This is a genomic window from Paenarthrobacter aromaticivorans, assembly GCF_019038615.1.
In the GTDB taxonomy this organism is placed as follows: domain Bacteria; phylum Actinomycetota; class Actinomycetes; order Actinomycetales; family Micrococcaceae; genus Arthrobacter; species Arthrobacter aromaticivorans.
The window spans coordinates 1-57308 of sequence record NZ_JAHOPC010000019.1 but is presented as its reverse complement, the minus strand read 5'-3'; the positions used below and the strand labels follow the sequence as shown (position 1 = coordinate 57308).

The window sequence follows — 57308 nt, the reverse complement described above, 5'->3', positions numbered from 1 at the left end:
CCAGCCCGGCCGGCAGGTCGCACGACATCAGCGGCAAGGGACTGAAGACGGGGCAGTTGGGGCTCCTCGCCGTCGTCGTTCTTGGCATTTCAACCATCGCCCCGGCGTATACGCTTACCAGCGCGCTCGGTCCAACCGTCAACGAAGCCGGGCTGCAACTGCCCGTGATCTTCCTTATCGGGTTCATTCCAATGATCCTGGTGTCACTGGCATACCGGGAACTCAACGCCGATTCCCCGGACAGCGGCACAACCTTCACGTGGGTCACCAAAGCTTTCGGTCCCTGGGTGGGCTGGATGGGTGGCTGGGGCCTGCTCGCGGCCAACATCATCGTCCTGTCCAACCTGGCAGGCGTCGCAGTGGACTTCTTCTACCTCTTCCTGGCACAGGTTACTGGCTCCCCCGAGCTCGCGGACCTCGCCTCAGACAAGGTACTGAACGTTGCCACCTGCTTCGTCTTCGTTGCCTTGGCCGTGTGGGTGAGCTACCGCGGCCTGCACACCACAAAGATCGTCCAGTACGGGCTGGTGGGCTTCCAACTGCTGGTCCTGGGCCTCTTCGTGGCCATGGCGTTCGCCAACTGGTCCACCTCCGAGACCGCCATTCCGTTCAGCTGGGACTGGTTCGATGTCACCAAGATCGAGACGTTCGGCCAGATCGCGGCCGGCATCTCCCTGTCGATCTTCGTTTACTGGGGCTGGGATGTTTGCCTCACAGTGAACGAGGAAACCGCCAACGGAAAGAAGACCGCCGGCCTCGCAGGCACCCTGACCGCCGTCATCGTGCTGGGCATTTACCTCCTGGTCACCATCGCCACCATGATGTTCGCAGGCGTCGGAGACACGGGAATCGGCCTGAACAACGAGGAAAACCACGCCAACGTCTTCACGGCCCTCGCGTCACCGGTCATGGGTCCATTCGCAATCCTGATGTCCCTCGCCGTCCTCTCCAGCTCGGCGGCTTCCCTGCAGTCGACGTTCACCTCGCCATCGCGCAGCCTGCTGGCCATGGCGCACTACGGCGCCCTGCCTGAGCGCTTCAGCCACATGAGCAAGAAGTTCTCGACGCCGGGCTTCGCCACAGTCGCGGCCGGCGTCCTGTCCGCGGGCTTCTACGCCGTGATGCACGTGATCAGTGAGAACGTGCTCAACGACACCATCCTGGCCCTTGGCTTGATGATCTGCTTCTACTACGGACTCACTGCTATCGCCTGTGTCTGGTACTTCCGGAACAGTGTGTTCTCCAGTGCCCGGAACTTCTTCCTGCGTCTCTTCTGCCCGCTGCTGGGTGGAGTCGGCCTGTTCGTTGTCTTCCTGCAGACCGCGGTGGACAGCTGGGCCCCGGAGTTTGGAAGTGGCTCGGAAATCTTCGGAGTGGGGCTCGTGTTCGTGCTCGGCATCGGCATCCTTGCCCTGGGTGCGGTGTTCATGCTGATCATGTCCCGCGTCCGTCCCGGCTTCTTCCGCGGAGAGACCATCCGCAAGGACACCCCTGCTCTGGTGGTCCCTGAGTAGCTCCTCAACGCGACGACGCGGGAAAGCGGTCAGTTCGCCGGAAATCTCCGGACGAGCTGGCCGCTTTCCCACGTTCTCGCGGCTAGCCGGCTAACCAATCACCAATGGTGGGCGACGTCCACCACAAGGCGCGAGCCGCCGTCGGGCCCGTCCAAAGTGAAGACACGGAACGGAAGCCGGGCACGGACACCCAAACCGATGCTCGTGGTGCCTTCGAAGCTGCCCGCGTAAACCACCTGCCGGAACGTTTCATACCCGGAAACGTTGGACAACTCCGCCTTGGCTGCGGGTGCGTACGTGAGTTGGCCGTTCTGGTCGTAGGACGGAGCCGTCACCACAACCTGCAGGTCAGCATCACCGAGCACGGGGATTGGATAGCCCGTGGCATCCTGAATCACTACCGGGACGTACTGCACTGAATAGCCGGCCACCTTGCCGGTCATGTCGATCACCAAACGGTCGTAACAGGACTGCTGGCCCGTACGGACGTTGGTGACGTTGGCGGAGCTCATGTCGGGGTCGGCCTTGGCCAGCGAGCCCCACATGATCCCGCAATATGGCGATGCCGAGGCTGGTCCCGGTGCCACCAGACCGAGTCCGGCAGCTGCAAGGACTGCTGCCAAACCCGCTCCAAATTTCCTCATTTTTTGTGCCCCCTTCAGGCGAAGTTGATACTTCAACAGTAGGAGCGACTTGAGTGGTTTGGAGGGGTTGTGGCCGCTTCGGCGCACAACCGTTAAAACGACTCCGGAGTGGTCACAGGAGAGTCATCGAAGTGGACATTTACGCCTGTTCAAGGACCAGATTGTGGGTGACCATGCACGGGTTTGTAATCGAAGATAACGACACCTGCGCGTTACAAAGAGTTGCGGACACGCAAAAGCCCCATCCGACCATTCATTGGCCTGACGGGGCTCGAACGTTTTGCAGTACCTGGGATTAACCCTCGCAGTCCTTGCAGTACTTAAGGCCGTTCTTTTCCAGGGCAACCTGGGACCTGTGGCGGACCAGGAAGCAGGAAGAACACGTGAATTCGTCAGACTGTTCAGGTACCACCACAACGGTCAGTTCTTCACCGGAAAGATCGGCGCCCGGGAGGTCGATGCCTTCCGCGGTGTCGTTTTCGTCGATGTCGATGACTGCAGTCTGGGCACCGGTGCCGCGGGACGCCTGAAGAGCCTCAAGCGAGTCCGCGGGAGTCTCTTCTTCTGTCTTGCGGGGCGCGTCGTAATCAGTAGCCATTGGGTTCGCTTTCGTTGCTGCATAGTGCCATTTCAGGCACCTCAGTGAAGCAGTTTAGGGCATAGCATCCGCATTGGACGAAAAGTGTGCCCAAAACAACATTCAGCAGCTTTCAAGCCAACCTTTAGGGGTTACGGCGGGCCACCGGTTCCACACAATCCAGGACGTATGCGGCCTCAATCCATTGGCTGTGCTTAGTCCTGAAGTGCCTGCTGCACGACGTACTCCGCAATCGCCATCGACGACGTAGCCCCCGGCGACGGTGCATTCCGCACCAAAACCGTGTTCCGGCGTCGTGAAATCACAAAATCATCCACCAAGGAACCGTCAGCGTTCATGGCCTGTGCGCGGACGCCTCGCGTGCCGGGAAGAATAGTTGCACCCTCCAACGACGGGACAAAGCGTACGGCCTCCTGAATGAACTTCTTCCTACTGACCACGGTCTGGAATTCGCGGACAGCCGAGGGCACATTCTGACGGGCAAAATTCCAGAAGCCAGGAAACAATGTGTAATTCAGGACGTCGCGCACATCGATGTCCTTCCAGGAATAGGCCTCGCGTCCGAACGAGATGAATGCGTTGGGGCCCAGCATCATTTCGCCGTCGATCCTTTTGGTCAGGTGCACTCCAAGGAACGGATGCTTGGGGTCGGGCACCGGATAAATCAAGCCCCTGACTTTTGTGCGGGTTTCCTTGCCGAGGAGGAAGTACTGCCCAAAGAACGGGACGATGCGCGGCGTTGCAGGTTCTCCAGTGGCTTTCGCCAACCGGTCCGATTGAAGGCCGGCGCAGGCCACCACAAGATCGTAGTGTTCGCCCCCGGCCTTCGTGTGGACCACGACGCCGCTCCCCTGCGGTTGCAGTGAGGTGACTTCCTGCCCAAGCCGGATCTGCCCGCCCGCTTGACGGACGTCGTCGGCGAGCGCATTGGTGACAGCCGTGTAGTCCACGATCGCCGTTTCCGGCGAGTGCAAGGCAGAAAGCCCGACGGCGTTCGGCTCCACCTCGCGTATTTGGTCACCGCGCAGCATGCGTGCGCCCGGCACCCCATTGGCCGTTGCCCGCGCGAAGATGTTCTCCAGTCGCTTCGATTCTTCGGGGGTCTGGGCGATCACCAACTTGCCACAGGCCTCGTACGGCAGATCTTTGGCGGCGCAGAATTCCTGAAGCAGGGCAACTCCCCGGCGGCAGAGCGTTGCCTTCAACCCGCCGGGCTCGTAGTACAGGCCAGCGTGGACTACGCCGGAGTTGTGGCCGGTCTGGTGCTTGGCGAGCTGGTCTTCCTTCTCGTAGACGGTGACCTGGACGCCGTCGAGTTTGTTGGCCAATTCCCGGGCCACAGCCACGCCGATGATTCCGCCGCCAATGACGGCGCAGCGCTTGATGCTTTTCGGTTTGGTATCACCGGTCACGGGAACTCCTCGTCGTTGGGGATTGGTCCGCATCACTCCACAGCATTCCATGGAGTGGTTCGCCGGGCACGTAAAAAGGGGCGGCACTTGGCGTGCCGCCCCTTTTACGTGGTGCGTGGATTGCTAGACAGCGCTGGGCTGGTCGAAGCGCTGGCCGGCCGGGTTGGACGGCAGGAGAGCGAGAACCAGAATTGCAAGTCCGCCAACGAACGGAATGAGGCCGAGCAAGGCGAGCCAGCCGCTGAAGTTGCCATCGTGCAGACGACGGACCAGCAACGAAATGGACGGAATGAGTACGGCCAGGTAGAACGCAAAGATCAAAATAAGCCCGACAACTGCGCCCGGGCCGGGAACTGCCGTTCCGTTTGCCGAGACCGTAGAACCTGCAGCACCGAGGATGCCAGTAAGGAGCTGCAGTACAAAGCCGATGACACCCAACGCGAGGGCCACCCACCAGTACTCGCTGCGGCTCGCACGGCCGGTGAAGGCGGTGTACTTCTTGAAGAAACGCTTTACGGCGGCGCCGATTGGTGCGCCATAGTAAGGGGCCCACAGCGGCGGTTCGCCGGTCTGTGCGCCATACGGCTGGGTGTGCTGTGGCTGTTGCTGGTAACTCAAGGTGTTCCCCCGGGGTTAGGTGTGAATAATGCAATGAGACCTAAACTCTGTGAAGAGTCGTTGCTCATCGTAGTGGTCTCCGCGGTATTTATGCAGGTCGATGGACAAAATTAACCGGGATTTAGCCCGTTGACGGATTATTTCGGCCCAATCCCTCTCTCACATACCAACCCTTTTGCGGCGACGTTCTCTCACATACGCCCCCGATTTTGAGGCATGCTCTCTCACATAAAACCCCTCGAGGTTCGACGGCGGCACTATCCAACCGTCGCCGTCGAACCTTATGTAGTAGAACGCCCCGAACGGGTCAGGACGCGAACTGTTTCCTCAGTTCGGCCTTGCGGATCTTCCCGCTGGCAGTCCTTGGCATTTCCTCAACGAAAACCACGGACTTGGGGATCTTGTAGCGGGCAAGCCGGCCTTCCAAATACGAGCGCAGCTGTTCCTCTGTCAGGGAAGCACCTTCGAGCAGTGTCACGATGGCCCGCGGAACCTCCCCCCACTTGTCATCGGCCACGCCAATGACGGCAACACTCCGCACCTCCGGAAGTTCAGCGATCAGAGCTTCCACTTCGGCTGGATAGATGTTCTCTCCACCGGAAATGATCATGTCCTTGATGCGGTCCGAGACGAACAAGAAACCTTCGTCGTCCTGGAAACCCATATCGCCGGACCGGAACCAGGACGAACCCGCATAGCTGTCAGCCGTAGCCTCAGGCCTGTTCCAGTACTCCTTGATGACGTTGGGCCCCGAAATCTGGATCTCTCCCACGGCCCCAGCCGGAGCGAGCCCACCGATCGGATCCGCAATCCGCACATCCGTGAAGAAGTGCGGCAGGCCTGCGGAGCCGGCCTTCTCCTGCGATCTGGAGACTGGCAGCATCGTGGCGCCAGGAGCCGTCTCGGTCATGCCGTAGCAACTCGTGAAGCCAATGCCCCGCTCTTCATAGGCGTCCAGTACCCTCTGCGGAACCGCGGAACCACCACAGGTGAGCTTGTCCAGGGAGCTGAGATCCGCCGTCGACCATTCCGGATGATCGCAGAGCATCTGGAAGGTGGTGGGGACCCCATTGAGGGTAGTGACTTTGTGCTGCCCGATCAGCTTGAGGACGCGACCGGCGTCGAACTTGGTTTCGAGTAGCACCGTGGCGCCCTTGAGGAGCATGGGCAGCAGGCCCATGTCCAGGGAGGCTACGTGGAAGAGAGGGGAAATCATGAGCGCGACGTCGTCCCGGTTGAGGTCCATGTCCACCACGGTGTTGATGCAGTTCCACGTGATATTGCCGTGCGTCAGCAGTGCACCTTTCGGCTTGCCCGTGGTGCCCGAGGTGTAGAGAATCATGGCGCCGTCGTCCAAAGTCACGGCCACATCCAGCGGCGTCGCAGCTGCCGCGTCAATCACCTCGCCATAGTGCTCGACGCCGGATGGCAGCTTAACGGCGGAACCTTCCGAACCGCCGTCGGGCGCCACCACAAAGCGGTGTGTGACGGCAGTGTCCACCACGGACGCCGCGGCTACGGCTTCCAGCGACGCTGCGCTGATCAAAAGACGCGACCCCGAATCCTGCAGTTGGAACTGCAACTCAGGGGCGGTGAGGCGTGTGTTCAAGGGAACGAAGATCGCACCGACCAGTCCGCAGGCAAAGAAGGTCTCCACAAAGGAGGGGTGGTTCTCGCCGAGGTAGGCCACGCGGTCCCCCTTGGCCACGCCCCTGGCAACAAGAGCGTTGGCCAAGCGGTCCGTACGGTTGGCGAGGTCGGCATAGCTCAGTGCCTGGCTGCCTGAGACCAGAGCCGCTTTGGGGCCCGACTTGGCACGGCGCCGGTGCAGCCAGGATCCAACTCCGTTGTTGTCCATGGTGCAGTACTCCTAACTGACCGAAGAAAGGTCGTTGTTCTTAGACTCTCGCGTGAGCAGGATGAAGACAATCGACACCACTGACATGGCAGACAGAAATACCACCACAGGGATAATGCTCTGGCCGGAATCCTTGTAGAGGCCCGCAACGATGCCGGGCGTGAAGCCAGCGCCGATCAGGGTGGCGAGCTGGTAACCGACGGCTGCACCGGTGTAGCGGTTGGTGGTACCGAACTGCTCGGACACAAACGCGGCAAGGGGTCCATAGAGGGATGAGTGCAGGATGAGTGCCACGGTGAATGCAAGGAAGATCAATGCAATGTTGCCGGAGCTGAGCATTCCGAACATCGGGAGCAGGTACAGGATGAACAGGGCCAGTCCGGTGACCATGATCGGGCGGCGTCCGAAGCGATCGGACAATTTTCCGCCCAGTAGGACGAAAAGGATGGAGATGGCCGAGGCTCCCGCGAAGGCATAGAGCACGCCCTGCTGCGGTGCGCCCTTGGAGACCGCGTAGGTCACGGAGAATGTGGGCAGTACTACTTGCAAGCCGAATCCTGCGGCGCCGGCAAACATGATCATGATCAGCGCCTTGGGACGCCGCAGCACTTCCAGCAGAGGGATTTTACGCTTGGTGCCCTGGGCGCTTTCCTTAGCGACGGCTTCGGCGAAGATCGGGCTTTCGGAAACACGCAGCCTGACAAACATGCCAACGATCAGGAGCACGAAGGACAGGAGGAACGGCACACGCCAGCCCCACGCGAGGAACGCGTCCTGAGGAAGGGCGGAAAAGATGCCCATGACGACGGTGCCGAGGACGGCCCCTGTTGGCGCTCCTGCGTTCACGAACGATGCCGCGAAGCCGCGCCGCTTGGGGTCGGAATGTTCCAGCGCCATCAACGCGGCGCCACCCCATTCGCCTCCGACCGCAATGCCCTGGCAGACGCGCAGGACCACGAGGAGCACGGCGCCCCAGGGACCGATGACGTTGGCCCCGGGAATCAAACCGATCAAGGTGGACGCAATGCCCATCATCGCCATGGAAACGATCAGCATTCCCTTGCGGCCGATGCGGTCACCGAAATGGCCGAAGATGATGCCGCCCAGGGGCCGTGCAACGTATCCTGCGGCGAAAGTGGCGTAGGCCGCTACGACGCCCACCCATTCGTCTGTACCTGCAAAGAACACTTTCGGGAAGGCGACCGCCGCGGCGGTGGCGTACAGCAGGAAGTCGTAGAACTCGATGGTGCTGCCCAGATAGCTGGACAAGATGACCGTACGCGCTTCCTTGCGCTTGGCGGCCGTGCTCGCAGTTGCGAGTGCAGTGTGTCCTGACATGGCTGTTCCTTGGGAGAGGAGGGATTTGGTGTTGTGCGTTTACTTATTTGTAGAAGCGTGCGAGGAATTCGGCCACGACGGCGGGTCGCTCCTGGCCTTCGATTTCGATGGTGGCGCTGACCTTGATCTGGGCGCCGCCTTTGACTTCGGTGACGTCGGCGATGGTGCCGTTCATACGGACCTTGGAACCGACCTTGACCGGCGAAGTGAAGCGGACTTTGTCCAGACCGTAGTTGACCTTGGTGGTGACACCGTCGACGTCGAACAGCTCACCCCAGAATGGGATGATGAGGGACAGGGTGAGGAAGCCGTGCGCGATGGGGGCACCGAAGGGGCCGTCCTTGGCGCGTTCGGGATCGGTGTGGATCCACTGCTGGTCGTCAGTGGCGTCAGCGAACAGATTGATCTGTTGCTGGGTGATTTCGCGGTAGTCGGTGGTGCCGAGGTCCTTGCCGGACATGGTGAGCAGGGTGTCGAAATCGACGACGAGATTGGGCATCGGTTGCCTCCTGATAGTTGTGTTTTGGTTTAGCGGGTGAAGGCACTGTCGCCGGTGAGGGCGCGGCCGATGATGAGGGCGTTGATTTCGTGGGTGCCCTCGTACGAGTAGACGGCTTCGGCGTCTGCGTGGAAACGCGCGACGTCGGCGGCGAGCGTGATGCCGTTGCCGCCCACCACTTCGCGTGCCAGGGCGACGGTTTCGCGCATCATCAGGCTGGTCTGCATCTTTGCCAACGCGGAGTCCTGGTCCCGGTAGATGCCCCAGCCCTGCTGTTCGGTCAGCCTCACCACCAGCGAGAGAGACGCGGTGATGTTGCCGAGCATCCGGGCAAGTTTCTCCTGGATTAACTGGAATGAGCCCAGCGAACGGCCGAATTGTTGGCGTTCCTTGACGTAGGCAAGCGCGGCTTCGAAAGCACCGGCTTGGATGCCCGTGGCGATCCACGCAACGTCCGAGCGCATGGCCCGGAGCATCGCTGCAACGTCTTTGAACGAGTTCACGTTATGCAGGCGCATGGCCTCCGGGACGCGGACCCCTTCCATGGTGATGTGTGCGTTCTGCATCATCCGCAAAGAAGTCTTGCCGTGAATCTTCTCAAGCCTCACGCCAGCAGCCTGCCGGTCCACGAGAAACGCTTTGACCTGCCCGTCGGCGACGTCCCGGGCGAACACGCACAGCACATCGGCCGTTGAGGCGCCCCCGATCCACCGCTTGGCGCCGTCGAGGACCCAGGTTCCGCCGTCGGCCCCTGTACCGCCGGCCTCTCCTGCAACGCCTGCTTCATAGCGTGCGGTGGTGGAGAGCCCGCCGGCGATGTCCGAGCCGTGTTCCGGTTCGGTCAACGAGAACACACCCTTGAGCGAGAAATCCACAACCCGGGGCATCCACTCGCGCTGCTGTTCCTCCGAGGCGCCCACCCGGATCGCGGTCCGGAACAGCCCGGCTTGGGCGGTGTACCAGGTAGCCAGCGAAGCGTCGGTGCGGGCGAGTTCGAAGATCCGGAACCCCTGGTAGAGCCCCCGTGCGGCCTCATCGAAAGGCTCCATCAGGTCAAGATCGATCAGCGGCTTCGCCAGTTGCTCGGGGAACTCGCCCCGTTCCCAGTACTCGGCCAGCAACGGCTTCGCTTCGGCGTCCAGGAAGTTCCGGATCTGGGCCAAGACGGCGCGCTCCTCGGCGGTGAGGAGGGCTTCGGCGTCATACCAATCCGCCGCAGAATACAGCCGTTGGTCCAAGACGGTCGTGCTCATGTCAACCACCCAATCCGAGCAGCCGAACCGCATTTCCCTTGAGGACCTTCGGGCGGACCTCGTCCTTCAAAGGCAGGTCAGCAAACGCGCCCAACCATTTCTGCGGGGTGATCAGCGGGAAGTCAGTGCCGAATAAAACCTTGTCCTGCAACACGGAATTCGACGCTTTCACGAGGGACTCCGGGAAGTACTTGGGCGACCAGCCGGAGAGGTCGATGAACACGTTCGCCTTGTGGGTGGCGATTGAGTTCGCTTCATCCTGCCAGGGCACCGAGGGGTGGGCCATGATGATCTGCAGGCCCGGGAAGTCCGCGGCAACAGCGTCCAGCAGCAACGGGTTGGAGTAGGCCAGCTTGATTCCGTACCCGCCGGGAAGTCCCGCGCCCATACCGTTCTGGCCGGTGTGGAAAATGGCCGGCAGCCCCAGCTCCTGCAGCGTCTCCCACAACGGGTAGAACTGCTCGTTGGACGGATCGAAACCCTGCAACGACGGATGGAACTTGAACCCGCGGGCACCGAGCTCCACGGCTTGATGCTTCGCCCCCGCGATAGCGTCTTCCCCCGTTCGCGGATCCACGGACCCGAAGGGAATCAACACATCATTGTTCCGCGCCGCCCCGTCAATCAGTTCCGGGATGCTGTTCGGCTCGTGCTTGAGCTGGGTCCGCGCGTCAACCGTGAAAACGACGGCGGCCATGTTCAGCTCGCGGTACACCTCCGCGATCCTGTCCAGTGACGGCGTCCTGTCCTCGGACTTGAAATACTTCGCCGAGGCCTCCGTCAGTGCTGCCGGGAGTGAGCCGTGACCGCAACTGTCCACTTCCAGATGGACGTGCATGTCGATCGCGTCCAGCGCCGAAGCATCGACGCCCAGTTCGTAACGGGCCATGATCAGCGCGCCTGTGCAGGTTCTGGCTGCAGCTCCGCCGGCAGTGGCAGGAATTCCTCACCGTAGCCCTGAAGGTTTTCGTTGCTGAAAAGTTCCTCAGCGTTCGCGCGCAGTGCGTCATAGCTCCAGCCGCCGTCGCGGTATTCGGTGGTCGCCGCCGTCGGATGCGTCCACACCTGCAGCCGGTCACCGCCAGCTCCAATGGCCTGGCCGGAAATCCCCGAGGCCGCATCAGAGGCGAGGAAGGCAATAAGCCCTGCGACGTCGTCGGCCGTTCCGAAACCAAGATCATGGCGGAAGAAGGACGGCATGGCCTCACCACGCTCGTCGGCTTCAACGGCCTTCTGGAAGTACGGGACGGTCTTGGTCATCGCAGTAGCGGCCACCGGGATCACCGAGTTGACCGTCACGCCGGCCTTCTTCATTTCCAGCGCCCAGGTGCGGACCATGCCTACGATCCCGGCCTTCGCAGCCGCGTAATTGGTCTGCCCGAAGTTGCCGCGCTGGCCCGTCGGCGAACCAATCGTGATGATCCGGCCCGGAACGTTGTTCTCCTTGAAGTACGCAAAGGCCTCACGGACACAGGTGAACGTTCCGCGGAGGTGGACGTTGATCACCAGGTCGAAGTCCTCATCGGTCATCTTCAACAGGCTCTTGTCCCGCAGGATTCCGGCGTTGGTCACCAGAATATCCAGCCGCCCGAATGCATCAACGGCACCGGCCACCAACGCTTTCGCAGCCTCCGTGCTGCCCACCGGAACCACCACCGCGGTGGCCCGGCCGCCGTCGGCCTCAATCTGCGCGACAGCCTGCGCCGCGGTCTCCGCGTTCACATCGTTTATAACGACGGCGGCACCCTGACGGGCCAGCTCCCTCGCGTAAGCGAGTCCAAGACCCTGTCCACTCCCGGTGACGATTGCAACCTTGCCGTTCAAACTCATGGCGTGCTCCTTCGCATGCAGTAACCGGCGGGAGCCGGTGGGGCCGATCCCACTGCCACGTGAGATCCTTGTCATGATCAATGAGATTACGGATCATTGAAAAAGTCAACGATTGTTTTTATTTACTATTGGAGTTGCCATGGGCACGCAGAGCACCAAAGCCGAAACCCCCCGCCTCGCGGCAGCGAAGATTGGCAATGACGTGGGGCTTCTTCTGGCAAAGCTGCATGCCACAGGATCACTGCTGAACAACAAAGCCCTGGCGGATTACGGTCTTCGCGAACGCTCCTTCTCCGTGCTGACCCTCTCCTGCAGTGGCCTGGAACCCACACAGCGTGAGCTGGCGGATTTCCTGAGCCTGGATCCGAGCCAGGTAGTCAGCCTGGTGGACGACCTCGAACACCGCGGCCTGGTCAAACGAGCTCAAGGCAAGCAGGACCGCCGCGCCAAGATCATCGTCTCCACAGCTGAGGGCCGCCGGATCCACAACAAGGCGCGGGCTGCCCTCGAGGTGTGCGAACGGAGCCAGCTCGAAGCTTTGAGTGAAGAGGAGAATGCCCAACTCAGGGAACTGTTGAAGAAGGCGCTGTGGGGATAGTTACGGCCCCGGTCCGAATGCGGTCCAAGCGATAATCGGGCCCGACGCTACGTCGCCAAGGCGCCCGGTGTTGGTGAAGAGCCCGGCTGCCAGAGCCGAACGGGCTTTCGCCAGAGAACTGGACGTTTGCACCGCTTCCTGGCGAGGTGATATGCAACCGTCCATATCGCGGATGTGGGACATATGTCAGGATCAGAGTTCGCACTCGGCCACATCGCTTTGAATCCCTTTCAAGCGGCTTGTTACCCCGGAATGGACCATGAATCTGCCACTCTTTCACGACCCCCTCAAGGGCCGCGTCACCGTCGACGCGCCCGTGCGTGATCCCAGGATTGGACGCGATGGCGCGTTCCGTCGCGACGCCCGGACACGGATTTCTCCCAGAGCCGCCCGACCCTCCACACACGCAGCGAAGTCGACACGGCAGCGCGAGGTGGCCAAGGTTGCCGAAGATCTCCAGGCGTTGATCGCCAGGACCACGCCTCGGCCATAAGCACGTTCTCGCGGACTACCATCCACAGCATGAGTATCCGCATAGGTACATCTGGCTGGAGCTACGACCACTGGGAAAATGTGCTCTATCCACCGGGCCTGCCCACGGCCAAGCGCCTGGCCCACTACGTGGCCCGGTTCGACACGGTTGAGCTCAACGCGAGTTTTTACCGTTGGCCGCGGGACACCGCATTCAAGAGCTGGCATGATCGCCTGCCTGCAGGATTTGCGATGTCGGTCAAGGCGCCCCGTGGTCTCACGCATGGGAAAAAGCTGTACAGCCCTGAAGTGTGGGTGGAACGCATTACCCGCTGCTGGCACGAACTGGGTGACAAAAGAGCTGTGCTGCTTGTCCAGCTTCCTCCTGATTTTGCCCGCGATGATGCCCGCCTCGATTACTTCCTTGCAGCCTTACCCCATTGGATTCGCGTGGCGGTGGAATTCCGGCACGATAGCTGGGACCACCCTGACGTCTACGCGTTGCTTGAACGCCACGAGGCAGCTTACTGCGTCATGAGCGGCGCCAACTTGCCGTGCATCCTTCGGGCCACGGCACCGTTCGTTTACATCCGGCTTCACGGACCGGATACTGAGCACCTCTACGGCGGCTCATATTCGGACGCGGATCTTCGCTGGTGGGCGGATCGGATTCGTGAGTGGAACAGCACGGGCAAGGACGTGTACGCCTATTTCAACAACGACGGCGGTGGCAACGCCGTGCGCAACGCCGATACTTTGCGATGGCTGCTTGGGAATGGCTGACCCGCTAACGGCGAGCCATCCGGCGGGTCTTAGCTCAGGCGACCCCGCACGATTTCGCTGACGGTCTTGCCATCGAACCGTCCTGCAACCTTGGCAGTTACCGGCTTCATCACGGCGCCGATTGAACGCATTGAGAGTTCCTGCCCGTCGGCTTTAAGAGCGGCGATGGCTTCGTCGACGATGGCTTCCACTTCTTCGCGGCTTAGCGGCTTGGGGAGGTATTCCTCGATGATCTCAGCCTCCGCAACTTCGGCGGCTGCCCTGTCTGCTTCCCCGGCTTCGGTGTAGATGCGTGCGGTATCCCGGCGCTTGGCAGCTTCCTTTTGAAGCAGTGACGTAACCTGCGCATCGTCCAACTCGATGGGCGTTTTGCCCGACTTCTCGCGTGTGGTGATCTCACCCAGGACGTTCCGCACGGTGGTGAGCGCTGTTTTGTTGCCCGCCTTCATGTGGCCTACGACGTCTGCCTTGAGACGATCTTTCAGTGACATTGCGCTCCTTGATTGGGGTTCCTACTTGCCATGGTAGTCAGTTGCCAAGCTCGACGAGGGCCGGAAAATTTTCCTTGCGGAGCATTTAGTAAGCATGCTTAGCTTATTGTGCCGCTGGAATTCCTTGAAGGAACCGGTTGGCTCACCGATCGCACCGAGGAGCCTTAGCGCTACATGGGAGGGACAACCATGCATCTGAACGAACGGGAGCGCAGGGTGCTGCAGCAACTCGAACGGGAACTTTTCATCCAGGATCCGGACTTGGCCCGTCAACTGGAAACAGGGATCCCCGCGCGTCGCACCTATGAACCGCAGGCCCGCCACGTTCTTGCTGTAGCAGTTGGAGTGCTGATGATGCTGTTGGCCATACCAATCAATCCGTCCCCCTTGGGATATTGTGGCTTCCTTCTGATGGCGTGGGGATTAGTGGCACATCGCGTACAGAAGGCCCGTTCCGCTTCCGACTGAGCCTATTCCTTTTCCAGGCCCGCTTCGGTTGGTGGCGCCGGACGTACTTCGGGAAGAGTCAGCCCGGAGAGCTCCTTCTCGGTTGGGCCACTGACCACCACCTGCGCGGGACTGTGCAGGAGATATCCGTTGAGCCAGGAAAATAGTGCGCGGACTTTCTGCTGGACCCCGGACAATAGGGCCAAATGGACCAAGAGCCAGGACAAGAAGGCGAAAAGGCCCTGCAACTGGATTCGTTTGCGGCCCAGTTCTGCCACGGCAGCACCCCGGCCCACCATGGCCATATAGCCCTTGTCCACGTACCGGAAGGGAGTACGGCTCCCACCAGCGAGGTCTGCAAGGATATTGGCCGCCGCCCACTTTCCGGCTTGTTGGGCTACGGAGCCAAGCTGGGGCAACTTCGCGCCAGTGGAATCGGTGATGTTCGCTGCATCGCCGATGACGTACACACCATCCACATCCGGGGCGGTCAAGTCTGGACGGACATCGACACGCCCACCTTTGCCCTGTGTCAGCCCCGAAGTGCTGATGAGGTCTCCCGCTTTCAAGCCGCCGGCCCAAACAACGATCTGCGCGGGGACAAAGCTCCCGTCAGCCAGCGCCACACCATCGGTTCGCACCTCGGTAACGCCCACTCCCATATGCAGCTGGACGCCCACCTTCTGAAGACGTTCGGTGGCGTACCGCTGGGACTTCGTGGAGAACATGTTCAACACACTCGGGACCATGTCCACCAGGTGAACGCGGCAGCGGGCAGCGAGTTCAGGAGAGAAGTACTTGCGGACCATGTATTTCACGTTTTCTGCCATGGCCCCGGCAGTCTCCACGCCGGTGGGTCCTCCTCCCACCACCACCACGTCTACCAGCCCCTCGGAGTTCCTATCGGCCTGGTCCAGCAGCCGGGTAATGGCGGTGCCCAGCCTGGTGGCGTCCGTGACGGAGTACAGCGGAAAAGCATGTTGCCCGGCGCCTGGGGTGTTGAAGAAGTTGGGAACTGCACCTACCGCAATGACCAGGATTTCCGCCCGCAAAGTCACGCCATCGGCGGTAGTGACTGACCGTTGCGCAGCATCAATAGTGGCAACACTCGCCGTCAGGACCCTGACAGTTTCATAGCGGCGGAAGACGGAGCGCAGCGGGCGCGTAATGGCGGAAACCCCGATCTGGGAAGTAGCCAGTTGATAAAGGAGCGGTTGGAACTGGTGGTAGTTGTTCGAGTCAATCAACAGGACGCGTACGCCCTTCCGGCCGAGTTTTTTGGCTGCCGCAACGCCTGCGAATCCGGCACCCACCACGATGACTTGGTATGTGTCCTCCATGCGAGCAACTTACTTCACCCTGGGTTCCGGCAACAGTACCGGCGGGTCCCCTCATGTCTTACATGCTCGACGGCGGGTGGACGGCCAGCGCTGGGACGGCAGCTCGCCGTCGTGCGTTTATTCTCTGGTCCCGTGGGTACGCAGTGGGTAATGTTCTGCATTCGGCGAAGCGCGCGAAGGAGTTGGTTTTCTTGAACGACGACGGCCTGACAGAGGCGGTACAGGAGGCCGGGGCTGTTGAGCTGCTGCTGGTCCGGCATGGAGAAAGCGAAGGCAACGTGGCCGCAACGGAAGCCCGGCTGGCGCGGGCTGAGGTCATTGACGTCCCCGCCAGGGACCCGGACGTCAACCTCTCGGATACCGGCCAGGATCAGGCCAGGGCACTGGGAACTGCGTTGTCCCGGATTGCGGAGGAGTTCTGTCCGGACACGGTGGTCTCCTCCCCCTATGCACGCGCCCTTCAGACAGCGGAAATTGCCGTTCAAACAGCTGGGTGGTCCCTGAAAGTCCACACGGATGAGCGCCTCCGCGACCGGGAATTGGGCATTTTGGACAGACTCACCCGCTTAGGCGTGGAAACGCGTTACCCCGATGAAGCCGAACGGCGCCTCTGGCTGGGCAAGCTGTACTACCGGCCACCGGGCGGTGAATCCTGGGCTGATGTGGCGCTTCGCCTGCGATCCGTCCTGGACGAGCTCAACAATCTGGGAAGAGGACACCGCGTAATGCTCGTTTGCCATGATGCAGTGATCCTGCTGGTCCGATACGTCCTGGAGGGGATGTCCGAGCGGGAGATCCTGGACCTCGCCGCCGGAACGACAGTCCTGAACGCATCGATAACCCGGTATGTGCGCCCCTCTGGTGCTGGACCGTGGACGCTCGAGAGCTTCAATGTGGCCGACCATCTCACCGAACAGGGAGTTACGGTCACCGAGCATGCCGGGGATGCCAGTGTCCACCCACAGTGATTTCAACGGCGCCACGGGCCCCACGCAAGTAACGCCATCCCTTCTGCGCGATTGGCCGCTGCCGGCTCCTGGCGAAGACAAATACTCACGCGGCGCTGTGTTGATCATCGGCGGTGCGCGGACTACTCCGGGCGCCACCGTCCTGGCTGGCATCGCCGCCCTCCGCGCGGGGGCCGGAAAGATTACGTTGGCAGTCGCCGAGTCCGTGGCGGTGCAGGTGGGAGTAGCACTCCCGGAGTGCGGGGCGGTGGGCTTGCCGGAGACTGCCGATGGGTCCGTTACCGGTGAGGGGCTGGACCTCATCTCAAGGTATTTGGAACGGGCAGACGCCGTGTTGGTCGGGCCCGGCTTGGATGATCCGGACCTGGCAGGGGAATTGCTCACCAGGTTGTTGGAGCGGGAGGAGCTCAGAGGCGAAGATCCTGCCATTGTCCTCGATGCCTTCGCCCTCGGCGGGCTGGTGAAGCTAAAGGGGATGCTGGAACCTTGGCGGGGCCGGTTGATCCTCACTCCCAACCCGACTGAGGCGGGAGTCCTGCTGGGACGGGACGTAAACCACCTCGAAACTGACGTTGCCGCCGTCGCCGAACAGTACGGCGCAGTGGTTAGCTGCCAGGGCGTGATCGCACGTCCACCTGGAGACGGCCCTGGGGACCCTGAACTGTGGAAGATCACCACCGGATACGGAGGCTTGGGTACCTCAGGCAGTGGAGACGTACTGGCCGGTGCCATCACCGGCCTCCGGGCGCGTGGAACCAGCGGCGCACAGGCCGCCTGCTGGGGAACCCACCTCCACGCCGCCGCGGCCGACCGCTTGGCTAGCAAGCTGGGCCCGCTCGGGTTCCTTGCGCGCGAACTCGCCGACGAACTGCCCGCCCTGATGCTGGAGCTGAACACCTGAAAGTTATGCAGGTTTCAGGAGTTCATGCTCCACAACTGCCCTGCGGGAGAGCGTCTTGTACCCTTCCTGCTCGAACAAGACGGTGATGACGTCGTCCTCATGCCTCATCACCAAACCCGGGCCCCATTCCTTGTGAATCACAGCGGACTGCAGCGGGAATGGATCGCTTTCGCCAGCCCGCTGTTCATCTGAGCCGCGCTCTTCCTTTGTGCTGTGAACACCATTGCTGGTTTTGGAAGCAGCGGCGCACACATCACAATTGCCGCACGGCTCCGAAAGTTCCTCACCGAAATAGCCCAGCAGGAACTGCCGGCGGCAGCTGTCCGTCTCCGCATATGCGCGCATCATCGTCAGCCTGGACTGGTCAACGCGCTGCCGGGCCCCGGCCAGTTCGACGGCGCGGGCCACCAGGGCGGATAGTTTGGCTTTGGATGCCAGGCGGATGCCGCGCTTGCCTGTGGTGACAGCGCCGGCTTCCTCCAGCTGGTTGACGAGCCCGGTGAGGCGACGGACGGGGAAGCCGGTCAGCTCCGCGAGCGCGCTCTTCGGGGCAGGAGCGCCTGCGGCTTTCACGATCTTCAAAACTGCCAGGAGCGAATCCGGGTCCGGTGAATGCGTGCCGAAGAACTTCCGCAGGCCGAGATCCTCTTCGCGGTAATACAGTGTGGCAGCAGACGGTTTACCGTCGCGTCCGGAACGGCCGATTTCCTGGTAGTAGGCATCCAGTGATTCCGGAATGTCGGCATGGACGACGAATCGCACATTGGGTTTGTTGATACCCATGCCGAAAGCTGTTGTGGCAACCACGACGTCCAGCTGATCGTCCAGGAACTCCTCATGGATACGCTCCCGGTCAGAATCAGATCGACCGGCGTGATACGCCTCCGCGCGGAGTCCTTCCTTTGCCAGTTTGGCGGCGTACTTTTCCGTGTCCTTGCGGGTGGCGGCGTACAGCAGCCCCCGCTCTCCCCCCTTGGCCAGGGAGGCAACCTGCTCCAGGACTGCTTTTCGCTTGCCTTTGTCTTCTTGATGGCGGACCACGTCAAGGCTGATGTTGGGCCGGTCAAAGCCCCGGACGAGGATCAGCGGGTCCTTCATGCCGAGTCGTTCCAGAATTTCATCGCGCACCGGAGGGGAGGCTGTGGCCGTAAGGGCCGCCACTGGAGGGTTTCCCAATCGTTCGCGGACATTTCCAAGATCGAGGTAGTCGGGGCGGAAATCATGGCCCCAGGAGGAGACGCAGTGGGCCTCGTCCACAACGAACATAGTGATGTCCAGTTTGGCGATCCGGTCCACCGTCTCCTGTTTTGCCAACTGCTCCGGGGCAAGAAACAGGAAAGTGGCTTTGCCGGACTCCGCTGCCTCCCAGGCGTCCTCCACTTCCGCGTCGCTACGGGAGGAGTTAATGGCGACAGCAACGCCGTCACCCAACTGCCCGTTCAGCCCATCCAACTGGTCCTCCTGCAAAGCAATCAAGGGAGAAACCACGACGGCGGGGCGCCCGGTTTGGTTGTAGAGGTACCTGGCTGCCACTTGGTAGGTGGCTGATTTGCCGTAACCAGTGGGCATGACCGCCAGGACGTCGCGGCCGCCTGCGAGCGCGTTCATGGCTGCGAGTTGGCCGGGGCGGAGCTTGGGAAGGGAGAAGGAAGACGCCGCAAGGGCGCCCAGGTCTGGATCATCGGACATTGGAAAACGGCTCCGCACAGTGGGTGTTGCGGCCGCTTGCTTCAGCCGAGGTAACCAGACTAACGCGGGCCGGGACCCGGCGTCGTGCGCTTCTTCCTGCTTGTGGATAACTCTGGCCCCTACCGGGAGTCCGGCGTCATGGCGTCATCGCAGGTGTGGCGGTAGCTTTGGAATACTTTTCCTTCGAAGCGGGCGAGGTACCGGAGGTACCGCTGATGCAGGGCTTGTCTACAACCTTGGTTCTGATCGCTCTACTGGCTGTGGCGGCGCCCTTGGCGGTCCGCTTCCTTGACCGGGTGGTCAAAGTGCCCCTTGTGGTGTTCGAGATCGTCCTCGGAATCCTGTTGGGTCCCAGCCTGTTGGGATGGATCGAATCTACGCAGTTCACGGATACACTGGCCGATTTCGGGCTGGCGATGCTCTTCTTCGTGGCCGGCAATGAGATTGATTTCGCCGATATCCGTGGCCGTCCCGCTATCCGTGCCACAGCAGGTTGGGTGATCTCGTTGGCCGCAGGCGTTGGCGCAGGCTTTCTGCTGGCCCCTACGCCGGAGGCCGCGGTCATCATCGGCGTGGCGCTGTGCTCCACGGCGTTGGGGGCACTGCTGCCCATCCTTCGCGATTCCGGTGAATCAAGATCACCGATGGGGATCGCCGTCACGGCATTGGGAGCAGCTGGCGAGTTTGGTCCCCTGATTGCAATCTCGCTGTTCTTCAGTGGCAGGCAGCTGGGACCGGCCACGGCGGTGCTTCTCGGATTTGTCTTCCTGGCTGGCATTGCGATTTTCCTGGCCTCCAAGGCGAGGCACACGCTCTTCCACTCGCAGGTCACCCGGACCCTCCACACCAGCGGCCAGTTCGCTGTCCGCTCCATCATGTTTATCCTTACCGTGCTCGTGGTGCTGAGCATGGTCCTGGGACTGGACATGTTGCTGGGGGCATTCGCCGCAGGCGTCCTTTGGAAAGTGGCCATTGCCCGTGCACCCGAACGGGACCGGAAGGTGATCGAAACCAAACTCGACGCCGTCGCGTTCGGGTTCCTTGTGCCCATCTTCTTCATCGATACCGGCATAGATTTCGATCTGGGCGCACTCACGTCCAGCCCCTCAGCCCTGGCAATGCTCCCGCTGTTCGTGATCCTCCTGCTGATCATCCGGGGCCTGCCATCGATGCTTGCTGCCCCGCCGAGGTCCACCTTCGCCGAGAAACGGGCAATCATGCTGTTCGGGGCAACAGGCCTGCCGATCATCGTTGCCGTCACAGCCATTGGCAGGGATCAGGGGTTCATTTCAAGCGGAATCTCATCGGCACTCGTCGGAGCGGGCATGCTCTCTGTGCTCCTGTTTCCGCTGCTGGCGCTTCGACAGGGTCAGCGTGGTGGCCGGAGGGCAGCGGAGGCCCGGGTCGCGCAAGAGGAAGTCCCTTAGGACAGCTCTCACCCGTCAACTCCAACCAGGTTTCATCGTCCGGGGCCTTTCGCCCCTACGGCACGGATGGGTCACGGCTGATACTGGGCATAGGCCTCTTTTCGGACCTAATGACGGAGCCGGTTCCACCGGTCACCATGAAAGGACACAACGATGGCACGATGCGACGTTTGCGGAAACGACGCTCCGAGGACTTTCACGGTCACGAGGGGTGACCAAAAGGGCACTTTCGACAGCTTCGAATGTGCCATCCACATGATGGCGCCGGCGTGCGAACATTGTGGCTGCCGGGTGTTGGGACACGGCGTCGAGACCGACGAAGGAATCTATTGCTGCGAGCATTGCGCGCGCGAAGCGGGAGCACAGCATCGGGAAAGACCCCATGCCAATACTGACCTCGTTGCCCCGGCCAGCCCACCGTCTGAAAGCCGGGAGGAATGACAGAAAACATCACCGTATGCCCGCACTGCGCTAAGCCAAACAGGGTTCCATCCAGCGCCAGCGGCCTACCGCGATGCGGGCACTGCCATCAGCTGTTGCCTTGGATCGTTGCCGCCAGCGACGGAGACTTCGCCGAAGTCGCCGAAGGGGCAACTCTTCCGGTAATTGTCGACTTCTGGGCGGTCTGGTGCGGCCCGTGCCGGACAGTCAGCCCGGTGCTCGATCAATTGGCGCACGAACGGGCCGGAACGGTGAAGCTCGTCAAAGTCGACGTGGACAGCTCGCCCCATCTTGCCAGGCGTTTCGGCATTCAAGCGGTGCCCACGCTCATGATCCTGATAGGCGGAAAGGTCCTCGCCCGCCGCGCCGGGGCCGCACCGGCAGCAGCCCTGCGCTCATGGGTTGATGGCGTCGTTTCCCAAAATCCCATGGTCGGCAAGAATAGCTGAGTCTGCAGGATCGGCTCCGCGATGGACTGGGAAAGATGCGAATCCATCCGGGACTTTGTGCCCTGTTGAGTGACCCTGGCCGCAACGTTCCGCACGGTTGGGCTGTCCCTTCCGGCCACGCCAATCGAGCGCTGCCGCAACGGGCGACCCCGGCGGCCGGGGGCCTCGGTCATCGACGAGGACATGCTGGTCTTCCGGACAGGCAGACATTCGCCCCCTAAGCGCTTTGTCCTTCACTCCCAGTCAACGCTTACAAAGGTACGCACGAGCCGCCAGGTTCGAGCGCCGGTCGGTGCGGGGCTGCTTCAAGCATTAGTTTGTGGAGATAATGCCGTCAGGCGGCCGGCACGGGTTTCCGGAGGAAAAGACCTACGACCAACGCGGTCAGGAGGCACAGACCAGCGTTCACCCATATCGCCGTCGTTATGCCGCTCAGGACGGCCGGGGCCTCGTTGTTGCCGATGGAGAGAATCTGGGCAGTGAAGATGGCACTCATGATCGGGATACCCATGGTGATGCCGATCTGCTGGCTCATGGTTGCCAGTCCGGTGGCCAAGCCTTGTTCTTCATTGGACAGGCCGGAGGTTGCGGTGACCATGAATCCGACGATGACGACAAGGTTGGCGACACCACCGATGAAGGTGGCCACTAGCAGCGGACCGATGGAGGCGGGATCGGCCCTGAGCAAGACGAGGGCACCGGTAGCGATCGCCTGGACGATGAATCCGTAGACGATGGCCTTCTTGTTGCCGATCCTGCCTATGACCTTTGGCCCGAGGATGCCACCAATCACGGTGCCGAGGCCAAGGACTGCGAAGGCCAAGCCGGCCCCGAGTGGGGTGTAGCCAAGCACCTGCTGCAGGTACAGGGTCAACAGGAATACCAGGGACGTTTCGGTGGCAAAGGCTAGGATGCCGGCAATGTTTCCCCATGCAACGGTAGAGCGCTTCAGAATCTCCAGCGGTACCAGCGGCGAGGTTGCCCTGCGTTCGACGGCCATGAACGCAACGACGAGCACGACTGCTACGGCGAGCGAGCCCAACGTCAGGGGATCAGTCCAGGAGTGTTCGGCAGCATGGGTAAGACCGAAGACCAAGGCCAGTAGACCCAGGGTCACCGTGCTGGCGCCCGGAACGTCCAGTTTCAACCTGGTGGTGGGCTTGCTCTCGGCGAGAACGATGGGGGCGATAACCAGTACTGCGATAGACACCGGCACGTTGACGAAAAACGCCCACCGCCAGCTGAGCAGGTCGGTCAAAAGCCCGCCGAGGATGGCGCCAGTCGTGAAGCCCGCAGCCATCAGCGAGCCATTCAGGCCCAGCGCTTTATCCCGCAGAGGGCCCTCAGGGAAGGATGCCAGCAGCAACGACAGGGCGGCGGGAACAACGATGGCCGTCGCGGTGCCTTGGCCTGCGCGAGCAATGAGCAGCAAGGCCGGGTCAGTAGTCAAGCCACCAGCGAGCGATGCTGCGCCCAGCAGGGCCATGCCGAAGATGAACATTTTGCGGCGGCCGACGACGTCCGCGACACGTCCGAACAACAGTGTCAGCCCGGCGGCGCAGAGGGCAAACGCCGTCGCGATCCACTGGAGGTTTTCCAAGCTGAATCCGACGTCGGCGCCGATGGCCGGGAGTGCGACACCGAGGATTGAGAAGTCAACGGCCAGGGTAAAGCTCGCCGCGAGCAGGACAATGAGTGCCAGCCGCTGTCGGCCTGTCATCCGTCCCGCCTGTGCAGTTGTCGGTTTCGCTTCGGTTGAAAGTGGGACACCTTGGCCCGTGGTGACATCCGGTTGAGTGGTCATGACGGCGATCCTTCTCTGGAGGGGGTAGCCGCCCGTTGGCGGCATCTTCACAACTCCACCGTCACGGAATGTCCCGGGAACAACCACACCCCCTCGTGCCTACCCCTGGCAGTGACAGGACAGGACCGGTGAACACCGGCAGAATGAGGCTCATGAGTAGTCACAGTGAACTTGGGGAGTTCCTTCGCGTTCGAAGAGCTGCCTTACAGCCTGAGGACGTTGGCCTTCTGAATTACGGTATCCGCCGCGTACCTGGCCTCCGCCGGGAGGAACTCGCCATGCTCGCCGGCGTTAGCAACACGTACTACACCCGACTGGAGCAGGGCCTGAGCAACAACGCCTCCGAGGCCGTCATCGAGTCCATCGCGCGCGCCCTCGACCTCAGCGCAGACGAGCGTGCGCACCTGTTCAATCTTGCCCGGTCCGGGACCACCAAGCGGCGCACCGTGACCAAGCCGGACAAGGTAAGACCTGGCATTCTGAGACTCATCCAGTCAATGTCCGACATACCCGCGGTCGTCCTTGGACGCCGGAGTGAAGTGCTGGCATGGAATGGGATGGGTCATCGGCTTGTGGCTGGTCATTTGGACTTCGCAGCGCCCAGGACGCCTTCAACGAGGCCCAACATGACGCGAATGTTGTTCCTCGACCGTCACACCCGTGAGCTTTACACACGCTGGCAAGAAGAAGCCACCCGCGCTGTAGCATCGCTGCGGCTGGTTGCCGGCCGCTCAGCTGATGATCAGGAACTGGCTTCGCTGGTAGGCGAGTTGACCGTGAACAGCGATGAGTTCGCCAATTTGTGGTCACGGCATCCTGTTGAGAACTGCATGTCCGGCCTCAAGCACATGCACCACCCCGAAGTAGGCCACCTGGAACTCAATTTCGAGGTCCTCACCCCGCCTGATGAATCCGGCCACCGCATCCTGATGTACACCGCCGATCCCGGGACCCCGCGGCCGAAGCACTGCAACTGTTGACTTCCAGCGACACTGGTTTGGGCGGGGAAGCAAGGTACGCAAGGGCCACGCAGACGTTCCAAGCAACGCTATGACTTCCCGGAAACAAAAGCCCCTCCAATCCGGGCAAAATCGCCGGAATGGAGGGGTTGGTGGAGCCCCCTGTCGGATTCGAACCGACGACCCCCGCTTTACAAGAGCGGTGCTCTGGCCAACTGAGCTAAGGAGGCATGCGCCGAAAACGACGCTAGATAAGGTTAGCCCAGACCCTCCCCCGCACGGAAATCACGAAGCCGGCCAGCCACCCCAGGTTGAACGCAAGGCCCAAACCCAGGGTGACCAGCCGCCGTCGAAAGTTCCTAAAACCTAGCCCTTGGCGTCAACTGCGGTCTGGATCTCAGCGTTCAGGTCCGTGGATCCGTCCCACTGCTTGCCGTCGATAAACACGGTGGGGGTTCCTGTGATGCCGATGGCTGCCGCCTCTTGCGTGGCAACCTTCACATACGGCCGGTACTGCTTGCTATCCACACAGGAGTCGATGTTCGCTGCGCCTACCTCCTTGGCCATGGACTTGAGGTCGTTGTCCGAGATGCCGGCGCTGCCTTCGGCAGGCTGGCGTTCGAAGAGGAGGTTGAAGAAGTCGGCGTACTTCTCAGGGGAAGAGTTCACCACGCACGCTGCAGCATTTGCTGCGCGTGAGGAGTAGTTGGTGGTGGACTGCTGGTCCAGGAAGCCAAGGGGGCGGTACTCGAGGGAAATCTTGCCTTCGTTGCGGAGTTTGGTGAGCGAATCACCGTAGGTTGTCTCAAACCGCTTGCAGACCGGGCAGATGAAGTCGATGTACGCGATCACCTTGACGGGCTTGCCGGCCTCGGGCTCACCACCGGGAACAGAGACAGTTGCAGGCTTGGTTGCCGGGGCCGAAGGGACATCTGCCACGTTCACGGACGAGGCATCGGACTTTACGACGTCGGAGTTGGCCAGCAATGTTACGCCACCGTGCACGTTGCCATTCGCGGGAGTAGGACCCTGGTCGGCGATCGGTGCGCTTTGCTGAATGCTGGTGGTCACTACCAGTGCGATAACGGCAAGGATCGCCACCACCGCCACCACGATGCCCCACCCGATCAGGAGCTTGTTGCGCTTTTCCTTTTTCAGCTGTGCTTCGCGGATTTCTCGCGCTTTCTCCCGTGCCTGGGCGGTGCGTTCAGCCTTGGAGAGGCGGGGTTCGTTTGCGGGGCTCATCAGTTCCTCGGATTACTCGACGTCGTAGTGCATAGCTAGGGCAACGGGGCCAGTTTACGGGAGCAAACTTGAAGATTCGGCGCACGCGCAAAGACCCGGTTGTTGAACGATCAACTGCCGCACATGATTCCGCCGGTAGGCTGGGAGGTGAGTCACAGCAACCCCAGGGAGCAGTAATGCAGGATTTGGCAAGCGAAAAACTCAAGACGGAAGACGGCGTTAGGGCCTCTCCCACCAGGAAGCCAACGGCGAGCAAGTTCGACTTCATGGTGGTGTCCAACCGCCTGCCCGTTGACCGCTGCAGCACGGATGGCAACGGCGATGGTGGCGGAGGCTGGCGGCGCTCCCCGGGCGGCCTGGTTACTGCGCTTGCACCGATGATGACAAAGTCCGACGGCGCGTGGGTGGGCTGGCACGGAGCCCCGGATGAAACCGTGCGTCCTTTCAGCCACGAAGCGATGGATCTTGTCCCGGTCCAGTTGAGCAGCCACGACGTCGAGCTGTATTACGAGGGCTTCTCCAATGCGACCATCTGGCCGCTGTATCACGATGTCATCGCCCCACCGGAGTTCCACCGCACCTGGTGGGATTCGTACCGCCAGGTCAACAAGAAGTTCGCAGACGCCGTCATCCGCCATGCCGCGGACGGCGCAACTGTGTGGGTCCAGGACTACCAGCTCCAGCTGGTTCCGCGCATGCTCCGCGAGGCACGGCCTGACCTGAAAATCGGCTTCTTCAACCACATTCCTTTCCCGCCGCCGGAGATTTTCGCCCAGCTGCCATGGCGCCGCGAGATTATTGATGGCCTACTGGGTGCGGACCTGCTGGGCTTCCAGCGTCCCAGCGACGCCGGCAACTTCATGCGCTCTGCCCGCCGCTTCCTGGGCGCGAGCGTCAAGCAGCAACAAGTGCACGTAAAGGGCCCGGACGGCGAGGTCACCCACATTGCCCGGGCACAGGCCTTCCCTATTTCCATCGATGTTGACCAGATCCGGGAGTTGGCAGGGAGGCCGGACATCATCGAGAGGGCCAAGCAGATCCGCAAGGACCTGGGCAATCCGAAGACCATCCTTCTTGGCGTGGACCGCCTTGACTACACCAAGGGCATCGGCCACCGCCTGAAGGCCTTCGAGGAACTCCTGCGCGAAGGTAGCATCAAGGTGGAGGACGCCACCCTGATCCAGGTAGCGAGCCCCAGCCGGGAACGCGTGGAGCAGTACCGGCTTCTGCGTGAAGAAATCGAAGGCACCGTTGGCCATATCAATGGCACCTACGACACCATCCAGAACACTGCCGTCCGCTACCTGCACCACAGCTACCCCGTTGAAGAAATGGTGGCGCTGTACCTCGCCGCGGACGTCATGCTGGTCACGGCGCTGCGCGACGGCATGAACCTGGTGGCCAAGGAGTATGTGACGGCCCGTTCCGAGGACGACGGCGCGCTGGTCCTGAGTGAGTTCGCCGGCGCTGCCGACCAATTGAAGCAGGCGCTCCTGATCAACCCGCATGACATCGATGGCCTTAAGTCCGCCATTCTCCGGGCGGTTAACCTCTCCCCCAAGGAAGCCCGCCGCCGCATGAAGCTGATGCGCAAGCAGATCCTTGACCACGACGTCGATCATTGGTCAGCGGAGTTCCTGGCCGCCCTCGAGGAGAAGGTAGTGCGCGATGACAGCTGAGCAGACGCCCCTGTCTTTGTCCCCGGAACTGTTGGACGCCATTCGGCGGATCGCGGGCACGGAGCAACTCCTGGTGGCCTTGGATTTCGACGGCACGCTCTCCCCAATCGTGGACCATGCCGATGACGCCCGGCCCCTTCCGCGTTCGGCTGCGGCTTTGGAAGCCCTTGCTGAACTGCCGCGCACGACGACGGCACTCATCTCGGGACGCGCCCTGGACAGTTTGCGCCTGGTCGCCTCGCCTCCTGTGAACACGTTGCTGATTGGCAGCCACGGCGCGGAGGTATGGCTGGGCGAAGGGTCACTGGGCTTGGAGTTGGATGATGAACAACGTGCACGCCTCGCTTCAGTACGTGACGTCCTGGCCGGCATCGTCAACATCGCGCCGGGGACGTTGCTCGAGGACAAGCCCGCCGGAGTCGTCCTTCACACTCGGCTTGCAGACGACGACGTGGCCGAAGACGCGGTAGAGGCCGCCATGCGGGTTCTGCGTGAGCATCCCGGAGTGTACGTAAAGACCGGCAAACGCGTGCTGGAGACCTCCGTTGTCCATGCCTCCAAGGGCGAGGCAGTGGAGTTCCTCCGTCAAGCAACAGGCGCCACGGCCATTCTGTTCGCCGGCGATGACGTGACGGATGAGGACGCCCTGGGCAGGCTGATGGGCGAGGACGTCGGCATCAAAGTCGGCCTGGATTTCACGCAGGCAGAGTACCGGGTGGAAGCCCCGGTGCACGTTGCGGAACTGTTGGAAACGCTCCTGCGGGAGCGCCGCCGAGTCACGGCGGAAGCATAAACCCCGTCACCGCGGAAGCATGGAGCGGGATCAACATCACATGTGACGTTCGTAACATTTAGGTAGTAAGTCCAAAAGTCTGACATACTCTTGGACGTGATGTGACGCACAGTACCGTGCGACGTCACACGATCCTCCCAGGCCAATGGCCGGGGAGTTCAACTGAAGAAAATGAACCATTCACAACGGATCGTCCGGCACGTACCTGCCGGTGAAGGGATTGATAACTGTGGCTACAGTTACTTTTGATAACGCTACGCGTCTGTACCCGGGCACAGATAAGCCCGCCGTCGATAAGCTCAACATCGACATCGCCGATGGCGAATTCCTGGTCCTCGTTGGACCTTCCGGTTGCGGTAAGTCCACCTCCCTGCGCATGCTCGCAGGACTTGAGGATGTGAACGCCGGCCGTATTCTGATCGGTGACCGCGACGTCACGGATGTTCCGCCGAAGGACCGCGACATCGCAATGGTCTTCCAGAACTACGCTCTTTACCCGCACATGACTGTTGCGGACAACATGGGCTTCGCGCTTAAGATCGCAGGCGTCTCCAAGGAAGAGCGCGCCGAGCGTGTTCGCGAAGCCGCCAAGCTTCTCGACCTCGAGCAGTACCTGGATCGCAAGCCGAAGGCACTCTCCGGCGGTCAGCGCCAGCGTGTTGCCATGGGCCGCGCAATCGTCCGTAACCCCCAGGTCTTCCTCATGGACGAGCCCCTGTCCAACCTTGACGCCAAGCTCCGTGTCCAGACGCGTACGCAGATCGCATCCCTGACCCGCCGCCTCGGCGTCACCACGGTTTACGTGACGCACGACCAGGTTGAGGCCATGACCATGGGCGACCGCGTCGCAGTCCTCAAGGACGGCCTGCTCCAGCAGGTTGACACCCCGCGCAACCTCTACGACCGCCCGCAGAACGTCTTCGTCGCAGGCTTCATTGGCTCCCCCGCCATGAACCTGCTGGAACTGCCGGTTGTCGACGGCGGCGTCCAGTTCGGTGGCACGGTTTACCCGGTCAAGCGCGACGTCCTCGAAGAAGCACACGGACAGACGGTCACCGTTGGTTCACGTCCGGAAGACCTCGAGACGGTCGGCCACGGCGAAGGCCTGCAGGTTGAGGTTGACGTCGTCGAAGAACTCGGCGCCGATGCCTACGTCTACGGCCACACCATCCTGGATGGCAAGAGCCACGACATCGTTGCCCGTGTTGACGGCCGCCGCCCCCCGATGAAGGGCGAGTCCATCTTCGTTCGTCCGCAGTCCGGCCACGTGCACCTGTTCGACACCAAGACGGGTCTGCGCCTGGGCGACTAGTCCCCACCGGCACCTGAATCCGCATCGTGACAGCGGCCCGACCCTTCCCGGGTCGGGCCGCTCTCGCGTTAACCATTCTGCAGAAAGAACGGCATGAACACGACGGATAACCTGATCCCCCGGCCCGTACAAGTCGCGCCATCGGACGGTCAGGCCTTCACGCTTGCGCCTACGGCACGGATCGCGGCAAGCCAGGCAGCTGTCCGGGTCGCGGAGCAGCTGGCGGTGCTGCTTCGCCGCGGCACTGGTTTCGCTCTTCCCATCGTCGAGACGGCCAATGCCGGCGACATCACCTTGGATTTAGTTGAAACGCTCGACGGCGGTCCGGAAGCCTACCGGTTGACTGTCACCAATGCCGGTGCCCGCCTCGCGGCAACAACTCCCGCGGGCCTCTTCAACGCAGTCCAAACACTCCGCCAGTTGCTCCCGCCTGCCGTTGAACACTCCCTCACAGGCGCGGACGATTCGAACACCAGCACCGACGGCACCTGGGTGATTCCCGCCGTCGAGATCAGGGACGCGCCCAGGTTCGCCTATCGCGGACTCATGCTCGATGTCGCCCGGAACTTTTTCACGGTCGAAGAGGTGAAGCAGCAGATAGATGTCATGAGCCAGTTGAAGCTCAATGCCCTGCACTTGCATCTTACGGATGACCAAGCCTGGCGCATCGAGATACATGCGCCCAAGGAGAATCCGTCGGGCTTGGACTACGGGAACCTCACCGCTATTGGCGGCGCCGTGAACCACCCCGGTATCGGCCTCACTCCCGGGCACTCAGGTTTCTACACGCAGCAGGACTTCAGGGAGATCCAGGCCTACGCCGCTGCGAGGAACGTGCTGATAGTGCCGGAGATCGACCTTCCCGGACACGTCAATGCGGCCTTGGCAGCCATCCCGCAGCTCAACCCGGACGGTATGGCCAAGCCCATGAATGCGACCGGCGAGGTCGGCTACTCCACCTTGGACGCAGCACTGCCTGCCACCTACGAGTTCGTTCGTGAAGTGCTTGGCCAACTCGCTGCCATCACGGATGGTCCGTACCTCCACATCGGGGGCGATGAAGCCCACGTCACCGGCCACGACAACTACGTCACCATGGTCCGGGAGTTTGCCCGGATCGGAGCGGAAACCGGCAAGACCGTAGTGGGTTGGAACGAATACGCCAGCGTCGAACTCCCGCAGGGGTCCGTGGTGCAGTACTGGTTCGGTGATTTCTCCCCGGTTGTCCAGCAGGCCGAAAGCGGCAGCTCCAAGGTCATCATGTCCCCGGCCGCGAACACCTATCTGGACCAAAAGTACGATTCCAGCAGCCCGATCGGCCTTGAGTGGGTGGACGGCGGGCCGTTCACGTGGTCCGAGTACTACCACTGGAATCCCGCCCAAGGCGGCCTGCAAGATGACAAGGTCCTTGGCGTCGAAGGCCCGCTGTGGACGGAGACCGTCCGCAACAACCAGCAGGCCTATTGGCTCCTGTACCCCAGGGCCATTTCCTTGGCGGAAGTGGGCTGGTCGCCGCAGGACGCGCGGGACGTTGGTGACTTCCGACGTCGGCTTGGCGCCTTGGGTGAGCGCCTCACAAGGCAGGGCGTCACGTTCCAGGCAGCACCGGACATCCAGTGGTCCGCGATGCCCGAATATCCCTTTACCGCAGCAATGAACGCCAACACCGGCGAGTACGGAACAATTGAGGCATGAGCGAGCAAAACGGAGCCCAGTGGCACGACGAACCGACCGACTACGGGCAGATCGGCAAGCTCCCCAGGACTGAGGCGGCCAGCGCGCAAGACACAGCACCACCGGCCAGCGTCATCGGTTCCCTTAACATCACCGCCGCCGCAGCGGATCCGGAACTGTTGGACCTGCCGTGGCACATTGCGCTCGAGGACTGGCCGGCCGAGAACCTCGCCGCCCTCCCCCGCGGTATCTCCCGGCACATCGTGCGTTTCGCGCACTTGGGTGGATCGGTCATTGCCATCAAGGAAACGTCCGAGCACGTTGCCCGCCACGAGTACCACATGCTCCGCAAGCTGGCTCGGCTGGATGTTCCGTGTGTCGAGCCCGTGGCCGTCATCACCGGCCGGACCACAGCCGACGGCAAACCCCTGAACCCGGTGTTGGTCACCCGGCATTTGAAGTTCTCCATGCCATACCGGGCACTTTTCTCGCAGATGCTTCGCAAGGACACGTTGACGCGCCTCATCGACGCCCAGGCGTTGCTGCTTGTCCGCTTGCACCTCATTGGCTTCTACTGGGGCGACGTCTCGCTTTCCAATACGCTGTTCCGTCGCGACGCCGGCGCGTTCGCTGCGTACCTTGTGGATGCCGAAACCGGCGAGCTTTACCCGGACCTGTCCATGGGCCAGCGCGAGTATGACCTGGAGATCGCCCGCGTCAACATCGCTGGTGAACTGATGGACCTCCTGGATGGCGGGCTCATCGAGGAAAAGGTCGATCCCGTGGCTACCAGTGAGCTCATCATGGACAGTTACCGCAGGCTATGGGCTGAGCTGACGGAAAAGGAATCCTTCGAACTCGGCGAGCGCTGGCGCGTGGGCGCCCGCATCCGCCGGCTCAACGAGCTCGGCTTCGACGTCGAGGAATATGCCATCAAGACCACGGCGGATGGTTCAACCATCCAGCTGCAGCCAAAAGTCGTCGACGCCGGCCACCACCAACGGCGCTTGCTGCGCCTCACCGGATTGGACGCCCAGGAGAACCAGGCACGCAGGCTCCTGAACGATATGGACCAGTTCAGGGCGGACAACAACCCTGACCTGGACGAGGAAATAAGCGCCCACGCATGGGTCAGCCAGATCTTCGAACCGATCGTACGGTCTATTCCCCGGCACCTTGCCGGGAAGTTGGAACCAGCCGAAGTAGTGCACGAGGTCCTGGAGCACCGCTGGTACATGAGCCAGAAACAGGATCGCTACATCCCGCTGGCCGAGACTGTGCAGTCCTACCTGGACACTGTGCTGCAGCACCGCAGGGACGAGGCTGCCATCATGTTGAACCCTGACACCGAGCTGCTCAAGATCCTTGAGGTTGAGGTGGAGGAGTCAGGCCGGTACGACGAAGTGGACGAGTACCCGGACGCGGACGACTAACTCAGGGTTCCAGGGTCTCCGCGAGGCCTGCCAGCACGGGTTCCCGGCCGAGCTCAATGTGCGTGTACGCCAGCGAGTAGGCCAGGTCCGGCCGGCCTTTCAGGATGGCGTTGCACAGCTCTTTGTGTTCGTCCCGTTGGAGCTCGTTGCTGCGGTTGTGTGCCAATCCGAAGATCCAGCGCATGCGGCCAAACAGCGGCTTCACGGACTCGATGAGCAGCCTGTTGCCGGAGAGACGTACGATTTCGGCGTGGAGCTCGGCACTGATCAGCGCGACGTCCTCTGCCCGGTCCTCGTCGATGGCGGCGTTGGAGGCTTCCATCAGTTCCTCGAGCCTGCCACTGGAATGGCCTTCGGCAACGCGGGTGGCAGCCATCCTCGCGGCGAACGTTTCCAGGCAAAGGCGGACGTCGAAGAGCTCGTTGACGTCGGTGAGCGTGAGTTGCCGGACCACTGCGCCGCGGCGCGGGAAGGTGGCCACGAAACCGTCCTTCTCCAGGCGTTGGATGGCTTCGCGGACCGGGATCCGGGAGACGCCGTACATCTCGGACAGTTCCCGTTCGCGCAAACGCCCACCCTGCGCGAAGGTGCCCGTGACGATTCCCTCCAACACCAGTTGGTAGACGTGCTCCGCGCGGGCCTCGTCATCGCGGCCATTTCCGGTTTCCGGCATCGCCTCAGCCACTGTCAAACTTCCCTTCATGCCAGCGTCCGCTCCATTCGCCGGCCGGCGCCGGTCAGCGTTCCAACCGAGCATACACGGGTGGAAACAGCTCGTCGGAGGGGCGGTTCAGGCCATCCCTGAGTGTGTAGGCCTCACGCATCCTGGCGAAGAGTTCCTGGGCCTTTCCCCGCCAGTAGTCCAGGTCCACTCCCTCTATGAGGCCGTCGGCCATGATGGTCCGGCCGGCCACCACTGAAAGCACTGCCTGGCGTGCTGTTCCGTTGAGCGTGAGGGTCCTTAGTGGGTCCTCGTGAACGCCGTCGCGGATGTCTCCCAGGGAGAAGGCCACCATGTCTGCCTGGGCCCCGGGCTCCAACCGGCCGAGATCGGTACGTCGCAGCGCCCGGGCTCCTCCTAGCGTGGCGGCGTCGAAGTATCCGGCGAGGTCGCCGGCGTCGTTGCTGCCTGCCAGGATCTTGCCCAGCTGCACGCCTGCATCGATGCCCCGGACCAGGTCCGGCGGGAAGGAGTCGGTGCCCAGGGAGATGTTGATGCCGGCTGCTTTGTATGCGTTAAAGGAATCCAAGGTGCTGCCATAGCGCATGGATGTCAGAGGGCAGTGGATGATGCTGGCGCCGCTGTCTGCCAGCCGGGCAAGGTCGCCGCGATCCTCTCCGAAAACGGCGGGGTTGCGGTCCGTGTAGGTGGCATGCGGGATCAGCAAGCGTTCGTTGAGCATGCCCACTTGGTCCAGGAGCTCCAGGGGCGTGACGCCATGCCGGTCCAGGATGAGTTCCCGTTCCACGAGGCCTTGGAGGGAGTGCAGGCGAACCAGGACGTCGTGCTCTTCTGAAGCCGCCGCCGTTGCTTTGAGCAGTTCGATGTCCAGGGTCTCGATGCGGCATGGGAGCAGGACACTGGTGATTAGCGGGTCGTTCAGCTCTGTCGCATGGTCAATGAAGCGCAATGCGTCCGCCAGCCCCTCACGGCCACGGCCGGCGTCGAACATGACCGAGCGTTCGCCGTTCTTCAACACCACATTCACGCCCGAGCGGTATGCGGGCCCAAGGTAGCCACGCAAGCCGAGCCGTCGACTGGTCTCCGCCATCCCCACGAGTTCCTCAAAAGGCTCCGCCCACTCGGAATGGACCTCCGATGCAATCGGCATGTAGGTGGTGATGCCATGAAGGACCAGTTGGATAAGGGCGTACTCGCGGATCTGTTGGCGTTCCTCAGCGGTAAAGACGTCCGCGCGGCGGTTGCGGAAGTAGTCCTCGGACCATTGGTGCCCCTTTGCCTGCTCCGGCCCGGCCCAGCTGTCCAGGATGAGGTGGTCGATGTCGGTGAGGGCATCGAGGTCGATCAGCCCTGGCATCAGGAGTGCGTCACCCAGATGATGTTCTTCAGTCACCGGCCCCGTGTAGTCATGGCCGACGTACTCAATGGTGTCGCCGCTATAGACCACGCAGGCATCCTCCAGCAGCACGTGCTGCCCTTTGTTGTGCCCCAGGACGTATCGGGCAGTTGCCTTTGTGGGCACGTGAACTCCTTTGTTCGAACAAAATAGCTATCTGGTATTCCAAACAGTACATTATTTGTGATTTACATCGCATCGATCCTGATCTAGTCTAGTTTGGTATACAAGAATCGCGGAGTCAGCTCCCTGGATCATGAAACGAGCACAAGCGTTGACCCAGCTACAGTCCATCGAACCGAATACCGGCAGTCCGCCGCCCACTCCGGCAACCTCGCCTGAGGGCAAAGCAGCCGCACCCGCCGAGGCACGCTCCCTGCTCGCCACGGCGTGGATGAGGATCCGGCGGAGCAAGATCGCACTCCTGAGCCTGTGCGTCGTGGTGGCCATCATGCTGTTCGCCATCCTTGCCCCCGTACTCAGCGCGATGTCTGGCAATGACCCCTTCACGTCCAACACCAGCCCCGAGGTACTGGACGACTTCCAGACGCCCGGCCTGCCGCTTCCCGGCTATATGTATCCGTCCGCCGAGCACTGGTTGGGCGTTGAGCCCGGCTTGGGCCGCGACCTTTTCGCCCGGCTCGCCTACGGTGGCCAGGTTTCCCTCACCATCGCCCTGCTGTCCACTGCCGTTTCCGTAGTTCTGGGAACAGTACTCGGTGCGGCTGCGGGCTACTTCGGTGGCAAGACGGACGCCGTCATCAGCCGCATCATGGACCTGTTCCTCGCATTCCCGCACCTTCTCCTGGTGCTCTCCCTGACGCCCATCCTGCAATCCCGGCTCCGGGATACACCGCTGGGCGAAGGCAGCTTCCTGCCCATGGCCTCCCTGGTGATCATCCTCGGATTCTTCGGGTGGGCTTACCTGGCAAGGATTGTCCGCGGCCAGGTCCTGAGCCTCCGGGAACGCGAGTTTGTGGAAGCGGCCCGCTCCTTCGGTGCCTCCCACGTGAGCGTCTTGTTCCGCCAGATCATCCCCAACGTCATGGGAGTAGTCCTGGTGTACGCCACCATGTTGATCCCCACCAACATTTCTGCCGAAGCAGCCCTTTCCTTCCTGGGCGTCGGCGTCAAGGACCCCACACCGTCGTGGGGGCAAATGCTGAACGCGGCGCAATCCGGCAACTGGTACCTCAGCGATCCGTGGTTCCTGGCTGTTCCGGGCGTCATGCTCATTGTCACCGTCCTGGCGTTCAACCTCCTGGGCGACGCCGTCCGGGACGCGCTGGACCCCAAGGCTTCCCGCCACTAACTTCCAACATCTCCCTTCACCCAACCCCTTCAACAGGAGCATCATGAAAACCCCCACGAGAGCACTGGCGCTTTCCGTGCTGATTGCCATGGCCGCAACAGGCTGCGCCGCCGGCCAGAACCAGCCCGGCAACACCAAGTCCGCAGAATCGGTCACGGAGCTGGCACCCAACGTGGTCAAGACCGGCTTCAACACCAAGGGCGGCAACCTCAACGTCCTGATGTCCTCGGACTTCCAGACCCTGGATCCCGGCAACAGCAATTACGTCCAGACCGCCAATGTGGGCCAGCTGTACTACCGGACCCTGACCATGGCCAAGGAAACCGCAGGGCAACCCCCAACAGTGGTCCCTGACCTCGCAACGGACACCGGCAAAGTTTCCGACGATGGCCTCAGCTGGACCTTCACGCTCAAGGAAGGCGTGAAGTTTGAGGACGGAACACCCATCACCTCCGCCGATATCAAGTACGGCGTGGAACGCACCTTCGCGCAGGATGTCTTCACCCAGGCGCCGCAAGAGTTGAATTCAGCGCTCGACGCCGGCGGGTACAAGGGGCCGTACAAGGATCCTTCCGCGTCGCTTCAGGCGGTTGAAACGCCGGATGACCGAACGATCGTCTTCCATCTGAAAAAGCCGTTCGCAGAGTTCCCTGCACTGGCGTCCCGCTCCAACACGGCGCCTGTACCCAAGGCCAAGGACACCAAGCTGGACTACACCAACCATCCTGTGTCTTCGGGGCCATACATGGTGGAGTCCTACAACCGGGGCAAGTCGCTCAAGCTGGTCCGCAACCCGCACTGGGACGCCGCCACGGACCCAAACCGCACCGCCCTTCCGGACACCTTCAGTTTCTCCCTCTCCACCTCGCAGGCAACCATCAGCCAGCAGCTGTTGGCTGACTCGGATCCAAATGCCATTACGCTCGATTCCAACGGCGCTCTGCAGACCTCGGATTCCGCCAAGCTGGCCGATGCCAAGGTCAAGGATCGCGTCGCATCCGGCCTTCTGGGCTGCAACGATGTCCTCAGCCTGAACACGGAAAAGATCAAGGACCCGGACGTCCGCAAGGCAATCGCCCTGGCTTTGGACCGCCAATCAATCCTGGTGCAGTACGGCGGACGACGCTTTGGCGAGATCACGCAGAGCCCGCTCAACTCCAAGATGCGTGGTTACGTCGAGACGGAGCTGGAGCTGGATCCTGCGGGCAATCCCAAGCTGGAGGAAGCCAAGAAGCTCCTTGAAGGCAAGGACTACCCCAAGACCCTCACGTACGGCTACGCCAACAACCGCGACGCCTTCAAGAACACCGGCACCGTAGTCCAGCAAAATCTCAAGGCCCTGGGCATCGATGTTGAGCTGGTGGCCATTCCGGCGCCGAACTACTACTCGGTCCTGGCCAGCGAACAGCTTCCGGACATGGGTCGCTCCGGCTGGTGCGGTGGCGCCGATCCGGCCTCCGTCCGTACTTCAGCAGACCCCTTGCTGGGACCGAACAACGAAGGCACCAGCTACGGCTTCTCCAACACCTCCCGCTACTTCGATCCCGTAGTTTCCAAGACGATGTTTGATCTGCGCAACACGGACGGCACTTCAGAAGAGCTTGGCAAGAAGTGGTCCGAGGCGTTCGGCACTGCCCTGAAGACGTACCCCATCGTCCCGCTCATCCGCAGCCACACCAACAGCGTGGTGGGATCCAACGTCCGCAACGCCCAGGTGGGCTACTTCTTCGGCGGCATCGACCTCTCGATCGTCGGCGTCGAGCACTAACCGGACTTCGACAACACATCGGCATAGTCCAGAAGGAGAAGCGGGCCGCCTGCTCCCAGCGGGCGGCCCGCAACCACCACCATGATGACTTTCATTCTTCGCAGGACCGGATCGTTGGTCCTGCTGCTCGCCGCAGTCAGTTTCATCACTTTCACGCTCTTCCAGCTTGGCCCCTCGGACCCCGCGGCCGCCGCCTGCGGACAGGAATGCACTCCTGAACGCGTGGCCGAGGCCCGCGTTGCCCTGGGCATGGACCAGCCGTTCTTTGTCCAGTACATCGACTACATGCGTGGCCTTTTCTCGCCCCGGATGATCGGTGCGCCCGGAGCCCAAACGCTCTGTGAATGGCCATGCTTGGGCAAGTCTTTCCAGACCAATGAGAGTGTTGCGGACATCATCGCCCGATCGCTCCCCTACACGTTCTCCATGGCCATTGGGGCACTCATCCTGTGGACCATCACCGGCGTCGGCTTGGGCCTTCTCGCCGCGCTGCGCAAGGGCTCGCCAGTGGACAAGTTCATCGTGGGCGCAGCGTCGGTGGGCGTATCGCTGCCCATCCCGGTTACGGGCCTGTTCCTGCTGCTTCTCTTCGTCAACCAGCTACACCTTCTGCCGTTCACAACCAACGAGATCAATAGCCCCTTTGGTCCACAGGGACCGGGCGCATGGGTGGCGAACTACCTGCTGCCATGGATCGCGTTGGCCGTGCTGTTCAGCGCCTCCTACATCCGTGTCACCCGGACCAACATGATCGAGACATTCGGCGAGGACTTCATCCGCACTGCCCGCGCCAAGGGCCTGGCACCACGGACCGTGACGTTCAAGCACGGCGTCCGCGCCGGGATCACGCCCGTTGTCACCATGCTTGGCATGGACATCGGATTGCTCCTGGGAGGTGCCGTCCTCACCGAGCAGATCTTCTCCGTTCCCGGCCTGGGCTTCACCGCAGTGCACGCCGCAATTTCGGGTGACCTGCCCGTCACCATGGCGATCACCATGTTGGCCGCGTTCTTCGTCATCGTAGCCAATGTTGTGGTGGACCTCGCCTATGCCGCCATCGATCCCCGAGTGAGGCTCCAATGACCCACACACCACTCACCCAACCGCTCTCCCGGCCTGCGCCGGATCACGGAGCGAGTGCCTTCCTGGACGTCCGCAACCTCTCCGTGAAGTTCCCCACGGACGACGGTCTGGTCTCCGCCGTCAACGGGATGGACTTCACCCTGGAGCGGGGCCAGACCCTTGGCATCGTCGGCGAGTCCGGCTCAGGAAAGTCCGTCACCAGCCAGGCCCTCATGGGCCTCCTGAAGGGCACTTCCGCCCAAGTGACCGGCCAGGCAATGTTCCAGGGCAAGGATCTGGTCACCCTCCCGGAATCTGCCATGCGCCAACTCCGCGGCCGCAACATCGGCATGATATTCCAGGATCCGCTCTCGGCGCTGCACCCGTTCTACACTGTTGGACACCAGATCGCGGAGGCGTATCTGGTCCACAACAAGGCCAGCAAAAAGCAGGCCCGGACAGCCGCCGTCGACATGCTCGGAAGGGTAGGTATCCCCAGTCCTGAGCAGCGCTTCGACGAATACCCGCACCACTTCTCCGGCGGAATGCGCCAACGGGCCATGATCGCCATGGCACTGATCTGTGAACCGGAGCTGCTGATCGCTGACGAACCCACCACCGCGTTGGACGTGACAGTTCAGGCCCAGATCCTGGACCTGATGTCTGAGCTCCAGGAAGAAACCAATTCTGCGCTCATCCTCATCACGCACGATCTCGGCGTCGTGGCCGAAGTATGCGACGACGTCCTTGTGATGTACGGCGGCCAGTGTGTCGAATCGGGTCCCGTGGATGAGATCTTCTACGACACCCGGCACCCCTACACTTTGGGCCTGCTCAATTCGATGCCCACCCTGAACGGTTCGGCGAGCCAGCTGAACCCCATACCCGGCCAGCCGCCGTCGCTCCTTGACCTGCCCCAGGGCTGCATCTTCAGCGCCCGGTGCCAGTACGCCGAACTGGTGGGCGACGGCGTCTGCGCCAAGCAGCGGCCTGAGCTGACGGTGGACGACGGGCATGGCAAGCGCTGCCATCTGAGTGGGCCGCAGATCATCACCATCCGGAATTCGCGTTAGGACCCGCCATGGAACATCAACCAATTCTCCAGGTGGAGAACCTCCAGAAGCACTTTCCGCTCAAGGGCGGCCTCCTGCCCGGGGCTCCCAAGCGATCGGTCAAAGCGGTCGACGGCGTCTCCTTCAGTCTCGCTCGAGGCCAGACTTTGGGACTCGTGGGTGAGTCCGGTTGCGGCAAGTCGACCACGGGCCGCATGGTGGCACGGCTTATGGACCCGACAGGGGGCCGAATCGTGGTGGATGGCGTCGACATCAGCCAGCTTCGCGGGCGGGACCTTTACAACTTCCGGCGCAAAGTCCAGATGATCTTCCAGGACCCGTTCGCCTCCCTAAACCCGAGGCAGACAGTGGGTACAGCGATTGCAGCTCCCATGGTGGCGCAGAAGATCAATCCCCAGGGCGGCCTGAAGAACCGGGTCAAGGAACTACTGGACCAAGTGGGGCTCAAACCTGAGCACTATAACCGGTTCCCGCACGAGTTCTCCGGTGGGCAGCGGCAACGCGTCGGAATTGCCCGGGCCATATCCCTGAACCCATCGGTAATTGTTTGTGACGAGCCCGTATCCGCCTTGGATGTCTCCGTTCAAGCCCAAGTGGTGAACCTGTTGCAGCAGATCCAGCGCGACACCGGAGTGTCCTATATCTTCATTGCCCACGACCTCTCCGTTGTTCGGCACATCTCCCATGAAGTCGCCGTGATGTACCTTGGCAAGATCGTGGAACAAGGACCGCGGGATGAGCTCTTCCGGAACCCCTTACACCCTTACACCAAGGCCCTGCTCTCTGCAGTTCCCCTGCCGGATCCCCGCGCAGCACGCGGGCAAGTGAAGATCCGGCTCCGGGGAGACCTCCCATCACCGGCCAATCCGCCCAGCGGTTGCGTCTTCCGGACCCGCTGCCCGCTGATCAGCACTCTTCCCGAGGAACAGCGCCAACGCTGCATCAACCAGATTCCCACGCCTGCCCAGCCCGCTGCGCCCGCCTGCCACCACACAGGTATGGCAGCAACGGTCCTGGCCGGCGTGCAATAGATGCAGGCAACAGATTCACGAGTAAAGGAGCATCCATTGAATACCCTGATCCGCGCCGTCCGTCCTTGGGGGAACGCGCTCAGCGACGTCACTCTTGTCGCGGGAGAAGCAGGCGGCAAGATCACCGCCGTCGAACCGCATGACCCTGACCGCGTCGTTCCCGAAGGCGCGACCGTTGTGGAAGGCCGCGGACGCTTACTGCTGCCATCGTTCTCCGATGTGCATGTGCACCTGGATTCCACCCGGATCGGCCTGCCATTCCGCGAACACACCGGCGGTCCCGGTGTATGGACCATGATGATGAACGACCGGCAAAACTGGCGCAGTGCCGAGGTGCCGCTGCAGGATCGTGTCAACGACACCCTGGGCCGGATGATCGCCCGTGGTACTACGCGTGTTCGTTCTTATGCTCAGGTGGATGTGGACTGCAGGCTGGAGCGTTTCGAAGCCGTTGCTGCTGCCAAGGAGAAGTTCGCCGGTCAGGCTTGGGTGGATATCATCGCGTTCCCGCAGGCTGGCTTGCTCCTTGAAGACGGGACGGTGGAGCTCATGGAGGAGGCGCTGAAGGCCGGCGCCAACGTCATGGGCGGGATTGACCCTTGCACTTTGGACAGGGATCCGGCGAAACACCTGGACATCGTGTTTGGCTTGGCTGAGAAGTACCAAGTGCCAATCGACATCCACCTCCACGAGCCCGGCGAACTGGGCGTCTTCAGCACGGACCTCGTTCTGGAACGCACGCGGGCGCTCGGCATGCAGGGCAAAGTCACGATGTCCCACGCCTACCAACTGGGCAGCGTCAACGAGGCCACTACGCGCAGGCTCATTGATGCCTTCGCGGAACTTGACGTGTCCATGGCTTCGGTTGCCCCCGCTGCCGCAGGCCAGCTGCCCATCCCGCTCCTCACCGAGGCTGGGGTGCGCTACGGATTGGGCGAGGACGGCCAGCGCGACTACTGGTCCCCCTACGGCAACACGGACATGCTGGACCGCACCTGGCAGCTGGCATTCACCCATGGCTTCCGCAAGGACGAGTTGATCGAGCACTGCCTGGCCATCGCCACTATTGGCGGGGCGAGCATCCTTGACCCCAGCGCTACCCGGCTGAAGGACACCGCCCACCGTCCCGGCGTCGACGTCGGAGATCCGGCCGAACTGCTCCTGGTGGACGGCGAGACGGTAGCTTCCACGGTGATGGACCGGGGCAAGGACCGCACCGTGATCCACGCCGGCAAGGTGGTAGCCGACCAACTGGAACTGCTCTAGCTGCTACGAAACCCGCTCTTGTCCGCGCTCCTGACCGTAGAACGGTCTGAGTGACGGACAAGGGCGGGTCTCGGCGTTAAGCGCTACTCGCCCCTGGCTGTGGGCGCATCGTCCAGCGGCGTCCACCAGGTCACAGGAGGCGTCACCTTGAAACGACGCCCGGACACGTCCGACGGTACAATGCGGATGAACTGGTCCTTCTGCCCCGCTTCCCAAGGAAACAGGAGGAGACCGATGGTATCCAGCACGTCCTGCGTCAGCTTCACTGCGGAAGCTTGCCCCTTGACCACCACGCTCCAGGCCACTCCGGTTTGCGCATCGACACCGTCAGCCTCGATCGCAACAGGAGCGTCACCAAGCGCTGCATGAAGCTTGGTGCCCTCGCCGGTGCGGAAGACCATGGTCCCGTGGTCCACCTTGTAATTCACCGGAAAGATGTCCGGGTGGTTGTCCACCCACACGGCAAGCCGGCCCACGGAAACTCCACGGAGGAGTTCCCAGCATTCGTTGGTCTCCAGGACTTCAGTGGCGGCAGTGTTGTCGCCAGACTTTGAGTTGGTCATATCGCAGAGGATACGCCGGAGCATAGCCCGCCGACAGTCCTCGGCGACCCTCGCGCGCAGCCATAGTTTAGAGCCCGACGACGGCTGGCCGGGTTTCGTCGTCAGCGTTCCTTCGCTGCGGCTCGGGCAACAGCCCCACCGGCTCAACATTCACCACGGGTCCACGTATGGCCAGGAAGCCCGCACCAGCCAGAATCACCGCTTCGGCCGCGAGCGCCCAGAACGTCACTTCCCAGCCTCCGGTCCACGTATGGAGCAGTCCGGCCACCAGTGGACCGAGCGAGGCAAGCGCGAAACCCAGCCCTTGACTCATGGCCGAGAGCTTTCCCGCTGTCTGCGGACCGGAGGAGCGGATCACTACCAAGGCCATCGCCAGGCCGAACCCGGCGCTCTGGACTATTCCCAGGATCCCCACCATGACGAACTGCAGGCCGGCTGGCGCTGCGAGGACTCCCAAGAGTGCAAGGGCCACTGCCAGTCCGAGGCCAGGTGCCATGATCCGCAGAATGGCTGGACGACCGGCCAGCACGGGAGCCAGCAGGCTCGCGGGGAGGCCCGCCAGGCTGAACCACGCCAACAACGCAGCTGCGTCCGCCGATGACAGCCCCTTGGAGACGAGGTAAACGGCCAGCCAGGACGTGATCGCGAAGTAGAGCATGGCCTGCAGTCCAAAGAAAGCCGTCACGGCCCAGGCCGTGCGCTGCTTACGCAGTGGTGCGACTTGCTGCGGCGACGAAACGGCGCCCGCCGCTGACCCGGCTTTGCCAGCAGGGGTGCCTGCCGCCGTCGGCCGTCTTCCGGAGCGTTGGATGAGGCACGCTCCCAACAGTGCCGGGACGGCCCACACCGCCAGTGCCCAGGCGAGGCTCCCACCGAAAGCCTCGGCAAGGGGCTGGACCAGCCCTGCACCGAGCGCAGCTCCGAGTCCAAAGCCCATGGTGCAAAGTCCGGTCCACCAGCCGGAGCCGTGGTTGGCCTTGACGATCTGGGGAACCAGCACGCTGGCCGTCATGATTGCCATGCCGGCAAGGAACGTGCCGGGAAGGAGGAGCGCCGGTACCAGGACCCTGACGATCAACGCCGCAGCGAGTACCAAGAGTGCAAGCGCCACGGCGGGCCCCGTTCCGAGCCGCCGGGCCAGCCACGGCCCGATTGGCCCTGAAACCCCGAAGGCCAGCACCGGCAACGTACCCAAAACAGGCAGCAGAACCGGATCCAGCTGAAAGGCCCCCGGGACCTGGTTCATAACACCGGCAATGGTGGTGATGGCAGGCCGAAGGTTGACGGAAACAAGCACCAAAGCCAACAACACCAGGACGCGGAACGCCCGCCCAGAATTTCCGGAGCCACCACGGCGCTGTTCTTCCACGTCATTCTCCTCATAGTAACTTTGGTATACCAAACAAGACTACGAGGAGCCAGACACAAAGTAAACCCAGCAGACGTGGCGCTTCTTATGCGACCTGAAATGAGTAGGTGACTATTTGGAATACCATCCCGGACGGAGAGCGAGGGCCATGAAAGGGCCGCAGGGCCGGAACGCGGCAGCGCGGACGAGGGGACGAGGGGACGAACGCAAGGGCCGCAGGACCGAAACGCGGCAGCGCGCGTCTAAGGGAGGAACGACCGAGCGCGCAGAGCGTTTCGGTCCTGCGGCCCGCCCCGCGGCCCGCCCTGCAGGCCGCCCCAGCGCAGCCCGCCCAGCCCAGCAAACCTAGATAGCCTTCCCCGGATTCAGAATCCCCGCAGGATCGAACAACTCCTTGATCCGCCGCTGCAGTTCCCGCACAGGCTCAGGCTGCTCCAGTCCCAGCCATCGGAGCTTGTACTGCCCCACGCCGTGCTCGCCGGTTATCGTGCCACCCATATCGAGGCCTACCCGGATCGATTCATCAAGGGCGGCGTTGAGGCGTACCAGGGCGTCGGCGTCCGTGGCGGGGTCCACCCTGTCCATCCAGAACGTGGGGTGGAGGTTTCCGTCTCCGGCGTGGGCCACCACTTTGAGGCGGACTTGGAAGCGGTCAGCCATGGCTTCGAGTTCTGCCACGAAGTCCACCAGCCGGGAGCGTGGAACAGCGATGTCCTCGCCCACCCTGAATTCGTCGTCCATTTCCACGCCGCGGCTGTTGCGGCGTAGTTCGACGAGCATTTCGGCTTCTTCGCTGGCTTCGGTGGTGACGGTGGCTCCGCCTTCGGCGAGTACTTGCCGGACGACATCGGCCTCGGCGGCTGCTCCAAAACCGTCTGTTTGGATCAACAGCAGCGATTTGCCGCGGGTTTGCAGGTCTGAGCCGTTCATCTCATCGAGCTGTGTGAGTGTCCCGTTGTCCAGGAGTTCCATGATGGCTGGCTGGACCCGGGCTTTTCCTACTGCCAACACGCCTGCGGCGGCGCTGCGGAAGTCTTGGTAGAACGCGGCGATGGTGTGGACTTCGCGTGGAAGGTACTTCAGGCGGACCGTCACGCCCACAACGATTCCGAGTGTCCCTTCGGAGCCCACCAGCAGCGCAGTGAGGTCGTATCCGGCAACGCCTTTGAACGTTTGGTGGCCGGTGTGGAGCAGTGAACCGTCGGCCAGCACAACGTCCAGCGCAAGGACGGAATCCCGTGTCACACCGTATTTTGCGCAGCGCAGTCCACCGGCGTTTGTGGCTACGTTGCCACCGATGGTGGACATCTTGTAGCTGGCTGGATCGGGCGCATACATGAGCCCATGCTCGGCAGCTGCGGCATTCAGTTCGGCGTTGATGACGCCAGGTTCGACGACGGCGGTCTCGTCGTCGGGGTTGAGGTCCAGGATGCGGTTCATTCGTTCCAGGCTGAGCACGATGCATCCTTGGGTGGCGTGAGCGCCTCCCGACACACCCGTTCCGGCACCACGCGCGACGATTGGCACCTGGTGGGCGGCGCAACTTCGAACGATGTTTTGAACGTCTTCCACGGATTCGGCCCAAACGACCGCGAGCGGCAGGTGTGGCTCCAGCAGCGGTCCTTGATCTACGGAATAGGCCGTGCGGGTGGCTTCATCTTCGGCGATCTGGCCGGGCCGAAGTCCGGCTGCCAGGCTCGCCAAGAATGCGCGCTGCGTATCACTGTGGCCGGCGACCGTTTGCTGGTCAGCTTCCTGACGGCCGACTGTGCGGCCTTTGATGCTTTCCTCTGTTGTTCCGGCCATAGCCGTTTCGTCCGACAAGGTGGTCCCTTCACATGAGCTCCGCGGACACGCCAAATCGGCAGTCTTCGCAGAGTTTTCAGTGATCCCAGTCTAATCAGCGCCGCCCACCACCGTGGGAACGCAGGTTCCGGGAAGGGACCAGATACCAGCAGAAATGCCGTCTGCGCACAGCAGTACATCGCCGTCATTCCCCCAGCTCGTGGAGATGTTCCCAAAACTGTGCAGGGGTGGCGCGGACAGCGAATGGAGTTGCTGCTTGGAAAGGACGGCGTTATCTACACAGACCCGGGCAGAGTCGCGGACGGCCATGACCAGAACTGCGGAGTCAGCGGTCTCACGCACGAATACCAGGGCGTCCCCCTCGGCGTGGATCCAGCGCAGCCCGCCTTCGGTGAGTGCGGTCAGCCCGCTCCTGAGCCTCCCCAGAGCCGAGTAGAAGGAACGCAAATCCTTGACGGGGTGGCGGCTGGATTTTCCTTCCTGCCAGTCCCATGGCATGGGTGTCCTGGAGTCCTCGCCGTTGAAGCCTTCAAGGCCGAACTCGTCTCCCGCGAACAGCACCGGAACGCCTGGCAGGGTGAAGGTGAGCAGAGCGCCAACTTCCTGGCCGCCGTCGAGCATTACTGTCGTTGCGCGTGCGGTGTCATGTGTGTTGAGGGCATTCATCGTGCTATTTCGCACACCCCAGCTAAATCCCGCAGCGAGGTCCTGATGCGTGGCCAGGAAGGTTTCGGCCTCGATCTTGTTGGGTCCTGCCTGGGGCGAGCCGAAGAAGTTTACGTGCGGTGCATCCCCCGCAAGCCAGGACCACAGTGGCCGGGTGAGGTTGGAGTACGTCATGGCACCGTGCCAGTGCTCACCCGTGAAGTCCGGCGCGGCATCGGAGGTGGACTCGGCCAACAAAGCTGCGTCCGGGTTGATCTCACGAACCCGCTCGGCGATGAGCCGCGCAACCTCGTGATTCAGGTCCACGGCGCCAAGGCGTCCGGTCATATTGCCGACGTCTATCCTCCAGCCGTCCAGGTTGAAGGGCGGTTTGAGCCACCGGGCAACCACCGAATCGTCGTCAGTCACGAAACGCCGCCGGAGGGCCTCCGAAGACCAATTAAGTTTCGGCAGCGACGGCACACCCCACCACGACTCGTACGTCGAATGGTCCTCGCTGAAGTAGTAGTACCCTGCCTCCTCTGAGCCCGGATCGGCGAGAGCCTTCACGAACCAGTCGTGTGCATCGCCAGTGTGATTGGCGGTGAGGTCACCCATCACACGAATGCCCCGGGAATGCGCCGCCTCCACCAGCTCCACCAGCGCTTGGTTCCCGCCAAGGAGTGGGTCCACGGAGTCGAAGGTGGAGGCGTCGTAGCGGTGGTTGGAACGGGCCGGGAAGAATGGCGTCAGGTAGAGAACGTCGATGCCCAGTTCCTGGAGATGGTCCAGTTTCCCCGTGATTCCAGGCAGGTCGCCACCGTAGAACTGAATGGGCGTTTCCCGCCCGGTAGCCACCACTGGTTCTTCCCACGAGCTGCCCACAGCCCAGTCCGGGAGGGGGTGCGCATCCGCCTGGGCAGAGCGGGCGAAGCGATCCGGAAACACCTGGTACATGGTGGCCTGATGCAGCCACTGCGGTGCGGGAGCAAACGTGGTGAGGCGGAAGTCCGCTGCATCAGCAACATCCCGGTTAAAAAGCCCTTGGGCGTTGAGGTTCCAGTAGTGCCGCCCACTTGCGCTGATGCTCTCGATTTCCAGCAGGAACCGGTACTTGGCCACGGGATTGGCCACGAGCATCGCCGTTTCCCACCAGTCCCAGCCATCGATGCTGCCGAGCCGGATCGCAGCGTCGTACCGCGGCTCGCCGTCCTGTACGGAACGGACCCAAACCCGGGACGCGGAACCCCACTCCTGCGGAACCCGTAGACGAAGCCGAACAACCTCGCCCAGTGAAATCCGTCCGGGAGCATGACCCGAAACATAAAGGGCGGATCCGTCGTGATGTGGAACGACAAGCGACATTGTCATCCTTTCACTGAGCCAGCCGTAAGGCCGCTGACGATGTACTTCTGCAGGAAGAGGAACAGAGCCATGACCGGGATAGCCGCGATGACGGCGCCAGCGGCGAAGACGCCCCAATTCTCGGAACGCTGCTGTGCCACGTAGGAATAGAGCCCGACGGCGAGTGTCTGGCTATCAGGATCGGTGAGGACAACGCTGGCGATCACGAATTCACTGGAAATACCGATGAATGCCAGCAGTCCAACAACGGCCAGGATGGGAGTGACCAGGCGCAGGATGATGCCGAAGAAGATCTGGACGTGGCTGGCACCATCGATCTTTGCAGCTTCGTCCAGCGACTGCGGGACCGTGTTGAAAAAGCCGTACATGAGGTACGTGTTCACGCCCAGCGCACCGCCGAGGTACACCATGATGAGCCCCAGTTGGCTGCCAAGGCCCAGGGCGGGGATCACCTGTGAGATACCGCTGAGGAGGAGGAAGATTGCGACGACGGCCAGCAGCTGCGGGAACATCTGCAGCAGGAGCAGGGTCAACAGTCCCACTCGTCGGCCTTTGAAGCGCATGCGGGAGAATGCGTACGCGGCCATCGCCCCCAGGAAGACTGTGGCGGCGGAGGTCACCAGGCCCACCACCAGGGTGTTGAGGAACCAGCGCCCGAAGGGACGGCTCGGATCGCTGAAGAGCGCAGTGAAGTTGCCGGTATCGAACCTGGAGAACAGACCGTTGGAGCCGACCAAGGTGCCGTTGGAGTCCAGCGCCGCCGACAAAACGTAGAGCAGCGGGAACACGGCGAAGATGGTGGTGACGATGCCGACGGCGTGCCGCCAGCCTTTGTCCTTGAACCAAACCCCAAAGGGACGCCGCTTTGGCACCAACGGTGCGGGACCGCCGTCGTGCGCCTGTTCAATGCTGGGGAGGGTGCGTACCTGTGCCTCGCTCATTAGTTCACGTCCTCGAGTGCTTTGGTCTGCTTGAAGCTAATGGCCGAAATCGTGGCCACGATGATGAAGATGATGATGGCGAGCGCGCTGGCCAGTCCGTAGTCGCGCCCTGTGCCTTGGCCGAACGCCACCTTGTAGACCAGCGTGATCAGGATGTCCGTGGCTCCGATATCGCGATCGGTGTCTGCAAAGCGCGGGCCGCCACCGGTCAACATGTAAATGACATTGAAGTTGTTGAAGTTGAACGCAAAGGAGGAGATCAGCAGCGGTGCCACCGAGACCAGGAGCAGCGGCAGCTTGATGGAGCGGAACACTCGCCAAGGGGATGCTCCATCCATGCGGGCAGCCTCATCAATTTCTGTTGGCAAGGATTGGAGTGCCCCGGTGCATACCAGGAACATGTACGGGAATCCGAGCCACACATTGACCACCAGCACGCTGATTTTGGCCAGGACAGGGTCCGTGAGCCAGCCAATATGCGCCCCGCCCAGCAGTGTCTGGTTCAGCCACCCGAACTCGGGGTTGAGGATGCCCGACCACACCAGTCCAGACAGGAATGCCGGGAAGGCGTAGGGCAAAATCATCAGGATCCGGTAAACCTTTTTGCCGCGGAGATCCTCACGGTTGAAAGTGATGGCCAGGAACAGCCCCAGGGCGAACGTCAAGGCAACAGAGGCTACCGAGAAAGTGAACGTCCAAAGGATGACGCCCAGCAGTGGGCCGCGGAGGCTCGGATCGGTGAAGGCCCGGGCGAAGTTCTCCATGCCGACGTCGATCTTCCAGCCGGTGGCCAACGTCTCTCCGTTAGCGTCCGCAAAGGCGCCCTTGCCGTTGTCGCGGTAGGCCGTGCCGGTCTCGCTGTCAGTGAACGTATCGGTGGCGGTGTCGTAGCGCAGCGCCGGCTTGAACTGGTAGGCCGTGCTGCCATCGGCGGTGCGCAGGGTTCCATCAGCGGGGTTCTCTGAGACGGGAACGGTAATCTTCAGAATTTCCTGCTGGTTGGCCACGATCTCCTGGAACTTCAGTGTTTCGTAGCCAGGAAGGGAGTTGGCCTTGCCAGTGGAATCCTTTCCCGCCCCTGACACCTCAGTGAGTGGCTCATCGGTGCTGCCTATTTGGGCTTTGCCGGAGGGGTCTGTAAACAACAGGTAGAACGTATCGCCCTTGGTCAGCACGGCCGCCTTGTATGTAGGCGAATCCGGGACGCGCTTCTGGGCGGTCAGCTGGATGGCCGCGATGGCGTCTTCCTTGGTGCTGTTATGCCCGTCGCCATAGTTGGTGAAGGCGATATAACCGCTGAAGAACACCACCAGGACCTGGAATACCAGCAGGAACAGCACACCCGGAGCCAGATACTTCGCCGGAAGCCCACCCCTGCGCAAATAGATCCAGTTAATCGCCAGCACCACCAGCGAGGAGACGGCGAGCGCGGCCCATGATTGGCTCAGGAACAGCATCATCAGCACGTACACGGCAAAGGCATCCACCAAGCCCAACAGGACGATCTTGAGGATGGTGCCCTTGATGGAGTCGGGGCCCCGGCGGCCGTTCCGGATAGTCCGGTGGGCCGCGTCCTGGTGGGCAACCTTCGGGTGGGCAGTACCGCGAGGCGGCTGCACCAGCGTCGTACTGGCTGGGCTGGCTGGCGGTTCGTGGAGATCTGGCTTTGGCATTTTGGATCCTTGGACTAAAGCAGTTTGCGGCTGGCACGGGCCGGACGGTGGTCCCGGGGCCGGGCGGCGGGCACCGTCCGGCCCCGGGCAGACCGGTGGAATCACCGGTTGAGGCGTCAGCCGCCGATCTTGGACTTGATGCTCGCGGCCATCTTGGCCCACGCTTCAGCGGGATCGCCCTGGCCCTTGATGATGGCCAGTTCCGTGGCGCCCCAGTCAGCCCAGACGGCGCTCATTTCGGGGATAGCCGGCATGGGCACGCCGGTGGCTCCGATCTTGCCGAAGGCCTCCACTACGGGATCGCTGGCTGCCTTCTCAAAGGATGCCTTGAGTGCCGGAGGACGACCGCCTGCCGCGTACATGGAGTCCTGGGCGGACTCTGAGGTGAGGTAGTTGGTGACGAATTCATTGGTGGCCAGGGCGTTGGCGCTCTTAGCGCTGATGAAGAAGCCGTTGACGCCGATGAAGGGCTGCGCAGCCTCGCCACCGGCCGTGGGCAGCTCATCAACTGCGAACTTAATGCCCTTCTTCTGAACATCCGGCACGTTCCACGGGCCCGTCAGGAAGTACGGCGATTCTCCGGCAAGGAATTTCTCCTTGGCGATGTCGCCGGTGATGTTGGAGTTGATGATTTTCTCGCCGGCATCGCCCCAGGCGGCCAGCTTCTTGGCGAATTCCACGCCGGCAGCGTCACCAATGAGCAACTGCTTGGCATCGTAACCGCCGTCGGCGTTCTTACCGAAAACCTGCGAACCCATGGATGACTGCAGCGGGTACAGGTGGTACGGATCGCCCTGTTTGGGATCCATTCCCACCAGGAACGGGAAGGTGGCTTTGCCCTCTGCAACGGCCTTCTTGCCGTTGGCCACTACCTCATCCAGAGTGCTCGCCTTGCTGTCCACGATGCTGGTGTTGCGCAGCAGGGCAATATTCTCGATCGCGTACGGTACGCCATAGACGGCGCCGTTGTAGGTCATGGCCTTGATGGAGGAATCCTGGAACTGGCTGGCTTTGTCGCCTAGTTCCACCGGTGCGATCACACCGTTTTGAACAAACTTTCCAATCCAGTCGTGCGGTCCAACGATCAGATCGGGGCCTTGGCCGGTTGGAACCTGCGTGATGAAGTCATCGCGGACGGCAGCGAAGTCCTTCACTACGAGCTTGACTTCGATGCCGGTGTCGGACTTGAACTTTTCGGTGATGTCCTTCAACGCGGGCGATCGTTCGGCGTCTACCCACATGGTGATGGTGCCGGCGCCGGCTGCCTTGAGGTCCTGCTTGGCGGCTTCCGAACTGGGAGCGGTGGAGGCGCTGCCGCCACAGGCGCTCAGGGCCAGGGCTGCGACCACGGAGATCGCGCCGGTAGCGAAAACGCGGCGGGTGGTCTGAGTCGCGAGGGTGTTGTGCACCTTCATTGGTGTCCCTTTCCTTATGTGCTTCGACGGCGGGGCTCTATGCCCAGAGGCAACGTCGGTGATGTGGCTCACAACTGCAAGCGCTTCCAAACAGTACATGCTGAAACGATGATTGGTAAACCCCGATACTCCACAGAGCTGTCATGGAAGGGTCATTTTGACTGAAAGCGTTTCCAATCTGATGCCTGGTCTCCTACGATGTGTTCATGTCTGTTGATTCATTGCTCCCAGTTGAGGCGTCCGCGCCCGCTGCAGCTTTCGCTAGATTGACGCCCGTCCACGAGGCCTCCGCAGCTCACGGATGGTGGCGCTCCGCAGTCATTTACCAGATTTATCCGCGGTCCTTCCGGGACCTCAATGGCGACGGAATCGGTGACCTCGCCGGTATCACCCACGAACTCTCCCACCTCGCCGAACTGGGCGTGGATGCCGTCTGGCTCTCGCCGTTCTATCGCTCACCCCAGCGGGACGCAGGCTATGACGTGAGCGACTACTGCGATGTCGATCCGCTGTTCGGAAGCCTCGCGGACTTCGACGCCCTGATCTACGAAGCCAACCGCCTGCACCTGCGGGTCATTGCAGATCTTGTGCCCAACCACTGCTCCGACCAACACGCCGCCTTCCAAGCGGCACTCGCGGCTCCGGCCAACAGCCGCGAGCGGGACATGTTTATCTTCCGGGACGGCCAAGGACCTGACGGAAACGAACCTCCCAACAACTGGCAGTCCCACTTTGGCGGCCCGGCCTGGACCCGCATCACGGAACCGAATGGCCAGCCCGGACAGTGGTACCTGCACCTCTTTGATTCCTCTCAGCCTGATTTCAACTGGGACAACCGTGCCGTGCACGCCGAGTTTGAGCGGGTCCTCCGCTTCTGGCTGGATCGCGGAATTTCCGGTTTCAGGGTTGACGTGGCCCACGCGCTCGTTAAGGCCGCCGGCCTGCCCAACTGGGGTGGACGCGCGGATGGCAACAGCTCCGATGGCTACCCCGGCCACGAGGCCCCTATGTTCGGCCAGCCCGCTTTGCACGATATCTACCGGCGCTGGCGCTCCATCCTGGAGGAATATGGCCCCGATCGGATCCTCTGCGCCGAAGCCAACGTCGATCCCCTTCCCCGGCTGGCACAGTGGGTCCGGCCCGACGAGATGCATCAGGCCTTCAATTTCCCGTACCTGCACGCCGGCCTGGACGTGAACCGACTGCGCCACATCATCACCGACTCGCTGGTCTCCCTGGACTCGGTTGGCGCGCCCAGCACATGGGTGCTGTCCAACCACGACGTCGTGCGGCACGCCTCACGCTTCGGTTACGAGGGACCAGGTCCCCGCGATGGCGACGGTATCGGTCCCGACGACGTACAACCCAATGAAGCACTCGGACGACGTCGGGCTGCCGCGGCCACCATGTTCATGCTTGGCCTCCCCGGTGGTGCCTACCTGTACCAAGGGGAAGAGCTTGGGCTGCCTGACTCCACAAGCATTCCCGGGAGCATGCGCCAGGACCCCACCTTCGCCCGGACCGGCGGAGAAAGAATAGGCCGCGACGGCTGCCGCGTGCCGCTGCCATGGCGTTCTTCGGAGTTGCATGCGGGTTTCGGAGATGGCCAGGATCCCTGGCTGCCGCAGCCAGAGTCCTGGGCCGCATTGGCGAGGGACAAGCAGCAGGCGGATCCGGCGTCGCACCTTAATCTTTACCGTGAGATGCTTGCCCAACGCGCCGAGCGTCGGCTGGGCCAGGGTTCCCTGGCATGGGTGGAGGACTACTGCACCGAATCCTCGCTCGCCTACGTCAACGGCGACACCTTGGTGATCATGAACGTGGGTAACCAGCCCCTGCCGCTTTCCGACGGCAACGTCATCCTTCGCAGTTCGGCGGCAGGCGTCGCCCATTCCATGGACTCCGATCTGCAGGGCACGGATCTACTAAGCTCGGGGGAGAGCATCTGGCTCACAACCAGCTAACTTTCCCACCGAGGAGCAGCATGACCGGCATCAAGGACGTAGCCGAGCGATCGGGACTCTCCGTTGCCACGGTTTCACGCGCGCTCAGTGGCAAGGGCAACGTCTCCCCCGCCAGCCGGGAACGGGCACGTGCCGCCGCAGCCGAGCTTGGCTTCGTGCTCTCCTATCACGCCTCGAGTCTGGCCTCTGGCCGTACGCACAACGTTGGCCTGGTGGTGCCCTCGGTCCACCGCTGGTTCTATTCAGCGGTGATCGAGGGTGCCTCCGCTGCGCTCCTGAGTGCCGGATACGACCTCACGCTCTACAACATCGGCGAAGACCCGCAACACCGGCACAGCGTGTTCAACGACTTCCTGCTGCGCAAGCGCGTGGACGCGGTCATTGCAGTCTCCTTGGAGCTCAGCGAGGACGAGATGCAGCAGCTCCTTGCAGTCCATCGGCCCATCGTCGGCATCGGCGGCCCCCTTCCGGGGGCGTCGACCATCAGGATCGACGATTCCGCGATCGCACAGCAAGCCACAAACCACCTGATCGGCCTGGGTCATACCAAGATCGCCCACATGACCGGCGAAGAAGCATACGATCAGGACTTCCAGCTTCCCGGGACACGTCGCGGTGGTTTCGAGAAAGCAATGAACGACGCCGACTGCCAGGTTCGGCCCGAATGGATCGCTTCCGCTGACTTCACTATCGAAGGCGCTTACGCCGCTGCCCGACATTTGCTGGGAGGCGCACCAGAGCGACCAACGGCAGTCTTTGCTGCATCAGATGAGATGGCCATCGGCACCATTCTTGCTGCGCGTGACTTCGGCCTGCGAATTCCAGAGGACCTCTCGGTCATCGGCATCGACGGACACGACCTCGGGAAGGTCATGGGCCTCACCACCATCGACCAGGACGCAAAGGGGCAAGGAGCACTGGCCGTGCGCACTTTGCTGGGCGCCATCAACAATGGCCTGGACCTTGTACCTGCCGATACTGAACACCCCACCAAGCTCGTGGTTCGTTCGAGCACGGCCGTGCCCAGGAGCGACGCCGCCTAGGCTGGCGCCCGCCCCGGGGCTACCGCCCAAAACTTCGGCTACTGCTTCAAGACCTTTTCCATGACCAGTTCCTGCTTGGACGTGTCCTGGGGATACGGCCGGCTGTCCCCTGTGGTGCTGAAACCGTGCCGCCGGTAGAAAGCCAACGCCCTCGTATTGTCCTCGTGGACGCCCAACTCCAAGAGCTCGGCACCCAGATCGATCCGGGCAGCCTCGCAGGCCTGGTGAAGGAGCTCATCCGCCAATCCCAAACCTCGATGTTCGGGGGCAACATAGACACTTATCAGCATGGCTTGAAGTGGCTTCTTCGGGTCTTGAGGATGCTTCAGGACAACCCTCATCAGCCCACAGAACGGGCTTCCATCCACGCCACCGTCAGCCACCAACGTCACGCTGGAATCGCCGGCCATAGCTGCAGTCCGTTCCTGCCATTGCGGGTCCGTTTGCCGCCGCGCCGCCTCCAGGCTTTCGACATAAGCCATAGGCGTATCCGTTAGCATTTCCAGCCGGACTTTCCTCAGGAGAGACCAATCTTCAGCACGAAGTCTCCTGACTCTAGGCAACGGTCCCGCCCATGAACCGTACATAGCGTTCCAGGACGCGAGGCCACCCTTCCGCATACGATGCCCGGCTGGCTGCAGGATCCTCAGCACCTTCCCAACCGTCGTGAACCAACCGTACCTCCGTGCCACCATCCACCGCCCTGAACGAGACCCTCAATTCCGTGGACCAGAGGGGCGTGCTCGCCGGATACCAGCTTGCATGGAAGGACAGCGGCGGCTGCCAGTCATCGATGGTTCCCCACACCGAGGTGCGTCCGTCCTCGGCCGTCTCCAGGATCAGGTTCTCCTCGAATTCCACGTGTGATCCCGCGCCGAACACACTCTCCTCTTCGAGGGGCCACCACAGATGAGGATGGTCCGTAAACCCCAAGAAGGCATGTGAAACGCTGGCTGGCACCACCACTGTCACCACCAGGGGTTCAAGATCGTTGGTGTCCTGTGACGAGGGCTCAGGCTCCGGCTCGGGATGACTGAAAATACTGTCCATGACCACCAACTCTACCGGTGCCGAAACGCACAATCCCCCGGCAACCATGTCCACTCCGGATGCTGGAGGATGGCTTGGTTGCGCAGCCCGTAAGCGCGGTGTTAGAGTCCCGTTGATCGTGATCTATCAACAGGAGGTGAGACCCATGAACGCAGTATCCGAAATGGGTGCTCCCCCGCAGGACACGATCTCGCGACTCAGCTAGTCGCCAACGGGAGCGCCACAGAGGCAATTCGCGAAAGGCGACTCCCATGAACACAACACCTTTTTCAACCCAGGAAAATCCTGCCACTGTTCCTAAGCAAACAGCCGGAAAAGCCCTTGTGCTTGGTGGCGGTGGATCCACGGGCAATGCATGGCTGATCGGCGTGATCGCCGGAATGTTCGATGCCGGAATGGATGTGACCACAGCCGACCTGACTGTCGGCACATCGGCTGGCTCCACCGCCGCGGCACAGATAGCTGGCGCGAGCCCTTCAGAACTGTACGCAGCTATCCTTGCGGCACCACCCCAGCCACAACAACAACGGTCGCCGGAAGCCACTGCAACGCGCTCCGGTCCAGCGCAGTCTGGTCCATCGCAGTCCGGTCCAGCCCGGCACGTGTTGGACCATTTGGAAAGAACACGAAAAATCATTGAGGCCTCTACGGATCCTGCCGATATGCGCCGAAGGATGGGCGCTGCAGCGCTTGAGTCGGCTGCCAGTGCGGACGAATCAAGGCAAAGCCAGTGGCGTGCAACCGTCGCCGCCCGACTCCCAACTTTGCAGTGGCCGCAACGAACCGTACTCATCACTGCAGTGGATGCCAGGACGGGTCAGCCCGTCCAGTTCGACAGTCACAGCGGCGTAGAACTGGCGGATGCCGTAGCGGCCAGCTGCTCCAGTGGGTTCGCCTACAGCATCGGTGACGGCCGATACATTGACGGCGGGTATCGAGCCAACGCCCAGAATGCGGATCTTGCAGCGGGATACGCCCGCGTGCTGGTGCTCTCACCCTTTGGGGGGAGAACACGGACTCCGCTGGAGTGGGGCATGGACCTCGCCACACAGGTCGACGAATTACGCGCCGGCGGCAGCCGGGTCGAAACGATCTTCCCGGAGAGCAGGGCCGAGCACATGTTCGGGGCCAATGCGATGGATGCGTCGATGCGTCCGGCGGCTGCCCAGGCCGGTTACGAGCAAGGCCGCGCCCTTGCGGAGCAACTCGATGGGTTCTGGAACAGCTAAATGCGCGTTAAATGAGGCGAGCCCCGGCTGTGGTGGTCGGGGCTTGCTTTGTGTTGGGTGTGTCGTTTAAATGTGGGAGACCCCCCGACCCGGTGTGGGTTGGGGGGTCTCGACCTAATGTGTGTCCGGCGGTGTCCTACTCTCCCACACCCTCCCGGGTGCAGTACCATCGGCGCTGTGGGTCTTA

At 62.1% G+C, this 57308-nt stretch carries 51 protein-coding genes and 1 tRNA gene (1 of these 52 running past the window's edge); 25 read left to right on the top strand and 27 right to left on the bottom strand.

Translation table 11 applies throughout. From position 1 onward, the window contains the following. Positions 1-1514 carry the 3' portion of an APC family permease gene (locus tag KSW38_RS21450; protein WP_216926978.1) on the top strand. Its footprint begins 34 nt before the window's first position, so only the last 1514 of its 1548 coding nucleotides appear in the window; the start codon falls outside the window, past its left edge; it ends in the stop codon at positions 1512-1514. Between the two features lie 98 nt (positions 1515-1612). On the opposite strand, the gene KSW38_RS21445 is transcribed toward KSW38_RS21450, so the two are convergent. The 10 genes from KSW38_RS21445 to KSW38_RS21400 form a co-directional block, all read right to left on the bottom strand. After that, positions 1613-2158, bottom strand: coding sequence for an AMIN-like domain-containing (lipo)protein (locus tag KSW38_RS21445; RefSeq protein ID WP_216926977.1), 546 nt, complete (start codon positions 2156-2158; stop codon positions 1613-1615). Positions 2159-2453: 295 nt separating this feature from the next. Beyond that, positions 2454-2756: a DUF4193 domain-containing protein gene (locus KSW38_RS21440; protein WP_216926976.1), complete on the bottom strand. Its 303-nt coding sequence runs from the start codon at positions 2754-2756 to the stop codon at positions 2454-2456. A 194-nt stretch (positions 2757-2950) separates the two neighbouring features. Beyond that, complete coding sequence (gene lhgO / locus KSW38_RS21435) at positions 2951-4168, bottom strand: L-2-hydroxyglutarate oxidase (protein ID WP_308169459.1); 1218 nt, start codon at positions 4166-4168, stop codon at positions 2951-2953. 123 nt (positions 4169-4291) lie between these two features. Beyond that, complete coding sequence (locus KSW38_RS21430; RefSeq protein WP_216926975.1) at positions 4292-4786, bottom strand: DUF805 domain-containing protein; 495 nt, start codon at positions 4784-4786, stop codon at positions 4292-4294. A gap of 307 nt (positions 4787-5093) precedes the next feature. After that, entirely contained in the window at positions 5094-6644 is a 1551-nt protein-coding gene (gene menE, locus KSW38_RS21425) for an o-succinylbenzoate--CoA ligase (protein ID WP_216926974.1), read from the bottom strand. Between the two features lie 12 nt (positions 6645-6656). Next, the gene (locus KSW38_RS21420) at positions 6657-7982 is read right to left on the bottom strand and encodes an MFS transporter (protein ID WP_216926973.1); all 1326 of its coding nucleotides are present in this window, start codon (positions 7980-7982) and stop codon (positions 6657-6659) included. 43 nt (positions 7983-8025) lie between these two features. Further along, positions 8026-8481 carry a MaoC family dehydratase gene (locus KSW38_RS21415; protein WP_216926972.1) on the bottom strand — a complete coding sequence of 152 codons (456 nt, stop codon included), beginning with the start codon at positions 8479-8481 and terminating at the stop codon, positions 8026-8028. A gap of 29 nt (positions 8482-8510) precedes the next feature. Then, positions 8511-9734, bottom strand: coding sequence for an acyl-CoA dehydrogenase family protein (locus KSW38_RS21410; protein WP_216926971.1), 1224 nt, complete (start codon positions 9732-9734; stop codon positions 8511-8513). Position 9735: 1 nt separating this feature from the next. After that, the gene (locus KSW38_RS21405; RefSeq protein WP_308169460.1) at positions 9736-10626 is read right to left on the bottom strand and encodes an amidohydrolase family protein; all 891 of its coding nucleotides are present in this window, start codon (positions 10624-10626) and stop codon (positions 9736-9738) included. Continuing rightward, positions 10626-11564, bottom strand: a complete 939-nt coding sequence (locus KSW38_RS21400) for an SDR family NAD(P)-dependent oxidoreductase (protein ID WP_216926969.1) — start codon at positions 11562-11564, stop codon at positions 10626-10628. Before KSW38_RS21400 ends, KSW38_RS21405 begins: the two co-directional genes overlap by 1 nt. Before the next feature lie 139 nt (positions 11565-11703). Here KSW38_RS21400 and KSW38_RS21395 point away from each other — a divergent pair, with 139 nt between their 5' ends. The 3 genes from KSW38_RS21395 to KSW38_RS21385 all read left to right on the top strand — a co-directional run bounded on the left by KSW38_RS21395 (position 11704) and on the right by KSW38_RS21385 (position 13416). After that, the gene (locus KSW38_RS21395) at positions 11704-12162 is read left to right on the top strand and encodes a MarR family winged helix-turn-helix transcriptional regulator (protein WP_216926968.1); all 459 of its coding nucleotides are present in this window, start codon (positions 11704-11706) and stop codon (positions 12160-12162) included. Between the two features lie 259 nt (positions 12163-12421). After that, positions 12422-12655: a hypothetical protein gene (locus tag KSW38_RS21390; RefSeq protein ID WP_216926967.1), complete on the top strand. Its 234-nt coding sequence runs from the start codon at positions 12422-12424 to the stop codon at positions 12653-12655. A gap of 29 nt (positions 12656-12684) precedes the next feature. Next, a complete protein-coding gene (locus tag KSW38_RS21385; RefSeq protein WP_216926966.1) occupies positions 12685-13416 on the top strand; it encodes a DUF72 domain-containing protein in 732 nt (243 codons plus the stop codon). A gap of 29 nt (positions 13417-13445) precedes the next feature. On the opposite strand, the gene KSW38_RS21380 is transcribed toward KSW38_RS21385, so the two are convergent. Beyond that, entirely contained in the window at positions 13446-13907 is a 462-nt protein-coding gene (locus tag KSW38_RS21380) for a GatB/YqeY domain-containing protein (RefSeq protein WP_216926965.1), read from the bottom strand. A 189-nt stretch (positions 13908-14096) separates the two neighbouring features. On the opposite strand from KSW38_RS21380, the gene KSW38_RS21375 reads away from it, so the two are divergent. Next, positions 14097-14375, top strand: a complete 279-nt coding sequence (locus KSW38_RS21375; protein ID WP_216926964.1) for a DUF3040 domain-containing protein — start codon at positions 14097-14099, stop codon at positions 14373-14375. 2 nt (positions 14376-14377) lie between these two features. On the opposite strand, the gene KSW38_RS21370 is transcribed toward KSW38_RS21375, so the two are convergent. Beyond that, a complete protein-coding gene (locus tag KSW38_RS21370) occupies positions 14378-15694 on the bottom strand; it encodes an NAD(P)/FAD-dependent oxidoreductase (protein ID WP_216926963.1) in 1317 nt (438 codons plus the stop codon). Between the two features lie 182 nt (positions 15695-15876). Between KSW38_RS21370 and KSW38_RS21365 the strand changes: the two genes are divergently transcribed. Both KSW38_RS21365 and KSW38_RS21360 read left to right on the top strand, forming a co-directional pair. Further along, positions 15877-16662, top strand: a complete 786-nt coding sequence (locus KSW38_RS21365; RefSeq protein ID WP_216926995.1) for a histidine phosphatase family protein — start codon at positions 15877-15879, stop codon at positions 16660-16662. Further along, complete coding sequence (locus tag KSW38_RS21360; RefSeq protein ID WP_216926962.1) at positions 16640-17563, top strand: NAD(P)H-hydrate dehydratase; 924 nt, start codon at positions 16640-16642, stop codon at positions 17561-17563. The genes KSW38_RS21365 and KSW38_RS21360 overlap by 23 nt, the downstream gene beginning before the upstream one ends. 3 nt (positions 17564-17566) lie before the next feature. Here KSW38_RS21360 and KSW38_RS21355 read toward each other — a convergent pair whose 3' ends face one another. Further along, entirely contained in the window at positions 17567-19252 is a 1686-nt protein-coding gene (locus tag KSW38_RS21355; RefSeq protein WP_216926961.1) for a RecQ family ATP-dependent DNA helicase, read from the bottom strand. Between the two features lie 167 nt (positions 19253-19419). Between KSW38_RS21355 and KSW38_RS21350 the strand changes: the two genes are divergently transcribed. Both KSW38_RS21350 and trxA read left to right on the top strand, forming a co-directional pair. Continuing rightward, a complete protein-coding gene (locus KSW38_RS21350; protein WP_223948030.1) occupies positions 19420-20679 on the top strand; it encodes a cation:proton antiporter in 1260 nt (419 codons plus the stop codon). 437 nt (positions 20680-21116) lie between these two features. Continuing rightward, a complete protein-coding gene (gene trxA, locus KSW38_RS21340; RefSeq protein WP_216926959.1) occupies positions 21117-21569 on the top strand; it encodes a thioredoxin in 453 nt (150 codons plus the stop codon). A 334-nt stretch (positions 21570-21903) separates the two neighbouring features. Here trxA and KSW38_RS21335 read toward each other — a convergent pair whose 3' ends face one another. Further along, positions 21904-23289, bottom strand: a complete 1386-nt coding sequence (locus KSW38_RS21335) for an MFS transporter (RefSeq protein ID WP_216926993.1) — start codon at positions 23287-23289, stop codon at positions 21904-21906. A gap of 236 nt (positions 23290-23525) precedes the next feature. Here KSW38_RS21335 and KSW38_RS21330 point away from each other — a divergent pair, with 236 nt between their 5' ends. Beyond that, a complete protein-coding gene (locus KSW38_RS21330) occupies positions 23526-24353 on the top strand; it encodes a helix-turn-helix transcriptional regulator (protein ID WP_254186786.1) in 828 nt (275 codons plus the stop codon). A gap of 132 nt (positions 24354-24485) precedes the next feature. Here KSW38_RS21330 and KSW38_RS21325 read toward each other — a convergent pair. Both KSW38_RS21325 and KSW38_RS21320 read right to left on the bottom strand, forming a co-directional pair. Then, a tRNA-Thr gene (locus tag KSW38_RS21325) sits at positions 24486-24562 on the bottom strand. Between the two features lie 136 nt (positions 24563-24698). Next, entirely contained in the window at positions 24699-25577 is an 879-nt protein-coding gene (locus KSW38_RS21320) for a DsbA family protein (protein WP_216926958.1), read from the bottom strand. A gap of 176 nt (positions 25578-25753) precedes the next feature. Here KSW38_RS21320 and KSW38_RS21315 point away from each other — a divergent pair, with 176 nt between their 5' ends. The 5 genes from KSW38_RS21315 to KSW38_RS21295 all read left to right on the top strand — a co-directional run bounded on the left by KSW38_RS21315 (position 25754) and on the right by KSW38_RS21295 (position 32468). Then, on the top strand, positions 25754-27256 hold the full coding sequence (locus KSW38_RS21315; RefSeq protein WP_216926957.1) for an alpha,alpha-trehalose-phosphate synthase (UDP-forming): 1503 nt from the start codon (positions 25754-25756) through the stop codon (positions 27254-27256). After that, positions 27246-28049 carry a trehalose-phosphatase gene (gene otsB / locus KSW38_RS21310; protein ID WP_216926956.1) on the top strand — a complete coding sequence of 268 codons (804 nt, stop codon included), beginning with the start codon at positions 27246-27248 and terminating at the stop codon, positions 28047-28049. The genes KSW38_RS21315 and otsB overlap by 11 nt, the downstream gene beginning before the upstream one ends. A gap of 229 nt (positions 28050-28278) precedes the next feature. Beyond that, positions 28279-29361 (top strand): ABC transporter ATP-binding protein, encoded by a 1083-nt coding sequence (locus KSW38_RS21305; protein ID WP_216926955.1) that lies wholly within the window; start codon positions 28279-28281, stop codon positions 29359-29361. A 93-nt stretch (positions 29362-29454) separates the two neighbouring features. Then, positions 29455-31056, top strand: coding sequence for a beta-N-acetylhexosaminidase (locus KSW38_RS21300; RefSeq protein ID WP_216926954.1), 1602 nt, complete (start codon positions 29455-29457; stop codon positions 31054-31056). Then, positions 31053-32468 (top strand): DUF4032 domain-containing protein, encoded by a 1416-nt coding sequence (locus tag KSW38_RS21295; RefSeq protein ID WP_216926953.1) that lies wholly within the window; start codon positions 31053-31055, stop codon positions 32466-32468. Before KSW38_RS21300 ends, KSW38_RS21295 begins: the two co-directional genes overlap by 4 nt. Before the next feature lies 1 nt (position 32469). Here KSW38_RS21295 and KSW38_RS21290 read toward each other — a convergent pair whose 3' ends face one another. Then, the gene (locus KSW38_RS21290; protein WP_254186785.1) at positions 32470-33171 is read right to left on the bottom strand and encodes a GntR family transcriptional regulator; all 702 of its coding nucleotides are present in this window, start codon (positions 33169-33171) and stop codon (positions 32470-32472) included. 34 nt (positions 33172-33205) lie between these two features. Next, complete coding sequence (locus tag KSW38_RS21285; RefSeq protein ID WP_216926951.1) at positions 33206-34672, bottom strand: chlorohydrolase family protein; 1467 nt, start codon at positions 34670-34672, stop codon at positions 33206-33208. Positions 34673-34802: 130 nt separating this feature from the next. Between KSW38_RS21285 and KSW38_RS21280 the strand changes: the two genes are divergently transcribed. The 6 genes from KSW38_RS21280 to KSW38_RS21255 all read left to right on the top strand — a co-directional run bounded on the left by KSW38_RS21280 (position 34803) and on the right by KSW38_RS21255 (position 42058). Next, complete coding sequence (locus KSW38_RS21280) at positions 34803-35858, top strand: ABC transporter permease (protein WP_254186784.1); 1056 nt, start codon at positions 34803-34805, stop codon at positions 35856-35858. Positions 35859-35901: 43 nt separating this feature from the next. Beyond that, positions 35902-37626 carry an ABC transporter substrate-binding protein gene (locus KSW38_RS21275; RefSeq protein WP_216926950.1) on the top strand — a complete coding sequence of 575 codons (1725 nt, stop codon included), beginning with the start codon at positions 35902-35904 and terminating at the stop codon, positions 37624-37626. 81 nt (positions 37627-37707) lie between these two features. Beyond that, complete coding sequence (locus tag KSW38_RS21270; protein WP_216926949.1) at positions 37708-38709, top strand: ABC transporter permease; 1002 nt, start codon at positions 37708-37710, stop codon at positions 38707-38709. After that, complete coding sequence (locus KSW38_RS21265) at positions 38706-39761, top strand: ABC transporter ATP-binding protein (RefSeq protein WP_216926948.1); 1056 nt, start codon at positions 38706-38708, stop codon at positions 39759-39761. Before KSW38_RS21270 ends, KSW38_RS21265 begins: the two co-directional genes overlap by 4 nt. Positions 39762-39769: 8 nt before the next feature. Then, positions 39770-40792, top strand: a complete 1023-nt coding sequence (locus tag KSW38_RS21260) for an ABC transporter ATP-binding protein (protein WP_216926947.1) — start codon at positions 39770-39772, stop codon at positions 40790-40792. 36 nt (positions 40793-40828) lie between these two features. Then, complete coding sequence (locus KSW38_RS21255) at positions 40829-42058, top strand: amidohydrolase family protein (RefSeq protein ID WP_216926946.1); 1230 nt, start codon at positions 40829-40831, stop codon at positions 42056-42058. An 83-nt stretch (positions 42059-42141) separates the two neighbouring features. On the opposite strand, the gene KSW38_RS21250 is transcribed toward KSW38_RS21255, so the two are convergent. The 7 genes from KSW38_RS21250 to KSW38_RS21220 all read right to left on the bottom strand — a co-directional run bounded on the left by KSW38_RS21250 (position 42142) and on the right by KSW38_RS21220 (position 51835). Continuing rightward, positions 42142-42645, bottom strand: a complete 504-nt coding sequence (locus KSW38_RS21250; protein ID WP_216926945.1) for a pyridoxamine 5'-phosphate oxidase family protein — start codon at positions 42643-42645, stop codon at positions 42142-42144. A 43-nt stretch (positions 42646-42688) separates the two neighbouring features. After that, a complete protein-coding gene (locus KSW38_RS21245; protein ID WP_216926944.1) occupies positions 42689-43990 on the bottom strand; it encodes an MFS transporter in 1302 nt (433 codons plus the stop codon). Between the two features lie 345 nt (positions 43991-44335). Further along, positions 44336-45796 carry an FAD-binding oxidoreductase gene (locus KSW38_RS21240; RefSeq protein WP_216926991.1) on the bottom strand — a complete coding sequence of 487 codons (1461 nt, stop codon included), beginning with the start codon at positions 45794-45796 and terminating at the stop codon, positions 44336-44338. Positions 45797-45886: 90 nt separating this feature from the next. After that, a complete protein-coding gene (locus tag KSW38_RS21235; protein WP_216926943.1) occupies positions 45887-47806 on the bottom strand; it encodes a glycoside hydrolase family 13 protein in 1920 nt (639 codons plus the stop codon). A 2-nt stretch (positions 47807-47808) separates the two neighbouring features. Further along, positions 47809-48747, bottom strand: coding sequence for a sugar ABC transporter permease (locus KSW38_RS21230; protein WP_216926942.1), 939 nt, complete (start codon positions 48745-48747; stop codon positions 47809-47811). Next, positions 48747-50420, bottom strand: a complete 1674-nt coding sequence (locus tag KSW38_RS21225) for an ABC transporter permease subunit (protein WP_216926941.1) — start codon at positions 50418-50420, stop codon at positions 48747-48749. The genes KSW38_RS21230 and KSW38_RS21225 overlap by 1 nt, the downstream gene beginning before the upstream one ends. Before the next feature lie 116 nt (positions 50421-50536). Continuing rightward, a complete protein-coding gene (locus KSW38_RS21220) occupies positions 50537-51835 on the bottom strand; it encodes a sugar ABC transporter substrate-binding protein (RefSeq protein ID WP_216926940.1) in 1299 nt (432 codons plus the stop codon). A gap of 206 nt (positions 51836-52041) precedes the next feature. Here KSW38_RS21220 and KSW38_RS21215 point away from each other — a divergent pair, with 206 nt between their 5' ends. Further along, positions 52042-53799, top strand: a complete 1758-nt coding sequence (locus KSW38_RS21215; RefSeq protein ID WP_216926939.1) for a glycoside hydrolase family 13 protein — start codon at positions 52042-52044, stop codon at positions 53797-53799. Positions 53800-53819: 20 nt separating this feature from the next. Continuing rightward, positions 53820-54842 (top strand): LacI family DNA-binding transcriptional regulator, encoded by a 1023-nt coding sequence (locus KSW38_RS21210; protein ID WP_216926938.1) that lies wholly within the window; start codon positions 53820-53822, stop codon positions 54840-54842. Positions 54843-54880: 38 nt separating this feature from the next. Here KSW38_RS21210 and KSW38_RS21205 read toward each other — a convergent pair whose 3' ends face one another. Then, positions 54881-55429: a GNAT family N-acetyltransferase gene (locus KSW38_RS21205; RefSeq protein ID WP_346433258.1), complete on the bottom strand. Its 549-nt coding sequence runs from the start codon at positions 55427-55429 to the stop codon at positions 54881-54883. Then, complete coding sequence (locus KSW38_RS21200; protein WP_216926936.1) at positions 55398-55892, bottom strand: SRPBCC domain-containing protein; 495 nt, start codon at positions 55890-55892, stop codon at positions 55398-55400. The genes KSW38_RS21205 and KSW38_RS21200 overlap by 32 nt, the downstream gene beginning before the upstream one ends. Here KSW38_RS21200 and KSW38_RS21195 point away from each other — a divergent pair. Together KSW38_RS21195 and KSW38_RS21190 are read left to right on the top strand one after the other, a co-directional pair. Next, entirely contained in the window at positions 55891-56097 is a 207-nt protein-coding gene (locus KSW38_RS21195) for a hypothetical protein (RefSeq protein WP_216926935.1), read from the top strand. The genes KSW38_RS21200 and KSW38_RS21195 overlap by 2 nt on opposite strands. A 46-nt stretch (positions 56098-56143) precedes the next feature. Continuing rightward, a complete protein-coding gene (locus KSW38_RS21190) occupies positions 56144-57121 on the top strand; it encodes a patatin-like phospholipase family protein (protein ID WP_216926934.1) in 978 nt (325 codons plus the stop codon). Positions 57122-57308: the final 187 nt, after the last annotated feature.

Excerpts from the sequence above, each read along its gene's own strand:
- KSW38_RS21445 (WP_216926977.1), bottom strand. The coding sequence starts at position 2,158 with ATGAGGAAATTTGGAGCGGGTTTGGCAGCAGTCCTTGCAGCTGCCGGA.
- KSW38_RS21440 (WP_216926976.1), bottom strand. The coding sequence starts at position 2,756 with ATGGCTACTGATTACGACGCGCCCCGCAAGACAGAAGAAGAGACTCCC.
- menE (WP_216926974.1), bottom strand. The coding sequence starts at position 6,644 with ATGGACAACAACGGAGTTGGATCCTGGCTGCACCGGCGCCGTGCCAAG.
- KSW38_RS21420 (WP_216926973.1), bottom strand. The coding sequence starts at position 7,982 with ATGTCAGGACACACTGCACTCGCAACTGCGAGCACGGCCGCCAAGCGC.
- KSW38_RS21415 (WP_216926972.1), bottom strand. The coding sequence starts at position 8,481 with ATGCCCAATCTCGTCGTCGATTTCGACACCCTGCTCACCATGTCCGGC.
- KSW38_RS21410 (WP_216926971.1), bottom strand. The coding sequence starts at position 9,734 with ATGAGCACGACCGTCTTGGACCAACGGCTGTATTCTGCGGCGGATTGG.
- KSW38_RS21400 (WP_216926969.1), bottom strand. The coding sequence starts at position 11,564 with ATGAGTTTGAACGGCAAGGTTGCAATCGTCACCGGGAGTGGACAGGGT.
- KSW38_RS21395 (WP_216926968.1), top strand. The coding sequence starts at position 11,704 with ATGGGCACGCAGAGCACCAAAGCCGAAACCCCCCGCCTCGCGGCAGCG.
- KSW38_RS21390 (WP_216926967.1), top strand. The coding sequence starts at position 12,422 with ATGAATCTGCCACTCTTTCACGACCCCCTCAAGGGCCGCGTCACCGTC.
- KSW38_RS21385 (WP_216926966.1), top strand. The coding sequence starts at position 12,685 with ATGAGTATCCGCATAGGTACATCTGGCTGGAGCTACGACCACTGGGAA.
- KSW38_RS21380 (WP_216926965.1), bottom strand. The coding sequence starts at position 13,907 with ATGTCACTGAAAGATCGTCTCAAGGCAGACGTCGTAGGCCACATGAAG.
- KSW38_RS21375 (WP_216926964.1), top strand. The coding sequence starts at position 14,097 with ATGCATCTGAACGAACGGGAGCGCAGGGTGCTGCAGCAACTCGAACGG.
- KSW38_RS21370 (WP_216926963.1), bottom strand. The coding sequence starts at position 15,694 with ATGGAGGACACATACCAAGTCATCGTGGTGGGTGCCGGATTCGCAGGC.
- KSW38_RS21360 (WP_216926962.1), top strand. The coding sequence starts at position 16,640 with ATGCCAGTGTCCACCCACAGTGATTTCAACGGCGCCACGGGCCCCACG.
- KSW38_RS21355 (WP_216926961.1), bottom strand. The coding sequence starts at position 19,252 with ATGTCCGATGATCCAGACCTGGGCGCCCTTGCGGCGTCTTCCTTCTCC.
- trxA (WP_216926959.1), top strand. The coding sequence starts at position 21,117 with ATGACAGAAAACATCACCGTATGCCCGCACTGCGCTAAGCCAAACAGG.
- KSW38_RS21335 (WP_216926993.1), bottom strand. The coding sequence starts at position 23,289 with ATGACAGGCCGACAGCGGCTGGCACTCATTGTCCTGCTCGCGGCGAGC.
- KSW38_RS21330 (WP_254186786.1), top strand. The coding sequence starts at position 23,526 with ATGAGTAGTCACAGTGAACTTGGGGAGTTCCTTCGCGTTCGAAGAGCT.
- KSW38_RS21320 (WP_216926958.1), bottom strand. The coding sequence starts at position 25,577 with ATGAGCCCCGCAAACGAACCCCGCCTCTCCAAGGCTGAACGCACCGCC.
- KSW38_RS21315 (WP_216926957.1), top strand. The coding sequence starts at position 25,754 with ATGCAGGATTTGGCAAGCGAAAAACTCAAGACGGAAGACGGCGTTAGG.
- otsB (WP_216926956.1), top strand. The coding sequence starts at position 27,246 with ATGACAGCTGAGCAGACGCCCCTGTCTTTGTCCCCGGAACTGTTGGAC.
- KSW38_RS21300 (WP_216926954.1), top strand. The coding sequence starts at position 29,455 with ATGAACACGACGGATAACCTGATCCCCCGGCCCGTACAAGTCGCGCCA.
- KSW38_RS21295 (WP_216926953.1), top strand. The coding sequence starts at position 31,053 with ATGAGCGAGCAAAACGGAGCCCAGTGGCACGACGAACCGACCGACTAC.
- KSW38_RS21290 (WP_254186785.1), bottom strand. The coding sequence starts at position 33,171 with ATGAAGGGAAGTTTGACAGTGGCTGAGGCGATGCCGGAAACCGGAAAT.
- KSW38_RS21280 (WP_254186784.1), top strand. The coding sequence starts at position 34,803 with ATGAAACGAGCACAAGCGTTGACCCAGCTACAGTCCATCGAACCGAAT.
- KSW38_RS21275 (WP_216926950.1), top strand. The coding sequence starts at position 35,902 with ATGAAAACCCCCACGAGAGCACTGGCGCTTTCCGTGCTGATTGCCATG.
- KSW38_RS21270 (WP_216926949.1), top strand. The coding sequence starts at position 37,708 with ATGATGACTTTCATTCTTCGCAGGACCGGATCGTTGGTCCTGCTGCTC.
- KSW38_RS21265 (WP_216926948.1), top strand. The coding sequence starts at position 38,706 with ATGACCCACACACCACTCACCCAACCGCTCTCCCGGCCTGCGCCGGAT.
- KSW38_RS21260 (WP_216926947.1), top strand. The coding sequence starts at position 39,770 with ATGGAACATCAACCAATTCTCCAGGTGGAGAACCTCCAGAAGCACTTT.
- KSW38_RS21250 (WP_216926945.1), bottom strand. The coding sequence starts at position 42,645 with ATGCTCCGGCGTATCCTCTGCGATATGACCAACTCAAAGTCTGGCGAC.
- KSW38_RS21240 (WP_216926991.1), bottom strand. The coding sequence starts at position 45,796 with ATGGCCGGAACAACAGAGGAAAGCATCAAAGGCCGCACAGTCGGCCGT.
- KSW38_RS21235 (WP_216926943.1), bottom strand. The coding sequence starts at position 47,806 with ATGTCGCTTGTCGTTCCACATCACGACGGATCCGCCCTTTATGTTTCG.
- KSW38_RS21230 (WP_216926942.1), bottom strand. The coding sequence starts at position 48,747 with ATGAGCGAGGCACAGGTACGCACCCTCCCCAGCATTGAACAGGCGCAC.
- KSW38_RS21225 (WP_216926941.1), bottom strand. The coding sequence starts at position 50,420 with ATGCCAAAGCCAGATCTCCACGAACCGCCAGCCAGCCCAGCCAGTACG.
- KSW38_RS21220 (WP_216926940.1), bottom strand. The coding sequence starts at position 51,835 with ATGAAGGTGCACAACACCCTCGCGACTCAGACCACCCGCCGCGTTTTC.
- KSW38_RS21215 (WP_216926939.1), top strand. The coding sequence starts at position 52,042 with ATGTCTGTTGATTCATTGCTCCCAGTTGAGGCGTCCGCGCCCGCTGCA.
- KSW38_RS21210 (WP_216926938.1), top strand. The coding sequence starts at position 53,820 with ATGACCGGCATCAAGGACGTAGCCGAGCGATCGGGACTCTCCGTTGCC.
- KSW38_RS21205 (WP_346433258.1), bottom strand. The coding sequence starts at position 55,429 with ATGTACGGTTCATGGGCGGGACCGTTGCCTAGAGTCAGGAGACTTCGT.
- KSW38_RS21195 (WP_216926935.1), top strand. The coding sequence starts at position 55,891 with ATGACCACCAACTCTACCGGTGCCGAAACGCACAATCCCCCGGCAACC.
- KSW38_RS21200 (WP_216926936.1), bottom strand. The coding sequence starts at position 55,892 with ATGGACAGTATTTTCAGTCATCCCGAGCCGGAGCCTGAGCCCTCGTCA.
- KSW38_RS21190 (WP_216926934.1), top strand. The coding sequence starts at position 56,144 with ATGAACACAACACCTTTTTCAACCCAGGAAAATCCTGCCACTGTTCCT.